Annotated in this window: 49 protein-coding genes, 1 tRNA gene and 1 pseudogene (1 of these 51 running past the window's edge); 30 read left to right on the forward strand and 21 right to left on the reverse strand. The window is 66.9% G+C overall.

Features of this window, described 5'->3' with window-relative positions; all coding sequences use genetic code 11:
• The 4 genes from ACWGRX_RS17960 to ACWGRX_RS17975 form a co-directional block, all read left to right on the forward strand.
• Nucleotides 1–258: the 3' portion of a chemotaxis protein CheW gene (locus ACWGRX_RS17960; RefSeq protein ID WP_452118646.1), read on the forward strand. The gene continues 243 nt to the left of window position 1, outside the view; 258 of the gene's 501 nt are visible here — the last part of the coding sequence; its start codon lies beyond the left edge, outside the window; it ends in the stop codon at nt 256–258.
• Nucleotides 259–284: 26 nt separating this feature from the next.
• On the forward strand, nt 285–650 hold the full coding sequence (locus ACWGRX_RS17965) for a response regulator (RefSeq protein ID WP_291633244.1): 366 nt from the start codon (nt 285–287) through the stop codon (nt 648–650).
• 86 nt (nt 651–736) lie between these two features.
• Complete coding sequence (gene cheB, locus ACWGRX_RS17970; protein WP_452118647.1) at nt 737–1,831, forward strand: chemotaxis-specific protein-glutamate methyltransferase CheB; 1,095 nt, start codon at nt 737–739, stop codon at nt 1,829–1,831.
• Nucleotides 1,828–2,730 (forward strand): CheR family methyltransferase, encoded by a 903-nt coding sequence (locus ACWGRX_RS17975; protein ID WP_452118648.1) that lies wholly within the window; start codon nt 1,828–1,830, stop codon nt 2,728–2,730. The genes cheB and ACWGRX_RS17975 overlap by 4 nt, the downstream gene beginning before the upstream one ends.
• A gap of 145 nt (nt 2,731–2,875) precedes the next feature.
• On the opposite strand, the gene ctrA is transcribed toward ACWGRX_RS17975, so the two are convergent.
• Nucleotides 2,876–3,577, reverse strand: coding sequence for a response regulator transcription factor CtrA (gene ctrA / locus ACWGRX_RS17980; protein WP_291633241.1), 702 nt, complete (start codon nt 3,575–3,577; stop codon nt 2,876–2,878).
• Nucleotides 3,578–3,923: 346 nt separating this feature from the next.
• On the opposite strand from ctrA, the gene fliI reads away from it, so the two are divergent.
• On the forward strand, nt 3,924–5,264 hold the full coding sequence (gene fliI, locus ACWGRX_RS17985) for a flagellar protein export ATPase FliI (protein WP_291633240.1): 1,341 nt from the start codon (nt 3,924–3,926) through the stop codon (nt 5,262–5,264).
• 8 nt (nt 5,265–5,272) lie between these two features.
• Here the strand turns inward: fliI and ACWGRX_RS17990 are convergent, their stop codons facing one another.
• Nucleotides 5,273–5,860 (reverse strand): TlpA disulfide reductase family protein, encoded by a 588-nt coding sequence (locus ACWGRX_RS17990; RefSeq protein ID WP_452118649.1) that lies wholly within the window; start codon nt 5,858–5,860, stop codon nt 5,273–5,275.
• Nucleotides 5,861–6,005: 145 nt separating this feature from the next.
• A complete protein-coding gene (locus tag ACWGRX_RS17995) occupies nt 6,006–7,208 on the reverse strand; it encodes an MFS transporter (protein ID WP_452118650.1) in 1,203 nt (400 codons plus the stop codon).
• 236 nt (nt 7,209–7,444) lie between these two features.
• On the opposite strand from ACWGRX_RS17995, the gene fliJ reads away from it, so the two are divergent.
• The gene (gene fliJ, locus ACWGRX_RS18000; RefSeq protein ID WP_291633237.1) at nt 7,445–7,858 is read left to right on the forward strand and encodes a flagellar export protein FliJ; all 414 of its coding nucleotides are present in this window, start codon (nt 7,445–7,447) and stop codon (nt 7,856–7,858) included.
• 11 nt (nt 7,859–7,869) lie between these two features.
• Here the strand turns inward: fliJ and ACWGRX_RS18005 are convergent, their stop codons facing one another.
• Nucleotides 7,870–8,487 (reverse strand): GNAT family N-acetyltransferase, encoded by a 618-nt coding sequence (locus tag ACWGRX_RS18005; protein ID WP_452118651.1) that lies wholly within the window; start codon nt 8,485–8,487, stop codon nt 7,870–7,872.
• A gap of 170 nt (nt 8,488–8,657) precedes the next feature.
• On the opposite strand from ACWGRX_RS18005, the gene copM reads away from it, so the two are divergent.
• Entirely contained in the window at nt 8,658–9,032 is a 375-nt protein-coding gene (gene copM / locus ACWGRX_RS18010) for a CopM family metallochaperone (protein ID WP_291647217.1), read from the forward strand.
• 278 nt (nt 9,033–9,310) lie between these two features.
• On the forward strand, nt 9,311–10,405 hold the full coding sequence (locus ACWGRX_RS18015) for a lysylphosphatidylglycerol synthase transmembrane domain-containing protein (protein WP_291647216.1): 1,095 nt from the start codon (nt 9,311–9,313) through the stop codon (nt 10,403–10,405).
• Between the two features lie 109 nt (nt 10,406–10,514).
• Here ACWGRX_RS18015 and ACWGRX_RS18020 read toward each other — a convergent pair whose 3' ends face one another.
• Complete coding sequence (locus ACWGRX_RS18020; protein ID WP_291633229.1) at nt 10,515–11,402, reverse strand: DMT family transporter; 888 nt, start codon at nt 11,400–11,402, stop codon at nt 10,515–10,517.
• 136 nt (nt 11,403–11,538) lie between these two features.
• Here ACWGRX_RS18020 and ACWGRX_RS18025 point away from each other — a divergent pair, with 136 nt between their 5' ends.
• The gene (locus tag ACWGRX_RS18025; RefSeq protein WP_452118652.1) at nt 11,539–12,096 is read left to right on the forward strand and encodes a helix-turn-helix domain-containing protein; all 558 of its coding nucleotides are present in this window, start codon (nt 11,539–11,541) and stop codon (nt 12,094–12,096) included.
• A gap of 95 nt (nt 12,097–12,191) precedes the next feature.
• Here ACWGRX_RS18025 and flhA read toward each other — a convergent pair whose 3' ends face one another.
• Nucleotides 12,192–14,315: a flagellar biosynthesis protein FlhA gene (flhA, locus tag ACWGRX_RS18030; protein WP_452118653.1), complete on the reverse strand. Its 2,124-nt coding sequence runs from the start codon at nt 14,313–14,315 to the stop codon at nt 12,192–12,194.
• 210 nt (nt 14,316–14,525) lie between these two features.
• Nucleotides 14,526–14,966, reverse strand: coding sequence for a hypothetical protein (locus tag ACWGRX_RS18035; protein WP_452118654.1), 441 nt, complete (start codon nt 14,964–14,966; stop codon nt 14,526–14,528).
• Here ACWGRX_RS18035 and ACWGRX_RS18040 point away from each other — a divergent pair.
• Both ACWGRX_RS18040 and ACWGRX_RS18045 read left to right on the forward strand, forming a co-directional pair.
• A complete protein-coding gene (locus ACWGRX_RS18040) occupies nt 14,929–16,362 on the forward strand; it encodes an MFS transporter (RefSeq protein ID WP_452118655.1) in 1,434 nt (477 codons plus the stop codon). The genes ACWGRX_RS18035 and ACWGRX_RS18040 overlap by 38 nt on opposite strands.
• A 203-nt stretch (nt 16,363–16,565) precedes the next feature.
• The gene (locus ACWGRX_RS18045) at nt 16,566–16,895 is read left to right on the forward strand and encodes a hypothetical protein (RefSeq protein ID WP_452118656.1); all 330 of its coding nucleotides are present in this window, start codon (nt 16,566–16,568) and stop codon (nt 16,893–16,895) included.
• A 54-nt stretch (nt 16,896–16,949) separates the two neighbouring features.
• On the opposite strand, the gene flbD is transcribed toward ACWGRX_RS18045, so the two are convergent.
• The 8 genes from flbD to ACWGRX_RS18085 all read right to left on the reverse strand — a co-directional run bounded on the left by flbD (nt 16,950) and on the right by ACWGRX_RS18085 (nt 24,969).
• On the reverse strand, nt 16,950–18,314 hold the full coding sequence (gene flbD, locus ACWGRX_RS18050; protein ID WP_452118657.1) for a sigma-54-dependent transcriptional regulator FlbD: 1,365 nt from the start codon (nt 18,312–18,314) through the stop codon (nt 16,950–16,952).
• A 44-nt stretch (nt 18,315–18,358) separates the two neighbouring features.
• Nucleotides 18,359–18,709: a flagellar motor switch protein FliN gene (gene fliN / locus ACWGRX_RS18055; protein WP_291633219.1), complete on the reverse strand. Its 351-nt coding sequence runs from the start codon at nt 18,707–18,709 to the stop codon at nt 18,359–18,361.
• Between the two features lie 5 nt (nt 18,710–18,714).
• Complete coding sequence (locus tag ACWGRX_RS18060) at nt 18,715–19,317, reverse strand: FliH/SctL family protein (RefSeq protein ID WP_452118686.1); 603 nt, start codon at nt 19,315–19,317, stop codon at nt 18,715–18,717.
• 2 nt (nt 19,318–19,319) lie between these two features.
• Nucleotides 19,320–20,402: a flagellar motor switch protein FliG gene (gene fliG, locus ACWGRX_RS18065; protein WP_452118658.1), complete on the reverse strand. Its 1,083-nt coding sequence runs from the start codon at nt 20,400–20,402 to the stop codon at nt 19,320–19,322.
• A gap of 11 nt (nt 20,403–20,413) precedes the next feature.
• A complete protein-coding gene (gene fliF, locus ACWGRX_RS18070) occupies nt 20,414–22,099 on the reverse strand; it encodes a flagellar basal-body MS-ring/collar protein FliF (RefSeq protein ID WP_452118659.1) in 1,686 nt (561 codons plus the stop codon).
• 206 nt (nt 22,100–22,305) lie between these two features.
• Complete coding sequence (sciP, locus tag ACWGRX_RS18075) at nt 22,306–22,581, reverse strand: CtrA inhibitor SciP (RefSeq protein WP_038359348.1); 276 nt, start codon at nt 22,579–22,581, stop codon at nt 22,306–22,308.
• A 121-nt stretch (nt 22,582–22,702) separates the two neighbouring features.
• Nucleotides 22,703–23,383 (reverse strand): flagellar hook assembly protein FlgD, encoded by a 681-nt coding sequence (locus ACWGRX_RS18080; RefSeq protein ID WP_452118660.1) that lies wholly within the window; start codon nt 23,381–23,383, stop codon nt 22,703–22,705.
• 14 nt (nt 23,384–23,397) lie between these two features.
• Entirely contained in the window at nt 23,398–24,969 is a 1,572-nt protein-coding gene (locus ACWGRX_RS18085) for a flagellar hook-length control protein FliK (protein WP_452118661.1), read from the reverse strand.
• A 253-nt stretch (nt 24,970–25,222) separates the two neighbouring features.
• Between ACWGRX_RS18085 and mnmA the strand changes: the two genes are divergently transcribed.
• From mnmA to ACWGRX_RS18115, 6 genes and pseudogenes are all read left to right on the forward strand, one after another.
• Nucleotides 25,223–26,407 (forward strand): tRNA 2-thiouridine(34) synthase MnmA, encoded by a 1,185-nt coding sequence (gene mnmA, locus ACWGRX_RS18090; RefSeq protein WP_291633184.1) that lies wholly within the window; start codon nt 25,223–25,225, stop codon nt 26,405–26,407.
• Entirely contained in the window at nt 26,404–27,033 is a 630-nt protein-coding gene (locus ACWGRX_RS18095; protein WP_452118662.1) for a class I SAM-dependent methyltransferase, read from the forward strand. Before mnmA ends, ACWGRX_RS18095 begins: the two co-directional genes overlap by 4 nt.
• Before the next feature lie 92 nt (nt 27,034–27,125).
• Nucleotides 27,126–27,202 (forward strand) — tRNA-Met (locus ACWGRX_RS18100).
• A 130-nt stretch (nt 27,203–27,332) separates the two neighbouring features.
• Entirely contained in the window at nt 27,333–27,596 is a 264-nt protein-coding gene (locus ACWGRX_RS18105; RefSeq protein WP_452118663.1) for a hypothetical protein, read from the forward strand.
• 178 nt (nt 27,597–27,774) lie between these two features.
• A pseudogene (locus ACWGRX_RS18110) lies at nt 27,775–28,964 on the forward strand (NAD-dependent formate dehydrogenase).
• A gap of 67 nt (nt 28,965–29,031) precedes the next feature.
• Nucleotides 29,032–29,514, forward strand: a complete 483-nt coding sequence (locus ACWGRX_RS18115) for an HPP family protein (RefSeq protein WP_452118664.1) — start codon at nt 29,032–29,034, stop codon at nt 29,512–29,514.
• Nucleotides 29,515–29,591: 77 nt separating this feature from the next.
• On the opposite strand, the gene ACWGRX_RS18120 is transcribed toward ACWGRX_RS18115, so the two are convergent.
• The 3 genes from ACWGRX_RS18120 to ACWGRX_RS18130 all read right to left on the reverse strand — a co-directional run bounded on the left by ACWGRX_RS18120 (nt 29,592) and on the right by ACWGRX_RS18130 (nt 34,936).
• Nucleotides 29,592–31,253 carry an OFA family MFS transporter gene (locus ACWGRX_RS18120; protein ID WP_452118665.1) on the reverse strand — a complete coding sequence of 554 codons (1,662 nt, stop codon included), beginning with the start codon at nt 31,251–31,253 and terminating at the stop codon, nt 29,592–29,594.
• A 277-nt stretch (nt 31,254–31,530) separates the two neighbouring features.
• A complete protein-coding gene (locus ACWGRX_RS18125) occupies nt 31,531–33,552 on the reverse strand; it encodes a sensor histidine kinase (protein ID WP_452118666.1) in 2,022 nt (673 codons plus the stop codon).
• Nucleotides 33,545–34,936 (reverse strand): sigma-54-dependent transcriptional regulator, encoded by a 1,392-nt coding sequence (locus ACWGRX_RS18130; protein ID WP_452118667.1) that lies wholly within the window; start codon nt 34,934–34,936, stop codon nt 33,545–33,547. Before ACWGRX_RS18130 ends, ACWGRX_RS18125 begins: the two co-directional genes overlap by 8 nt.
• A 234-nt stretch (nt 34,937–35,170) precedes the next feature.
• On the opposite strand from ACWGRX_RS18130, the gene ACWGRX_RS18135 reads away from it, so the two are divergent.
• From ACWGRX_RS18135 to ACWGRX_RS18170, 8 genes are all read left to right on the forward strand, one after another.
• Nucleotides 35,171–35,383, forward strand: a complete 213-nt coding sequence (locus ACWGRX_RS18135; RefSeq protein ID WP_452118668.1) for a hypothetical protein — start codon at nt 35,171–35,173, stop codon at nt 35,381–35,383.
• A gap of 280 nt (nt 35,384–35,663) precedes the next feature.
• Nucleotides 35,664–36,920, forward strand: a complete 1,257-nt coding sequence (locus ACWGRX_RS18140) for a M20/M25/M40 family metallo-hydrolase (RefSeq protein WP_452118669.1) — start codon at nt 35,664–35,666, stop codon at nt 36,918–36,920.
• A 38-nt stretch (nt 36,921–36,958) separates the two neighbouring features.
• Nucleotides 36,959–38,464 (forward strand): ABC transporter substrate-binding protein, encoded by a 1,506-nt coding sequence (locus ACWGRX_RS18145; RefSeq protein ID WP_452118670.1) that lies wholly within the window; start codon nt 36,959–36,961, stop codon nt 38,462–38,464.
• A complete protein-coding gene (locus tag ACWGRX_RS18150; protein ID WP_452118671.1) occupies nt 38,464–39,423 on the forward strand; it encodes an ABC transporter permease in 960 nt (319 codons plus the stop codon). Before ACWGRX_RS18145 ends, ACWGRX_RS18150 begins: the two co-directional genes overlap by 1 nt.
• A complete protein-coding gene (locus ACWGRX_RS18155) occupies nt 39,407–40,252 on the forward strand; it encodes an ABC transporter permease (RefSeq protein WP_291633136.1) in 846 nt (281 codons plus the stop codon). Before ACWGRX_RS18150 ends, ACWGRX_RS18155 begins: the two co-directional genes overlap by 17 nt.
• A 2-nt stretch (nt 40,253–40,254) precedes the next feature.
• Nucleotides 40,255–41,904 carry a dipeptide ABC transporter ATP-binding protein gene (locus ACWGRX_RS18160; protein WP_452118672.1) on the forward strand — a complete coding sequence of 550 codons (1,650 nt, stop codon included), beginning with the start codon at nt 40,255–40,257 and terminating at the stop codon, nt 41,902–41,904.
• Nucleotides 41,905–42,255: 351 nt separating this feature from the next.
• Nucleotides 42,256–43,281, forward strand: a complete 1,026-nt coding sequence (locus ACWGRX_RS18165) for a LacI family DNA-binding transcriptional regulator (RefSeq protein ID WP_291633132.1) — start codon at nt 42,256–42,258, stop codon at nt 43,279–43,281.
• Between the two features lie 154 nt (nt 43,282–43,435).
• Nucleotides 43,436–43,630 carry a hypothetical protein gene (locus tag ACWGRX_RS18170; protein ID WP_291633130.1) on the forward strand — a complete coding sequence of 65 codons (195 nt, stop codon included), beginning with the start codon at nt 43,436–43,438 and terminating at the stop codon, nt 43,628–43,630.
• 28 nt (nt 43,631–43,658) lie between these two features.
• Here the strand turns inward: ACWGRX_RS18170 and ACWGRX_RS18175 are convergent, their stop codons facing one another.
• A complete protein-coding gene (locus tag ACWGRX_RS18175) occupies nt 43,659–45,212 on the reverse strand; it encodes a VOC family protein (RefSeq protein WP_452118673.1) in 1,554 nt (517 codons plus the stop codon).
• Here ACWGRX_RS18175 and ACWGRX_RS18180 point away from each other — a divergent pair.
• A complete protein-coding gene (locus ACWGRX_RS18180) occupies nt 45,211–45,345 on the forward strand; it encodes a hypothetical protein (protein WP_291642788.1) in 135 nt (44 codons plus the stop codon). The genes ACWGRX_RS18175 and ACWGRX_RS18180 overlap by 2 nt on opposite strands.
• 61 nt (nt 45,346–45,406) lie before the next feature.
• A complete protein-coding gene (locus ACWGRX_RS18185; RefSeq protein ID WP_452118674.1) occupies nt 45,407–46,438 on the forward strand; it encodes an LLM class flavin-dependent oxidoreductase in 1,032 nt (343 codons plus the stop codon).
• 87 nt (nt 46,439–46,525) lie between these two features.
• Here ACWGRX_RS18185 and ACWGRX_RS18190 read toward each other — a convergent pair whose 3' ends face one another.
• Both ACWGRX_RS18190 and ACWGRX_RS18195 read right to left on the reverse strand, forming a co-directional pair.
• Nucleotides 46,526–47,242 (reverse strand): ribonuclease activity regulator RraA, encoded by a 717-nt coding sequence (locus ACWGRX_RS18190; RefSeq protein ID WP_452118675.1) that lies wholly within the window; start codon nt 47,240–47,242, stop codon nt 46,526–46,528.
• Nucleotides 47,243–47,417: 175 nt separating this feature from the next.
• A complete protein-coding gene (locus tag ACWGRX_RS18195; protein ID WP_291642794.1) occupies nt 47,418–48,392 on the reverse strand; it encodes a Bug family tripartite tricarboxylate transporter substrate binding protein in 975 nt (324 codons plus the stop codon).
• A gap of 213 nt (nt 48,393–48,605) precedes the next feature.
• On the opposite strand from ACWGRX_RS18195, the gene ACWGRX_RS18200 reads away from it, so the two are divergent.
• The 3 genes from ACWGRX_RS18200 (at nt 48,606) to araD (ending at nt 52,134) form a co-directional block, all read left to right on the forward strand.
• Nucleotides 48,606–49,310 (forward strand): GntR family transcriptional regulator, encoded by a 705-nt coding sequence (locus ACWGRX_RS18200; protein WP_452118676.1) that lies wholly within the window; start codon nt 48,606–48,608, stop codon nt 49,308–49,310.
• Nucleotides 49,300–50,232, forward strand: a complete 933-nt coding sequence (locus tag ACWGRX_RS18205; RefSeq protein WP_452118677.1) for a dihydrodipicolinate synthase family protein — start codon at nt 49,300–49,302, stop codon at nt 50,230–50,232. Before ACWGRX_RS18200 ends, ACWGRX_RS18205 begins: the two co-directional genes overlap by 11 nt.
• A gap of 171 nt (nt 50,233–50,403) precedes the next feature.
• Nucleotides 50,404–52,134: an L-arabinonate dehydratase gene (araD, locus tag ACWGRX_RS18210; RefSeq protein WP_452118678.1), complete on the forward strand. Its 1,731-nt coding sequence runs from the start codon at nt 50,404–50,406 to the stop codon at nt 52,132–52,134.
• Nucleotides 52,135–52,353 lie beyond the last annotated feature (219 nt).

The raw sequence follows: 52,353 nt of genomic DNA on the forward strand, positions 1-52,353 counted from the left end.
GCACCGGAACCGCAGGAGGCCGGCGCTTGCGAGCTCGTGGCCGTCGGCATCGACCAGGGCGGCGAGGCCTTCGCGCTGATTGTCGACAAAGTGGGCGAAGTCATGCGCCTCGAACGCGCGACCTACGAACCCGTGCCCGTGCATCTCGACCGCGGCTGGGCCGGCCTCGCCAAAGGCGTGCACCGGCTCGATGATCGCCTGCTGGTCGTTCTCGACGTCGACGCTATCCTCAACATCGAACTGCCGATCGCCGCCTGAAGGCCGGTCCCGTCTGGAGAGACATGATGAAATACTGCCTCGTGGTCGATGACTCAGCCGTCATCCGGAAGGTCGCCCGCCGGATCCTCGAAGGCCTGCAGTTCCGTATCGCCGAGGCGGAAGACGGAGCGCGCGCGATCGATTCCTGCCGCGGCGAGATGCCCGACGCGGTCCTGCTCGACTGGAACATGCCGATCATGGACGGCTATGACTTTCTGAGGAATCTGCGTCAGATGCCGGGCGGCAAGCGCCCCAAGGTCGTGTTCTGTACCACCGAGAACGACATCGCCCACATTGCCCGCGCCATGCATGCCGGCGCCGACGAGTACATCATGAAGCCCTTCGACAAGGACATAGTCGCCTCGAAATTCCACCAGGTCGGCCTGCTCTGAGCTGACTCAGCCGCACCTTTCCTGACTGCCTTTTCAACCCTTCCGGGACCCCTTCGCCGCCGATGCCTCCCCCGAATGCGACGCTGATGACCGCCCCGCGGCCCAGCACCGTGGTGATCGCCGACGACTCGGTCGTCGTGCGCGGGCTGTTCGCGCGCTGGCTCGGTGAGAGCGGCAGGTTTCATGTCGTCGCCGTCGCCGGCGATGGCGAGACGGCGATCGAGCATACCGCCCGCCATCATCCGGACATCGTGGTGCTCGACATCGACATGCCGGGCCTGGATGGCATCGCCGCCCTGACCCGTCTGGTCCGACAGAGCCCCGGGACCGCCGTACTGGTGACGACGGCGCTGACCGAACGCAATGCGCAGCTCGCGCTGCAATGCATGACGCTGGGCGCCGTGGACGTCCTGCCCAAGCCCGATAGCCGCAGCGGCCTCACTCTCTCCCTCGATTTCCGGGCCGAGTTCCTCAGCAAGCTCGCCAGCATCGACCCGGCGCGAAGCAAGAGCGCTCCCGCCGATGTCGAGCCCGCCCTGGCGCCCGCGCTCGTTCCGGGCAGCGTGGTCGATCTCAGGCCGCTCATCACGATACCACCGCGCTATCTCGTCATCGGCGCCTCCACCGGTGGCCCGCGCGCCGTCGCCCGCGTGCTGTCCGATCTCGGCGATGCCGTCCACAATCTGACAACGCTGATCGTGCAGCACATGCCTCCGCTGTTCACCGCCTCCTTCGCCGACCAGATCGCCGCGCAGATCGGCGTGCCGGCGCGCGAACCCTATGACGGCGAGCGCCTCGCGCGCGGCACCGTCTATGTCGCACCGGGCGGACGCCATCTCGGCATCGATCGCAGGCTCGGTCATATCGTCGCCAGCATCAGCGACGGCCCGCCCGTACGCTTCTGCCGCCCGGCCGTCGACGTGCTCTTCAATGAGGCAGCCCGCCATCTCGGTTCGGCAGCGCTCGGCCTGGTGATGACCGGCATGGGCAGCGACGGCACCGAGGGAGCCGCTTCGCTGCGGCGCGCCGGGGCAGCCGTCATCGCCCAGGACGAGGCTTCGAGCACCATCTGGGGCATGCCGGGCTCCGTGGTCCGCGCTCGCCACGCCAGTGCCGTCATTCCCCTTGCCGGAATCGGGCCGGCCATTCGCGCCCTGGTCGGCGGAGGCCACGGCGCATGACGGAACAGGATTTCGATTTCCTGCGCATCCTGTTGCAGATTCGCTCCGGCCTGCATCTCAGCCATGAGAAGCGCTATCTGGTCGAAAGCCGCCTCGGCATGCTCTGCCGGCGGCGCGGCATCGAGGGCATCGGCGCGCTGGTCGCGATGCTGCGGCGCGAGCCAGGCCGGGAGCTCGAAACCGCGGTCGTCGAGGCGATGACCACCAACGAGACCCTGTTCTTCCGCGACCGCACGCCATTCGACCTGTTCCGCGACGTGATCCTGCCCGAGAAGCTCGCCAGCAATGCCAGAACCCGGCATCTGCGCATCTGGTGCGCTGCGGTCTCGAGCGGCCAAGAGGCCTATTCACTGGCGATGCTGCTCGACGACGCGGCGCCCCGGCTCGCGGGCTGGAAGATCGACATCCTCGGCACCGACATCTCGACGGAAGTGCTCGAGAAGGCGAGGCAGGGTCTCTACAGCCAGTTCGAGGTGCAGCGCGGCCTGCCGATCCAGCTCCTGATCAAGCATTTCCGCCAGGAGGGCGACAAATGGCGCGTCAATGAGCGCATCCGCGCCATGGTCGAGCTGAAACCGCACAACCTGTTGGAATCGAGCAGCCATCTCGGCCAGTTCGACGTGATCTTCTGCCGCAACGTCCTGATCTATTTCGACGTTCCGACCAAGGCGCGGGTGATGGCGGCGCTGTCGCAGCGCCTCGCCCCGCACGGCGCCTTCGTTCTCGGCGCAGCCGAGACCGTGATCGGGATCACCACCACGCTTGTGCCCGATCCCGTCCATCGCGGTCTCTATCGCGACGCGGCGAGCCGCCAGGCGGCGACATCGACGCCGCCGGCGCAGCCTGCCTCGGAGACCGGACCGCGCCAGCTGCCGCCGGCCCTCGCCCCGCTCGGCTGAGCCCCTTCCCCCGATCGCCTGCTCGACATGAGGCCCAAACAAAAACCCCGCCTCGCGGCGGGGTCCCCGTTCACCTGTCGTGTACATCCGACGATCAGGTGACTTTCCTGTAGCGCGCCGGTGATGACACGCTGATGACGAAATCTCAGGCCGGGATGCGTTCCTCGGCGTCGGACGGTTCGCGCAGCACATAGCCGCGGCCCCAGACCGTCTCGATGTAGTTCTTGCCGTCGGAGGCGTTCGCCAGCTTCTTGCGCAGCTTGCAGATGAACACGTCGATGATCTTGAGCTCGGGCTCGTCCATGCCGCCATAGAGATGGTTGAGGAACATCTCCTTGGTCAGCGTGGTGCCCTTGCGGAGCGAGAGCAGCTCCAGCATCTGGTATTCCTTGCCGGTCAGGTGGACGCGCTGGGCATCGACCTCCACGGTCTTGGTGTCGAGATTGACGACGAGATCGCCGGTCGTGATCACCGACTGGGCATGGCCCTTCGAGCGACGCACGATGGCGTGGATGCGCGCGACCAGCTCGTCCTTGTGGAACGGCTTGGTCAGATAGTCGTCGGCGCCGAAGCCCAGGCCCTTCACCTTGTCCTCGATGCCGGCGAGGCCGGAGAGGATCAGGATCGGGGTCTTGACCTTGGCGACGCGCAAGGACCGCAGGACCTCGTAGCCAGACATGTCGGGCAGGTTGAGGTCGAGCAGAATGATATCGTAATCGTAGAGCTTGCCGAGATCGACGCCCTCTTCGCCCAGGTCCGTCGTATAGACGTTGAAGCTCTCTGACTTCAGCATCAGCTCGATGCTTTGGGCGGTTGCGCTATCGTCTTCGATCAGCAGAACCCGCATGTCACGTCCCCAATTTCGCCCCGAGGCCAGCGATCCGAATTGACTCCGTCCCGAACCCCCACGGCCCTGGACGGCGAAAGCTTGCCTGATGAAACGCCACGCGACACGCTACCGGGGAAATGGTTAACAAACCCTGATTCCCGGGCGCAAGCGCTTCTTCGGAGAAAGCTAACGATCCTTGCCCAGGTGAGTCGAATTTGACACGGATCGATCTTGCTTCAGCCGCGAAAGCGCCCTTCGCGGAAGCTCGCCCCGAGGAATTGCCCCAAATCGGCATTTCCCAGCGGCATAGCTTCGAAACGCAGTGTTAATCACAGAGGTAAATGAAAGGTTGACGGAAGCCATCATGAGCAGTGGACAGCGTGACCCGGAACGGCTTTCCCATCTTGCCGCGCTCGTCGGCGGCATCGAGGGAATGACCGTCTATGGCCGGGTCAGCGCCGTTAGAGGGCTGATGGTCGAGGTTTCCGGGCCGATCTCGGCGATGAGCCTGGGCGGGCGCGTCGGCATCGAGATCGCGGCCGGAACCCGGATTCCCTGCGAGGTCATCGGCTTCTCCGGCGACAAGGCCCTGGTCATGCCCTATGGCGGGCTCGACGGCGTCCGGCGCGGCTGCCCGGCCTATGTCGAGCGCACGGTTCCCGGCCTGCGGCCGACCACGGCCTGGCTCGGCCGCGTCGTCGACGCGCTCGGCCGCCCCGTCGATGGCGGGCCGCCCTTGCCGCTCGGCGAAACCACCATCCCCTTCCGCAACGATCCGCCGCCGGCCCATGCCAGGCGCCGTGTTGGCCCGCCGCTCGATCTCGGCGTGCGGGCGCTCAACACCTTCCTGACCTGCTGCCTCGGCCAGCGCATGGGCATCTTCGCCGGCTCCGGCGTCGGCAAATCCGTGCTGCTTTCGATGCTCGCCCGCTATGCCAGGGCCGATGTCAACATCATCGGCCTGGTCGGCGAGCGCGGCCGCGAGGTCCAGGAGTTCCTGCAGGACGATCTCGGACCGGACGGGCTCGCTCGCTCGGTCGTCGTCGTTGCGACCTCGGACGAGCCGGCATTGATGCGCAAGCAGGCGGCGCTGACGACGCTGGCGCTGGCCGAGTTCTTCCGCGACCAGGGCCTGCAGGTGATGTGCCTGATGGATTCGGTGACGCGCTTCGCCATGGCGATGCGCGAGATCGGCCTCGCCGCCGGCGAGCCGCCGACCACCAAGGGCTATACGCCAACCGTCTTCGCCGAATTGCCGCGGCTGCTGGAGCGCGCCGGGCCGGGGACGGGCGACGGCGCCATCACCGGCCTGTTCACCGTGCTGGTCGACGGCGGCGACCATGACGAGCCGGTCGCCGATGCCGTGCGTGGTATTCTCGACGGCCATATCGTGATGGAACGCGGCATCGCCGAACGCGGCCGCTACCCGGCGGTGAACGTGCTGAAATCGGTCTCGCGCACCATGCCCCGCTCCTGCGATCCGGCCTATTATCCGGTGGTGCAGAAGGCGCGCGCCACGCTCGCGACCTATGCCGACATGGAGGAGCTGATCCGCCTCGGCGCCTATCGCCAGGGCGCCTCCGCCGAGGTCGACGAGGCGATCCGCCTCAATCCAGAGCTCGAGGCCTTCCTGAAACAGGCCAAGGACGAGGCGACCGGACTGGGCGACGGCTATGCGAGGCTCGCCCGCATCATGGGGATGTGAGTCCCGGCTCAGTTGTCGGCGAAATGCGCGAGAAGCGCCCGCGCTGCCGGCTCGGTCCAGTCCGCCTCCCCGAGAAGATAGCCGCGCACCCCGCCGCGCGGATCGAGGACATAGGTGATCGGCAACCCCTCGGAGAGAGAGAACGGCGCCTCGCTGCCATCCTCGCGCGGCGCTGAAAGCCGCGTGCCGCCATGATCGAGGAAGACCGGGAGCTGCTTCACGCCGAGGCGGGCGAGATAGGCCCTGACATGCGCCGGCTCGCGTTCATCGGTGGCGATCGTCAGCAGCTCGACGCCGTCCCGCCGGAGCTGCGCCAGCTGACGCTCGAAGCGCGGCAGCTCGATCCGGCAGACCGGACACCAGGTCGCCCAGAGATAGACCAAAGTGACCTTCCCGCTCGTCGGCTTCGCCAGGGCCGGCTTGCCGTCGAGCCGCGCCAGCTTCAGCGGCGTCATGGCGACGACAGGGTCGAGCTCCCGGAACTGATAGCGCGAAGTGCGGAAGACCGGCGGGCGGCCGCCGGCCTGGGCCGACACAGCGAGCCCCCCCAGCAAGGTCTGCAGGGCCAGGCGGCGGGATAGTGACGGAAACGGCATAGGACGGGAGATTCTCGCATTGGGCGCGCATCGCCATGCGCAGTACGGCGCTCCGGGACGAACGGAAGCGGTGACGACCCGGCACTGTTCCTGCCCTAACATGGCGCCCCCAAGGCAGGGACCGCGACATTTGCGCCGGCTCGGCTCAGCCCCTGAGCCGACGGACCAGCAGCGCCATGGCCAGCAGCGCCGTGAACTGGATCGCCGCCGAGATGTAGAGCGCTCCGGCCGGGCCGATCCGCTCGATCATCAACGCAAACAGCAGCGGGGCCGCCGCGAATGTCAGGTTCTGCGGCACGGCCAGGCGCCCGAGCATGCTGCCGAAGCCGAGCCGGCCGAACAGCGCCAGCGGCAAGGTCGCGCGCGCGACCGCGATCACCCCCATCGCGGCGTTGAACAGCAGGATGAAGGCGATCGCGACCGGGGGCGAGCCCGGTGCGAGCGCCATGAGCAGGCATGACAGCGGCCCGAGCGCGAGGCCGGCGAGCGCGACACGCTCGACCGGCAGCCTGTGCCCCGCCACAGCATCGATCGCCCGGGCGGCCAAGGTCGCAGGGCCGCTGAGCGTGGCGATCGCCACCGCCGCCGCATTGCTGAGGCCGGCACTCTGCATCAGGCCGATGACGTGCAGCGGCAGCCCCCAGGAGACCAGGCCGCTGGCGGAGAAGCTCAGCGCCATCAACCAGAAGATCGCCCGCCGTTCCGACAGCGGCACCCGGCCTTCATCGCCCTCCGCCTGCGCGGCTTCGGGCGCCTCGCCCGCCGGCTTCATACGGTAGCGCGGAATGGCGAGATGGATCGGCAGGACGACGAGCAACTGGGTGGCGGCGAAGATCAGAAGACAGCTCCGCCAGCCATAGGCCGCCGAAAGCGCTGCCGTCAGCGGCCAGAACACGCTGGAGGCGAGCCCGGACACCAGCATCATCAGCCCGATCACCCGGCGCGTACGCTCGCCCATCAATTGCGCGACCGTGACATTGCCGGTGTTGGCGAGCTGCATCGCATGGCCGATGCCGATGACGAACCAGGTTGCCAGATAGCTCACCGGCCCCTGCACCTGCGAGAGCAGTGCGAGCCCGATCGCGGCTATCACCGCGCCGACGCACATCGCCTGTCGCGTGCCGCGCTGGTCGAGATGGCGCCCCAGCGCCGGCGAAAACGCGGCACCGGTGACCAGCAGGATGGTCACGCCGCTGAAGACCACGGCCGGGCCAAGGTCGAGATCCCGGTCGAGATAGGCGGCCAGGACCGAGGGCGAATAATAGATCGACCCCCAGCCGATGATCCGGGTGAGGGCGAGGCCGGCGAGAAGCGGCCCGTGCTGGGGGAGACGGAAAGAGCCAGGCAAGGCGAAAAGTCCGACAGCACGCTCGGTGCTTGTTCTTGATTCCGGCGACGGTAATCGAGTCGTCAGGGAAGCGGCAGGCTTTGCGGTGCAGATGCAACATGCGTCAAATGCGGTCTCTGCCGGTAAGGAACGGTCAACCTCCTTGCGCCATTGTCCTTTTCGTCTCGCGGAAGTCTTTCGGGCGCCGCGCCGAGGGGTCGGTGCGCCGCCATGCGTAATCAGGAGTTAGAGCCGACATGAAGTCGCGAGAGACCCTTTTGCGTCTCAAACGGTTCCAGGTGGACGAGAAGCGCCGCCGTGTGAGCCAGATCGAGATGATGATCGCCGAGTTTCACCGCATGGCGGGCGATCTGGACCGCGAGATCCAGAACGAGGAAACCCGCGCCGGCATCTCCGATCCCGCCCATTTCGCCTACCCGACCTATGCCAAGGCAGCGCTCGGCCGCCGGGACAATCTGCGCCAGTCCGCCGACAACCTGCAGGGCCAGCTCGAAGAAGCCAAGGGCGAGCTCCAGGAGGCCTTCGAGGAAATGAAGAAGGTCGAGATCCTCGAGGATCGCGAACGCGCCTCCGAGCGCGCCGCCGACGCCGCCCGCGATCAGGCGATGATGGATTCGATCGGCCTGCGCACGCCGCGCGCCGGCATCTGAGCGCTTCCGCCCTATCCGTCGATCACCGGATGATGCGGTGCCGCGGCTCGCGGTAGATGCCCTGCGAGCCTGGGATCGTCGACCACCTCGATGCTGCGCTTGAACGCCTCGAAGCCAGAGCGCTGGTAGAACTCCGGCGCGCTCTGGTGGTCGAGCGTGCAGGTATGCACCCAGAAACGCGAGATCGGCCGGGCCCAGGCCAGTTCCAGGGCCCGGTTCATCAGCCAGCGCCCCGCGCCCTTGCCGAGCACGCTCTCCTCGAGGCCGAAAAAGGCGAGCTCGCCCTCCCCCGCTACCCGAAAATCCAATTCGAGCAGCCCGACGTCGCGCCCATCGAGACGGACGACGAAGCACAGCACCGCCGCGTCGGCGAGGATCGCCTCGCTGTAGGCTGCCGGCTTGACCAGGCGGCTGAACCACATCCAGCGCTCACCGAGCACCCGGTAGATCGAAAGATAGCGCGCCGTGTCGGCGGCGCCGATCTGTTCGAGAGAAAGCCCTCCCGTGCCCGGCGGATCAGGCCTCAACGGCGGCGCCGCACGCATTTCCAGCGAGGTCACGATGGCGGCGAGCTTGCCCGGCGGCAGATCGGTGATGCCGTTCAGGCTGATGGAGAAGGTCTCGAACATGGGGCTCCGCCGGGCCGGCCGCCCGGGCTCGATTCGTTTCGCCGCGATCATGACATGATCCCGGCCCAACTGGACCAGGCCGGCTGTTCGTCCGGCAGCCCGCCCACAGGCGATACCCGGCTCTGCCCGGTGCGGCCTGATGGCGGCTCAGTGCTTCGAAAGGATACCCGATGACCATCGACCGCAGGCTTTTCGCCGGTCTCGCCCTGTCCGGCGCCCTCGCCTCCTCCGGCTCCGGCTTCGCCCAGAGCCATCAGGGACATGCCGGCCACGGCGCCAGCGCCTCGGACAGCCCGGCGACCGCAGCCTACAAGGCCGTGAACGACAAGATGCACAAGGACATGATGATCGCCTTCACCGGCGATGCCGACGCCGATTTCGTGCGCGGCATGATCCCGCATCATCAGGGCGCGATCGACATGGCCAAGGTCGTGCTCGCCCATGGCAAGGATCCGGAACTGCGCAAGCTCGCCAACGCCATCATCACCGAACAGGAGAAGGAGATCGCCTTCATGCAGGCCTGGCTGAAGAAGAACGGCCACTGAGCATTTTCAATGCGAAACCGGTACCGGCTCACATGAGGAAAATGCGATGAAGCGATGAATGAGTGTCTTTCCGCGTTTCAGGAAAAACGCGGAAAGGCCCTGGCCGCCGCTGCGGGCAACCCGGCGCCGGAATGCCAGCCGGGCCGCTTGCCCTCGCCGCGGCGCGCTGGCAGAGAGACGAAACGCGACCCGCGCGGTTCTCGCATGCGCAGGCTGCTGACTGCGCATAGCCTTGTTTCTCCGCCATCCTTCACGCCGTCCGGCCGCCTGCGGGTTTCATGAAGAAATATCTCGACTATCTCTGGCCGCTGATCGGCCTCGTCGCCGTTATCTGGTCGGTCGAACTGCTCTGGGACAAGCTCAAGGCCGAGGCGCTGACCAACGAGGCGATGAGCGCGCGCCTCGAGCATGCCGGACTTTGGGAGAGCATCGGCATCGTCGCCGGTGGCATCGGCGAGAAGATCGCGCTGATCTCGCCCGCCGCCTTCTTCCATGCGGGCCTCGCCACGCTCGTCGCCTATGCCGCGCTGGCCTGGTATGACCGCATCGCCCTGCTCCATCTGCGCAAGGAGAAGGGCATTTCCTGGCCCTATATCTCGCTCTGCTCCTTCGTCACCTATGCGCTGTCGCATAATATCGGTGCCTCGGTGTTTTCGGGCGGCATGGTGCGCTACCGCGCCTATCACGCAAAAGGGCTTTCCGCGGCCGAGATCGCGGTCCTGGTCGCTCTCTGCTCCTTCACCTTCGCCTTCGGCACCATCCTGCTGCTCGGCCTCGTCCTCGTCGGCGAGCCGCAGATCCTGCGCCCGCTCCACCGCCTCTCGCAATGGTTCGGCATCGGCGACACCCAGGCGAGGCTTATAGGCTTCGGCCTGCTAGGCTTCTGCCTGCTCTACACCATCGGCTCGTGGCTGCGCTTCAAGCCGCTCAGGATCGGCAAGTTCGAACTGGTCTATCCCCGCCTGCCCATCGTCTTCCGGCAATATCTCGCCGCGCCGCTGGAACTGATGGGGGCGGCCGGCATCATCTATTTCGCCCTGCCAGACCAGGGCAATCCCGGCTTCTTCATCGTGCTCGGCGCCTTCCTGATCTCGTTCTCGGCCGGGCTGCTCAGCCAGGTTCCCGGCGGCGTCGGGGTGATGGAGGCGGTCTTCCTCGCCGTCATGCCCGGCGTGCCCGCGCCCGCCGTCTTCGCGGCGCTGCTGATCTGGCGCCTGTTCTACCTGATCCTGCCGCTGGTGCTGTCGCTGCCGGTCGTGCTCGCCTTCGAGCGTGCCCAACTGCGCAAGACGATGGCGCATGAGACACAAGTGAAGGCGCAGGAGCAGGCGGCCGCCAAGGCCGCGGCCCTGCACATCGACAAGCCGGATTGAGGCTTCAGCTCGCTCGCTTGCGATGGAACCATGCCGTCTTTGCCGGGCAGACTGAACGTCTGAACCCGGCCCCCGAATTCTGATGGCATTGCAAAAGGAGGCGACGCGCTCAGCGCTTGAGCGCGATCGCGGCAGCGCCGAACATCAGGAGGCTGCCGAGGGCTTCGCTCCAGCCGAACGGCTCGGACAGCACGAGCACGCCCGCGGCGACCGCGACCGCCGGGCTGATGAAGGCATAGAGGCCGGCCCGGAAGGCGCCCCAGTCGCGCACCAGTCGGATATAGACGGTGAAGCCGATCAGCGAGCCGCCGACGACGAGGAAGGCGAGCGAAGGCAGGGTCGGCCACGCGACGAGCGCCTGGAAATGCGCGGCCGTCACGGTCTCGAAGCTGACCGAGACGAGGCAAAGACCGACCCCGCCGATCAGCGTCTGCCAGCCGGCGAGCGCCAGCGTCGGCATGCGGCTGGCGATCGGGCGTGCCAGGACGGCACCGAAGCAATAGAGCAGCGTTCCCAGGGCGATCGCGGCGAGGCCCCAGATTTCCAGCGGGTTGCCGCTTGCCGCCTCGAGCCCGCCAAGCGCCCGCGTCGCGAACAGGAAGCCGAGTCCGAGCGTGCCGAGGCCGATGGCCGCGAGCTTGCGAGCACCGATCTCATGGCCTTCGATCATCCGGCTGGCGATGATGGTGAAGATCGGGATCGTCGCGAAATTGACGATTGCGGCGAGTCCGCTCGGCGCCTGCGCCGCCCCCCAGAACAGCAGCGAGTAATTGCCGGTGTTGAGCAGCACCGCCGTCGCGATCAGCCGCGGCCAGGCATCCGCCGGAACCAGCTTGAGGTCGCGCCCCGCCCAGGCGAGCATCAGCGTGCCCGCTATGGTGAAGCGTGCTGCGGCGAGGAAGACCGGCGGCACATGCTGCGCTCCGACCTTGATCGGCAGCCAGGTCAGCCCCCAGACCAGGCACATCAGCGCGAAGAGAGCGGCGTTGCGGGACATGGGCTGCGCTTAGCGGGGGTGACGGGGAAGAGCCAATGCGAGCCGGACATGCAGCCATGGCGGCAATGCAGAGCGCTTGCCTCGCCATCTGGCCAATACCCCTGACGCAGTCTACTATATAAGAAAGAAGGGTATGATGATGGACGATCTCGGGTCAAGACTGGCAGAGCGGCTACGCGGTGAGCGCGAGGCCCGCGGCTGGAGTCTGAACGATCTCGCCGAGCGCTCCGGCGTCTCGCGCGCCATGATCAGCCGGATCGAACGCGGCGAGGCCAGCCCGACGGCGGTGCTGCTCGGACGCCTCTCCGGGGCTTTCGGCCTGACCCTGTCGAATCTCCTGGCTCGCATCGAGAGCGCCGGCGAACGCCTGCGGCGCGCGGGCGACCAGCCCTCCTGGCGCGACCCCGAGACCGGCTTCGTCCGGCGCGCCATCTCGCCGGCCGGCAATGGCGACCTCGAACTGGTCGCCGGCGAGCTGCCGCCCGGCGCCGCCATCGGCTACCCCGCCAGCTCCTACGCCTTCATCCGCCAGCAGATCTGGATGCAGTCCGGAATGCTGGATTTCGACGAGGGCGGCGTCGTCACGCGGCTCGAACCCGGCGACTGCATGGAACTCGGCCCGCCTTCCGATTGCCGCTTCAGCAATCCCGGCCCCGAGCCGGCGCGCTATCTCGTGGTGGTGTCGCGACGATAGCTGTCGGCGCAGTCGAACGAGACGCCGTCATTCCGGGACAGGCCGCAGGTCTGAGCCCGGAATGACGATGCGCTTCGCGGTGAAGCCGGCGGCTGCTACACACTCCCGACCGTCCTGAGCTTGGCGCGCGGGTGGATTTCGCCCTGCGAGAGCACCGGCGTCTCGCGCCGGAAGCGCTCGACGATCTGGCGCACGAAGGGCCGGGCCATGCCGGAGGTCACCAGCGCCGGCATCTCGCCCATCCGCGCCGCATCCTCGAACTTGTCGCGCACCGCATGGACGAAGTCCTGCAGGCGCGAGGGCTGCATGGCGAGATGGCGGTCCTCGCCCTGGCCGACGATCGACTCGGCGAAGACGCTTTCCCAGGCCGGCGACAGGGTGATGATCGGCAATTGCCCGTTCTGGTTGGAGAACTGGGCGCAGATCTGGCGGGCGAGCCTGACGCGGACATGCTCGGCGATGTCGCGCGGGTTCTTGATGCTGCCGGCGACCTCGGCGATGCCCTCGACGATGGTCGCGAGGTCGCGGATCGAGATCCGCTCGGCGAGCAGCAGCTGCAGCACGCGCTGGATGCCGGTGGTCGAGATCTGGTGCGGCACGATCTCCTTGACGAGATCGGCATGGTCCTTGGGCAGTTCGCGCAGCAGCTTCTGCACTTCGCCATGCGAGAGCAGCTCCGGCATGTGCGATTTCAGCACCTCGGTGAGATGGGTCGAGATCACGGTGGCGGCGTCGACGACGGTGTAGCCGCGCAGCTGCGCCTCGTCCTGCAGCGCCGCGTCGATCCAGGTCGCAGGCAGGCCGAAGGTCGGCTCCAGCACGCTGTGGCCAGGCAGGTTGACGCTGCCGCCCATCGGATCCATCGCCATGTACTGGCCGGCATAGACGACGCCGTGGCCGGCATCGATCTCCTTGATCTTGATGTAGTAGTGGTTCGCTTCGAGCTGGACGTTGTCGACGATCCGCACCGCCGGCATGACGAAGCCGAGCTCGGCGGCGAGCTGCCGGCGCAGCGCCCGCACCTGGTCGGTCAGGCGGTCGGCCCCTCCGGGCGCATTGACCAGCGGCAGCAGCCCGTAGCCGATCTCGATCTTGAGTTCGTCGAGCTTGAGCAGATCGTTCAGCGTCTCTTCCTTCGGCATGCCGTCGGCGGCCAGCGGCGAAGCGTCCTGGGCCGCCTGCGCGGTCTCCACCGCACGCTCCTTGGCGAGCTGGCCGAAATGCCGGGCGAGCCAGGCCGAGCCGGCGGCCAGCAGCAGGAAGGGGACCATCGGGATGCCGGGCAGGATCGCGATCAGCGCCATCACCGCCGCCGACATGCCGAGCGCCTTGGGATAGCCCGAGAGCTGCTTGCCGAGCGCCTTGTCGGCGGCGCCGCGCACACCCGATTTCGACACGAGCAGGCCAGCGGCGGTCGAGACGATCAGCGCCGGGATCTGGCTGACGAGACCGTCGCCGACCGTCAGCTGGGTGTAGTTCGTGGCGGCGGCGCTGAAGCTCATGCCCTGCTGCGCGACGCCGATGATGATGCCGCCGATCACGTTGATGAAGGTGATCAGAAGACCTGCGATCGCGTCGCCGCGCACGAATTTCGAGGCGCCGTCCATCGAGCCGAAGAAGGAAGCCTCGTCCTCGAGCGCCTTGCGGCGGGTCTTGGCGACGTCCTGGTCGATGAGCCCGGCCGAGAGATCGGCATCGATCGCCATCTGCTTGCCCGGCAATGCATCGAGCGCAAAGCGCGCGGCGACCTCGGCGATGCGGCCCGAACCCTTGGTGATGACCACGAAATTGACGATGATCAGGATGGTGAAGACGATCACCCCGATCACGAAATTGCCGCTCATCACGAAATTGGCGAAGGCCTCGATGACATGGCCCGCCGCCGCCCCCCCCTCATGGCCATGCGCGAGGATGAGGCGCGTCGAAGCGAGGTTCAGCGCCAGCCGGAACATGGTGACGATCAGCAGGACCGTCGGAAAGGCCGAGAATTCCAGCGGCTCCTCGATGAACAGCGCCGTCATCAGGACCAACACCGACAGGATGATCGAGAGCGCCAGCATCAGGTCGAGCAGCACCGCCGGCAGCGGGAAGATCAGCACCACGAGGATGCCCATCACGCCGATCGCGAGGAAGAGGTCCGGGCGGTTGAGCAGGCTGCCCACCTGGCCGCGGGTCGGCATGGTCATGCCGCCGCCGGTGCCTGCCGTCACATCGCTCATCGCGTAACCCACTCCCGGCACGGGCATCGCAAGGCGCGCCCCGTACCCGGCAATTCTTGCCGGGCTCATGGTAAACGAGTGGTTAATCCGGGTCGAAAATTCCCGCCTGGAACCTTTCCCTGAACAGACCGTTATCGAATGGCCGTGTTCTGGCCGCATTCGGCCAGCCAACTCGCGTCCGGGTCGACAACATTGCTCCGCGAGCCGGAATTACTGGAGGATGCTTTGGATAGACGTTCCTTTGTTTTGAGCCTTTTCGGTGGCCTCGCAGCGGTCGGCGCCCTGACGAGCGCCCAGGCCGCACCCGCCGCTCCTGCCCCGGCCGCGCCCCAGTCGGATGCGACCGCGCTCGACGCGACGACCAAGGCAGCCCTCGACGCGGCGCCGGCCGAGTTCACGCAGCATCGCCGGCACCACCATCGGCACCGCCATCACCCTCGTCACCGCCATGTCTATCGCCGCCACCGCCATCATCATCGCCACCGCCGGCCCGTTGCCGTGCGGCGTCCGAGCCATACGGTGATCATTCGCTAGCAGTTTCCGGGGAAGGCGGCGCATTGCGCCGCCTTCTTCGCTTGTGCCGCCATCGGCGCGGAGAACCGGGTTGAAGCCGTTGAGCCAGAAAAGCCCTGTCGCCGACGAGATCGTCACCGATGTTCCCGCCAGGCTCGACCGCTTGCCCTGGTCGCGCTTCCACACCCTCGTCGTCGTCGCGCTCGGCGTCACCTGGATCCTGGACGGGCTCGAGGTCACCCTGGCGGGCGCCGTCTCCGGCGCGCTGAAGGAAAGCCCGGTCCTGCGCTTCAGCAACACCGAGATCGGCCTCGCCGGAGCGGCCTATCTCGCCGGCGCGGTGATCGGCGCCGTGTTCTTCGGCTGGCTGACCGACCGGCTCGGCCGCAAGCGCCTCTTCACCATCACCCTCTTCGTCTATCTCGCCGCGACGGCCGCAACGGCCTTTTCCTGGAATCTCTGGAGCTTCCTGCTCTTCCGCTTCCTGACCGGCATGGGCATCGGCGGCGAGTACACGGCGATCAACTCGACGATCCAGGAACTCATCCCCGCCCGGGTCCGCGGCTGGACCGACCTCGTCATCAACGGCTCCTTCTGGGTGGGCGCCGCCATGGGCGGGATCGGCGCGATCGTGCTGCTCGATCCCCGGGTGATCGATCCCGAGATCGGCTGGCGGCTCGCCTTCTTTATCGGCGCCACGCTCGGCCTGATCATCCTCTTCCTGCGCCGCTGGATTCCCGAAAGCCCGCGCTGGCTGATGAGCCATGGCCGCCTTGCCGAGGCCGAGGCCATCGTGGCGCGGATCGAGGCTTTCGCCCCCGCCCCACCGCCGCAGACCCCGCTCCCGACCCTGACCCTGCGGCCGCGGCGCTTCACCCCGATGCAGGAGGTCATGCGCACGCTCTTCGTCAGCCACCGGCCGCGCACGCTGGTGGCGCTGGCGCTGATGTCGTCGCAAGCCTTCTTCTACAACGCCATCTTCTTCAGCTACGCGCTCATCCTCACCGATTTCTACGATGTGCCCTCCAATGCGATCGGCTGGTTCATCCTGCCCTTCGCCGCCGGCAATTTCCTCGGGCCCCTGCTGCTCGGACGGCTCTTCGACAGCCTCGGCCGCCGTCCGATGATCGCCTCGACCTATGTTCTCTCCGGCGTGCTGCTGGCCGCCACCGGTTTCCTGTTCGCGCGCGACCTGCTCACCGCCAGCCAGCTCACCGCCTGCTGGAGCGTCGTCTTCTTCTTCGCATCGGCGGCCGCAAGCTCGGCCTATCTGACCGTGAGCGAGACCTATCCACTCGAGATCAGGGCGCTGGCCATCGCTGTCTTCTATGCGCTCGGCACGGCGCTCGGCGGCGTCGCTGGCCCCTGGGTGTTCGGCGCCCTGATCGACACCGGCTCGCGCATCAGCGTCTTCGGCGGCTACCTGTTCGGCGCCCTGCTGATGATCGGCGCCGGGCTGGTCGCCAGCAAGTTCGCCGTTCGAGCCGAAAGGCGTTCGCTGGAGGAGGTCAGCCGCCCGCTCGGCGCACGATGAAGCAGCTTCAGGGAAGGATCATTCACGATGCTGGCGAGGCGCGGCGATTCCGGTTCAGACCTCCCCAAACCGCTAACGGCCGGCCCCCCGCGCCGTCAGCCCCCGCACCCATCGGCGCGTCGCGGACGTGACGGGTCGGTAGCAGGGGAATAGAGTAGCTTCGCGGGAACGCGGCGCTCGGATCGAACCTGATGGAGGAATGCATGGATAGACGTTCATTCGTGATGGCGCTGTTCGGCGGTCTCGCCGCCGCCAGCGTCGGCGGCATTGCCGCGGCCGAAGCGGCCCAGGCCAAGCCCGTTCCGACGCCGACCCCCGAGCCCAAGGTCGCCGAAGGCGGCGAGGCGCTCGATGCCGAGACCAGCGCCGCGCTCGACAAGGCCGACGCCGACTTCAGCCAGTACTATTACTATCGCCGCCCGCGCTACTACCGGCGGCCGTACTACCGTCCGCGCTATTATCGGCGCCCCTATTATCGCCCGCGCTACTATTACCGCCCGCGGCCCTATTATCGCCGCCGCTACTACTACTGAGCTGCCTTCCACGGGCCGGAGCCTCCGCTCCGGCCCGCTTCATTTCGGAGGCCCTCAGAGCGACTGTGTCCGCGCCTGCCCGGGCTCGGCCACCGGAATGCCCGCGGAAACATATTCGCCGAGCTTGTTGCGCAGGGTCCGGATCGAGATGCCGAGGATCTTGGCCGCATGGGTACGGTTGCCGAGGCAATGGTCGAGCGTGTCGAGGATCAGGTCGCGCTCGACATCGGCGACGGTGCGCCCGACGAGACCGCGCGTCACCGCTTCCGCCGTCTGGGCGGCGCGCGAGGCCACGTCGCGTCCCGTAGCCGGGCCGAGCGTCTCGCCCTCAGGGGTCAGCATCGCATCGGCGCCGATTTCGACGCCCTGCGCCAGCAGCACGGCGCGGTGGACGGTGTTCTCGAGCTCGCGGACATTGCCGCGCCAGCCATTGCCGAGCAGCAGCTTGCGCGCCTCGGCCGCGATCGGACGCTGCGGCAGGCCGTTCAGCTCGGCATATTTGCGGGCGAAGTGATCGGCCAGGGCGAGGATGTCGCCCGGACGTTCGCGCAGCGCCGGCAGGCGCAGATGCACGACGTTGAGCCGGTAGAACAGGTCCTCGCGAAAGGAGCCGTCGCGCACGGCGTCGCCGAGATTGCGGTTCGAGGTCGCGATGATGCGCAGATCGACCTTGACCGGCTGCGTGCCGCCGACCCGGTCGATCATCCGCTCCTGGAGCGCGCGCAGCAGCTTGGCCTGCAGGCGCACATCCATCTCGGAAATCTCGTCGAGCAGCAGCGTGCCGCCATTGGCTTCCTCGAACTTGCCGATGCGGCGGGCGATCGCTCCGGTGAAGGCGCCCTTCTCATGGCCGAACAATTCGGATTCGAGCAGGTTGTCGGGGATTGCCGCGCAGTTCACCGCGACGAAGGGCCTGTCCTTGCGCAGCGACTGCCGGTGCAGGTGCTGGGCGATCATCTCCTTGCCGGTGCCGCTCTCGCCGGTGACCAGCACCGGCGCATCGGAGCGGGCGATCTGGTTGGCGAGCTGGACGACGCGCTCCATCGCCGGGTCGCGCCAGATCAGGCTCGCCTTGTCGGAGGCGACGGCGGCAAGCACCGCCGCGATCAGCTCGGGATCCGGCGGCAGCGGCACATATTCGCGCGCGCCCGCCTGGATCGCCGCGACCGCGGCCCGCGCATCGGTCGAGGTGCCGCAGGCGACCAACGGGGTACGGATGCGCTCGACCTCGAGCGCCGCGATCAATCTCGCGATCGGCTGCTCGACATCGACCATCAGGAGGTCGCCGCCCTTGGCGCGCAGCACGGCCAGCGCCTGCTCGGCGCTCTCGGCATGGGTGACCGCGGCGCCCTGCGAGACGGCGATCTTCGCCGCGGTGATGAGCTGGCCCTTGAGGCTGCCGACGATGATGAGGCGCATGGGTCAGAGCTTCCTTGCGTGATCTGCTTGCGCCGTCCGGTTCGTCACCGGTCGGCCTTGATGATTTCCGTCATGGTGACGCCGAGCCGCTCCTCGACCACCACCACCTCGCCGCGCGCCACCAGGCGCTCATTCACGAAGATGTCGATGGCCTCGCCGACGCGCCGGTCGAGCTCGAGCACGGCGCCGGGCGTGATCCGCAGGAGGTCGCCGACGGCGATGCGCGAGGAACCGAGCACGGCCGAGACCGTGACCGGCACGTCGAAGACCTGCTCCAGGTCCTCCGCCGTCTTGACCGGTACCGGCCCGGAACGGGCGACGGAGCCGTCGCTGTTATGGTCGAAGGAGAGATCGGCCGGGTTCAGCGGTGGCAGGTTGAGGTCGTTCTCGGCCATGTCTTTTACCTCACGGTCCCGCCGGACGAAGCCACCGGGCCAAATACGCTTCTGATCGCCGCCTCGATGGCGGCGTCCTGCTGGGAGCGGTCGATGGCGAGCCCGCCATCGGCCCATTCGATCCGCCCGTCCCCCGGCGCGATATCCGGCTCGCCGAGCACGACGATCCGGCCGGCGAAACCCGTCTCGCGCGCCAGCCCGCCGAGCCTAGCCTCGACGGTTTCGACCAGGCTCTCATGCACATGGATCACCAGATGCGGCGCCAGCCTTGCATGGCCAAGGCATTCACGAACGGCCGCCAGCAGCTGCACCAGCGGCTTGTCGGCCAGAGCTGCGCCAGCAAGGCCGCGCGCCACGGCCACGGCGAGATGCGCCGCCTGTTCCTCGATCGCGGCGAGGCGCGCATCCTGCTGCGCCAGCAACTGCTCGCAGGAGCGGACCAACTGTGACAGCAGCGTCCCCGTCTGGTGGTCGCCCTCGCGGCGCGCCTGGTCGAGGCCGCTGTGGAAGCCCTCGGCCCGGGCCGCATCGAGCGCCCCCTCGTCGACCGCCTTGCGGCTGTTGCCGCGGAAGTCGGTGTCGAACAGGAATTTCTTGGCGGAGGCCATCGTCAATAAACCAGCTCGTCTTCGGAATTGCCCTTGGCGATGACGATCTCTCCCTTCTCGGAGAGATCCTTGGTCAGCGTCACCATCTTCATCTGCGCTTCATCGACTTCCTTCAGGCGGAGCGGGCCGAGCCCCTGCATGTCGTCGAGCAGGTTCTTGGCCGCGCGCTGCGACATCGCGCCGAGGAAGAATTTGCGCATCTCCTCGCCGGCGCCCTTGAGCGCGCGCGCCAGCGTATCCTTGTCGACCTGGCGCATCAGCGTCTGGAGCCCAGCGGAATCGAGCTTGGCGAGATCCTCGAAGGTGAACATCAGAGCCCGGATGCGCTCGGCCGATTCCTGATTGGTGGCGTCGAGCGCCGCCAGGAAACGCGTCTCGGTCTGCCGGTCGAAACCGTTGAAGATCTCCGCCATCATCTCGTGCGGGTCGCGCCGGCGCGTCTGCGTCAGGGTCGAGACGAATTCGGTGCGCAGCGTATTCTCGATATGGTCGAGCGCTTCCTTCTGCACCGATTCCATCCGCAGCATGCGGCTGACGACCTCGATCGAGAGCTCGCCCGGCAGATTGCGCAGCACATTGGCGGAGTGTTCCGGACGGATGCGCGACAGGATCACCGCGATGGTCTGCGGATATTCGTTCTTCAGGAAATTGGCGAGCACGACCGCGTCGATATTGCCGAGCTTCTGCCACATATTGCGGCCGGCCGGCCCCCGGATCTCCTCCATGATCAGGGCGACCTGATCGGTCGGCAGGATCTTCTCGAGCAGCGAGATCGTCCGGTCGAAAGAGCCGGTGATGGCGCCTGCGCTGGAGAGCTTGCCAACGAAATCCAGCATCAGCCGCTCGACCTGGTCCGAATCCACCGTGCCGAGCTCGGCCATCGCCCGGGTGATGATCCGGATCTCCTCGTCGTCGAATTCCTGCCAGATCACCCGGCCGTGCTCCTCGCCGAGCACCAGTAGGATCACGGCCGCGCGCTGCGGACCGGTCATCGCCTCCACAGAAACCGCCGGCAGCTGCTCGGCCAGGCTTGCGGCGAGGTCGCTTTCTCCGGCGCTTCTCGTGGCGATCGAGCGTGTGGCCATGGCTCAGCCCCTCACGCCGGCGCTTTTTCGTGGATCCAGCCACGCAGCACCGCGACCGAGTCGGCGGGGTTCTTGGCAACCATCGCACCGATCTTCTCGACGGACTGCGCCTTCAGCTGGCCCTTCACCTGCGCGATCGCGAGCATGCGCTCGGAGGGGGCGGCGACATCCACATCCCCGAACTCTCCGGATTCGGAGTCGCCATTGGCGGGCAGGCTTGCCGGATCGCCGGTGCCCTGGGCCGCGCTGGTGACGATGACGCCATTGCGCATGAAGCTCGGGATCGCGCGGAACTCATGCTCGGGCGCCAGCACCTGCTTGAGCAGCGGACGCACCACCACCATCAGCACGATCAGGATCAGCAGCGAGATCACGCCGATCTCGGCGAAACGGACCATGTCCTCCTTCGAGAAAGAGAGAAGCTGCTGCACCAGGCTCTGCTCGACGAGATCGACCTGCGCCTGCGGCCCTTCGGCGAAGCGCAGATTGACGACCTCGACCTGGTCGCCGCGCTGCCGGTCGAAGCCGATCGCGGTCCGCACAAGCTGGCTGATCCGCTCCAACTCCTCCTGCGTGCGCGGCTGGTAGCTCGCCTCGGCACCCTGGCCACGGGCATAGGTGCCGTCGACCAGCACCGCGACCGAAAGCTTGCGCACCCGCCCGCCCTCGAGCACTTCGGTGCGCGTGGTCCGCGAAATCTCGTAGTTGACCACCTCCTCGTTCTTGTTGGTGGCGTCCCTCTGCACGCCCTGCTGGGCCTGGTTCGGCTGCTGGGCACCCGGCAGCTCGTTGCCGACGGTGACGCCCTCGCGCGCCTCGTTGGTGGTCGAGGTCTCGTTGCGGTTCTGGCTCGAGCGGATGACCTTGCTCTCGGGGTCGAAGGTCTCGGAGCGGCTCTCGATGCGGTTGCTGTCGAGCGAGGCCGAGACCTGGACGCGTGCCCGGCCGGGGCCGACGATGCTGGCGACGATATCCTCGACCTGCGACTTGATCCGCCGCTCGATCGCGCCCTGGCGCTCGTCGAGGCCGACGCCGGCCAGGCCCTGCTCACCCTGGGCGCCGTCCGCCAGCAGTCGGCCGCGCTCGTCGACGATCGAGACGCGCTCGGGCTTCAGCCCGTCCACCGCCGAGGCAACGAGATGGCGCACCGCCCGGACCTGGGCGGCGTCGAGATCGCCGGCGAGCTTGAGCGCGATCGAGGCGCGCGGCGGCTCCCGGTCACGCTCGAACAGCCGGCGCTCGGGGATGACGAGGTGGACGCGAGCCGCCTGGACGCGGCTGATCGAGCGGATGGTGCGCGAGAGCTCGCCCTCGAGCGCCCGCAGATGGTTGATGTTCTGGACGAAGCTGGTCGAGGAAAAGGCGTCGCCCTTGTCGAAGATCTCATAGCCGACACCGCCGCCGGACGGGATGCCCTTGCCGGCTAGGTCGAGGCGCAGGCGCGGCACATCGGCGCGCGGCGCGAGAATGGTCTGTCCGTCGCCGCGCAGTTCGTATTTGACGCCGCGCGCGTCGAGATCCTTCAGGATCGCGCTGACATCCTGGCTCGACAGGTCGGCGAAGAGCACCCCCATCGCCGGCTGCGACATGCGCAGCATGACGAAGGCGAAGAAGCCGACCAGCGCCAGCGTCACCGCCAACATCGCCGCCAGCCGCGCCGCACCGAATCTCCGGAACTGATCGACCAAGCCGTTCACGCCGTTCCTTCCGTCGCCCTCGCCCCGCAGAACCGGCCGCGGGATCATCCACTAGGCAAGTTTTTCCCGGTGCATGGTTAGCACCGGGTTAACGACGGTTAATTTTTCGACAGGAAGGCGCCGGTTTCGTCCCGGCGCGAACGCGGAAAGGCGCCGGTCCTGCCTGGACCGGCGCCTTTCTGGAAACCTTGGAATGACGGGCGCGGCTACTGGCGGTAGTGCTGGATCCGCGTCGTGCGCAGACCGGCCAGCCCGTGCTGGTCGATCGACATCTGCCAGCTCAGGAACTCGTCCACCGTCAGCGTATAGCGCTGGCAGGCCTCCTCCAGGCTGAGCAGGCCGCCGCGCACGGCGGCGACAACTTCGGCCTTGCGCCGGATAACCCAGCGGCGGGTGTTCATTGGCGGCAGGTCGGCGATGGTCAACGGGCTCCCATCGGGGCCGATGACATACTTCACGCGCGGTCGCAGCGGCTCGGTCATGGTACTCTCACACAACTCAACAAGACCTACTTGTCGCTGACCGTACCCCCCCGGACTTAAATTTTGCCTAAGGCAACCGTGCAGGCTTTCACTATGCCGCGCCGACGACTGAGCCCACACGTCAAGAGCCGCTCTTCACCGACTTGACCCGATCGAGCGGCACCTTGATCGCGCCGATCAGCAGGGTCGGAACCGCTGTCGAGAAGTCGACGCCGTCGACGACGCCGCTGATCTCGGTCTTCACCGTGATCGCCGTACCGGCGAGGTCCTTGGCGTCGACGGTGATCGTATATTCGCCCTCCGGAGCGGTGCTTCCGGTCGACGTCTTGCCGTCCCAGCTATAGGTCTGGTCGCCGGCCGTCAGCGTCGTCGTTCCGGTCTGCACGACCTTGCCGCTCGCATCCTTGATCGTGATCGTCGCAGTACCGCCCTTGGAAGCGTTGAGCTTCCATTCGGCCTTGCCTTCCTTCAGCTGCGTCGCCGCCCCGTCCGCCGTCACCGTCTGGCCGACGAAACCAATGGCGCTCGCCCCCGTCGTCGCCTTGCTGACCCCGAGCAGCGCCGTCAGCGTCTCGTTCTGCTTCAGTTGCTGCTCGACGCCGGCGAACTGCACCAGCTGCTGGGTGAACTGGTTGGTGTCGAGCGGATCGAGCGGGTTCTGGTTCCGGAGCTGCGTCGTCAGCAGCGTCAGGAACTGGTCGAAATTATTGGCGATCGAGGTGCCGTTGCCGGAGGCGTTAGTGTTGTTCTGCGCGGCGTTGACGGCCGCATTGCTCAACTTGCTGGTATTGGAGACGCTCACTTTGTCGCCTTTCTTCAGATGCTGAGGTCGACGCCGCCGAGCCTTGCGGCCCGGCTCAGCGGCGCCGTTTCGGTGACGAGCGCGCTCTCTTCGGCGGTTTCGACCCAGCTTCGACGCAGGCGTGCGCCTTCCTCGTCCTGGCGGTGCTGGCGCGAGCTCTGGTCGGGAGAATCGCGCAGGCTCATCTCGACCCCGCCCTCGGAGGCTTTCAGACCCGCCTGCTCGAAAGCCCGTTCCAGCGTCCGCGCATCGCGCTGCAGCAATTGCAGCGTCTCGACCCGGTCGACCGTCAGCTTGGCGCTGACGCTGCCGTCATCGGAGATTTCAAGACGGACATCGACGCGACCGAGTTCGGCCGGATCGAGCCTGATGTCGAAGCGCTTGCTGCCGGCGAGCGCCCGCGCGCCGATCTCGACCGGCACGACATGCAGCGGGGTCGGGCGCGTAGTCTCGACCTGTGCCCGCGTGCTCGCCTCGGCCTGCGTCCGGGCATTGGCCTGGGCAGCGGTCTCGAGAATCTCGGCCTGCGGCTCCGGCCGCCCCGGCACCTGGGGGCCGGATGCGGGAACGGCCTGCACGGCCGGCGTCGTAGTCTGTTGCGGCGCCTCGACCTGGGCATCGGCTGCAGCTGCGCTCTGCGCCTGCCCCGTTGTCGCCGGCCGCTCGGCAGCCTTGGTTTCGGCCCCGGCGCTCGTCGCGGCCTTGGGCTGGCCGGCTTCGCTCGCTTCACCGGTCTCGGAATCTGTTTTGGCCGTCTCCGCCGGCATTATGGCGGCGGGGGTGGCGGTCTTGCGCCCGGTTGCAGCCGGCGCCGTGCCCGTCTCGACCGCGGCATTCGCCTCGCCATCGCTCTGGACCGCCTGCTCCGGCGCGATTGGCGAGATCAGAGCGTTCTGCCCGGGGATCGCCATTGTCGCCTGCTCGCCGCTCTGGCGCGCCGGGCTCGTCTCGGCCGCAGCCTTGGCCTGCGCCTCATCGGTTGTCACGGGCTGGGCACCGGGCTGGACCGGATTCGCGGCCAGCGCCAGGAACTGCGCCTCGGTCGCGCTCGCCCCTGTCGCCGGCTCGGCGCCTTCCGACTGCGCCTTCTCCTCGTTGACAGGGGTAGGGTTGGCGGTGGATGGCGCCGTAGACGCCGCGGTCCCGGCATCGGGCGCCTTCTGTTCGTCGCTCTTGACCACGGCCGGTGCCAGCTGCGGCAGAACCGGGCTGGTTTCCGTGCCGGCCCCGGGCTTCTCGCCGGTCGCATTCTCCGAACCGCTCTGCTTGCCTGTCTCGGCCTTCGTCTCACCGGACACCGGTTCGCCGGAGAACGCGACGACCTCGCCATCGGCCTTCGCCGCGCCTTCAGCCGGGGCGACAGCCTCTGCCTTTTCCGCACCGACGGCGCGCTCGCCTGCCGGAGGCGCGGTCTCATTGGCGGCGCGCGTCTCGTCGGGCCGTGCGCGGCTCACCGGGGCTTGCGCGACCGGCTTTTCGACGGGCGGCAGCGTGAAGGCCTCGCTCGTCGCGCGCGCCTTGCCCGGGTCGCGGCGGACGGGCGGTGCAGTCTCGAACGGAGAACGCGAGATCGACGCGGTGGACATGGAATGCTCCGGAACTGGGCGGATGGCGAAAACGCACCGCCCCCGCCCGAGCAAGAGCCGAGCCAGAGCGATAGTTGTTTGAAATCAATATCTTGCGAAACAAAGACGCCATCCGGACCGGCAGGAAGCGCCGGCTGTACGCCGGCACCCGGCAGTATTTGCCGGGCCGATGCTGGTCCAGACCCGGCAAAGCCGGTATAGAACGCGCCAGGAGGGCACCCCGCCCTCGCTTCACCCTGCGCCAGACATCGCCATGACCGTCCCGCTCAACTCGCTCGACATCGCCAAGCCGCCCGCGGCGACGCGCGTCGTCGCCGCGATGTCAGGTGGCGTCGATTCCTCGGTGGTGGCGGCGCTGCTGAAGCGCCAGGGCTATGACGTCGTCGGGGTCACGCTCCAGCTCTATGATCATGGCGCCGCCGTCCACCGCGCCGGAGCCTGCTGCGCCGGCCAGGACATTCACGACGCTCGCCGCGTCGCCGAGGCGATCGGCATTCCCCATTACGTGCTCGACTATGAAAGCCGCTTCCGCGACGCCGTGATCGAGCGCTTCGCCGAAAGCTATCTCGCCGGCGAGACGCCGATCCCCTGCGTCGAGTGCAATCGCACCGTGAAGTTCCGCGACCTGCTCGGCCTCGCCCGCGAGCTCGGGGCGGATGCGCTCGCCACCGGCCACTACGTCGCCAGCCGCGATCTCGGCAACGGCCATCGCGGCCTGTTCCGCGCCGCCGACGAGAACCGCGACCAGAGCTATTTCCTCTACGCCACCACGCAGGAGCAGCTCGACCTGCTGCGCTTCCCGCTCGGTGAGATGGAAAAGGCCGAGACCCGGGCGCTCGCCGCCGAATTCGGCCTCGCCATCGCCGACAAGCCCGACAGCCAGGACATCTGCTTCGTGCCGAACGGCCGCTATGCCGACGTCATCGAGCGCCTCAAGCCCGGGGCCGCCCGCCCCGGCCAGATCGTCCATCTCGACGGGCGCGTGCTCGGCCAGCACGAAGGCGTGCTGCGCTACACCGTCGGCCAGCGCAAGGGCCTCGGCCTCAGCGCCGCCGAGCCGCTCTATGTCGTCGCGCTCGACGCGCAGAACGCCCGCGTCATCGTCGGCCCGCGCGAGGCGCTGAGCGTCAGCCGCGTCGATCTGCGCGATCTCAACTGGATCGGCGACACGCCGCTTTCCGCGCTGCCGCCCGAAGGCCTCGAAGTCGCGGTGCGCGTGCGCTCAACCCGGGCGCCGCGCGAGGCGCGCCTCCACGCCGACGACAAGGGGGTGCATGTCCTGCTCGCCCAGGGCGAGGAAGGCGTCTCGCCCGGCCAGGCCTGCGTGATCTACGATCATGCCGGCGCAGGCGCGCGCGTCCTCGGCGGCGGCGTCATCCTGGCGGAGAAAGCTCGCCAGCTTCCCGACACTCCGGAACTTTCGCTCGCGACATCATGACGGCTGGCAAGGGTCTCGACGCGCAGAAGCGCGTCTATGCGGTCTGGGCGAAATTCTACGACCGGATCTATCAGGGGCTGCTGTCGCGTGCCCAGCGCGAAGCGGTGACGGCAGCCTGCGCCTGCGGCCGCGACATCCTCGAGATCGGCGTCGGCACGGGACTGACCCTGCCCTATTTCGAGCGTGACCGGCGGGTCGTCGGCGCCGACCTCTCGCTCGACATGCTGCGCGTTGCCCATGCCAAGGTTCAGAGCCAGGGGCTCGATCACGTCATCGGCCTGCTCGTGATGGACGCCTGCCGCCTCGGCTTCGCCGATCGCTCCTTCGACGCGGTCACCGCGCAGTTCGTGATCACGCTGGTGCCGGATCCCGAGCAGGCGCTCGCCGAGATGGACCGCGTGCTACGGCCGGGCGGCGAGATCGTCATCTCCAGCCGCCTCGTCGGCGAAGGCGGGCTTACCGCACCGCTCTGGTCGCTGGTCGCGCCGCTGGCCAAGGCTGTCGGCTGGAGCAGCGATTTCAAGGTCAGCCGTTTGACCGACTGGGCCGCCGCGACGGGCCGCTATGAGACCGTCCATGTCGGCCAAGGCTACTTCAAGGTCGTGCGCCTGAAAAAATTGCGGTGAAAGCCTGCGCCGGGAAGGCTTGACGCGCCCCCCCGCAAAACCCTATATCCGCGCCGTCGCGATTGAGCGTCTTTCGAGACGCGGCGCATCGGGGCGGGGTAGCTCAGCTGGTTAGAGCAGCGGAATCATAATCCGCGTGTCGGGGGTTCAAGTCCCTCTCCCGCTACCATTTTTCCTCGGAAGCCAGCCCGAGCGATTTCAAGCATTTATAACTGGTCAATCGCCGAAACCTGCGCGGTGTGTGCCGTTTCCGTGATTCTGGCCCTCCACAATGTTGGTCCGTCAGCTCTTCCTACTTCGTGACGCTTCTCTGCGTCTTCGGTGGGACGCCCGATCTTTTCGCGGTCGATCTGATCGAGCCCCGCCAGGAGCAGTCGATCGGCCTCGTCCTGTCCCAGCGCGATCCCGCCTCGCCCATGGCCGAGGCATTGCTGGCCTGCCTGAAGGATGTCGACTTCGAGACCAGGCTTCGCCAGGGCATCCGGCAGATGTCATCGACGGCAGCTATCGATCATTCCAAAATTTTCATTGGATTTCCGGGAACTGCCACGCAAGTCTCATGACGTTCGAGGCGGAGCAATAAAAATGACCCGTGGCAGATCTCGAATGGGGAACGCCAGGACAGAGCACAGCGAGAACTAGAAAAACGTCGTCATTCGACGAGCTTGATTCTTGTCGTATGCTTACGACCATCCCGTGATGGCCGAGCTACTCCTCTTGTCTTTTTTCCAGGAGACAGAAATGGCCAAGGTCGTATGCGTTCTTTACGATAACCCGGTAGACGGTTACCCGAAATCCTATGCACGCGACGATCTGCCGAAGATCGAGCGCGATCCCGGCGTCCAGACCCTGCCGAGCCCGAAGGCCATCGACTTCAAGCCGGGCACGCTGCTCGGCTCGGTTTCGGGGGAGCTCGGCTTGCGAAAATACCTGGAATCGCAGGGACACGAGTTCATCGTCACCTCCTCGAAGGATGCCCGAATTCGGAACTCGAGAAGCATCTCGCCGGCGCCGAGATCGTGATTTCCCAGCCCTTCTCGCCGACCTATCTCACCGCGGACCGGATCGCCAAGGCGAAGAATCTCAAGCTCGCCCTGACCGCCGGCATCGGCTCGGACCATGTCGATCTGCAGGCTGCGATCGACCGCGGCGTGACGGTCGCCGAAGTGACCTACTGCAACTCGATCAGCCTCGCCGGGCATGTGGTGATGATGATCCTCGGCCTCGTCCGCAACTAAATCCCCTCCTATCAGTGGGTGGTGAAGGGCGGTTGGACATCGCCGACTGGGTCTCCCGCTCCTACGACGTCGAGGGCATGCATGTCGGCACCGTCGCGGCCGGCCGCATCGGCCTGGCCGTCCTGCGCCGCCTCAAGCCGTTCGACATGCACCTGCACTACGCCGATCGCCACCGGCTGCCGGAAGCGGTCGAAAAGGAGCTCGGCCTGACCTGGCACGCCGCGCGCGAGGAACTGTACAAGGTCTGCGACGTCGTCACGCTCAATTGCCCGCTCTATCCGGAGACGGAGCACATGGTCAACGATAAGACGCTCAAGCAGTTCAAGCACGGCGCCTACCTCGTCAACACTGCGCGCGGCAAGCTGTGCGACCGCGACGCCATCGCCCGCACGCTAGAATCCGGACAGCCGGCGGGCTATGCCGGCGACGTCTGGTTCCCGCAGCCGGCTCCGCAGGACCATGCCGCATCACGGCGTGACCCCGCATATCTCGGGCACCTCGCTCTCGGCGCAAACCCGCTATGCCGCGGGCGTCCGCGAAATCCTCGAATGCTATTTCGAAGGGCGGCCGATCCGTGACGAGTATCTGATCATCCAGGGTGGCTCTCTCGCCGGAACCGGCGCCCATTGCTATTCGAAGGGCAATGCCACCGGCGGCTCCGAAGAGGCGACGAAGTACAGAAAGCTCGCCTGACACGTCCTCCAGGCGCCATTGCTCCGCGGCGGCGCCTTTTCCTCATCTCGATGACGGAGACCGTGCGATGTCCTCGCATGAGAATGCCGGCACGTCTGCGCTCGCTATCACTGCCGGGCGCCTGCGTGCCGCTCTCGCCCCGAAGACCCTGGCCGAGGCCCTGATTGCCGGTGGCGGCGGCTTCATCGCGATCTTTCTGCTGTCCTGGCTGAACGACCGGCTCGAGGTTCTGCTCCTGATCGCGCCTTTCGGCGCCAGTTACGTGCTGGTCTTCGTCCTGCCGCAAGGCCCCCTGGCCCGGCCTCCTCGTCCAGATGTCGCTCGGCGCGACACCGCTGGGCTTTGCCCTGGGAGCGCCCTCGCCATTGCCGGAATGATCCTGACGAGGACCGTGCACCCGCCCGCCGGAGCAGACCCCATCGTCGTGCTCCTGGCTTCCGCGTCCTGGAGTTTCCTGGCGACGCCCGTCCTCATCGGCGCGTCGACGATCGTGCTCGCGGGCATCGCCTATCACCGCATCGCCTCCGGCAAAGCTTACCCAACGACATAGCAATGACTTCGGCATGCCTCGGGCTCGCGCCGGAGGCATGCAACGCTCGAGCTTCGCGGTGCGAAGCCGATTTCGCCTCAGCGGAACAGCGCGAGCGATTTCGACAGGGTGATCCAGACACCCCAGATGATCGGGATGCCGACCACGGCCCAGGCCAACATGGCGGTCGTGTCGAAACCGCCCTTGCCGATGCCGAAGGAGCCGTATTGCGCCGTGGCACCGGCCTTGGCGGTCTTGGCCTGGAGCGCCGCGACCTCGGCATCCTTCATGAACCAGCGCGTCGCGACGGGGCGGACGAGCAGGTTGCAGATGAAGCCGAGCACCAGGAAGCCGGCGAGGATGTACATCGTCCGGTCATAGACCTGGGCGCGTGGCACGCCGGCGGCGATCTGCGCCTCGCGGATATAGTTCACCACCACCGGGCCGACGATGCCGGCCGTCGACCAGGCGGTCAGCAGCCGGCCATGGATGGCGCCGACGAACTGCGTGCCGAACATGTCCGCGAGATAGGCCGGCACGGTGGCGAAGCCGCCGCCATACATCGACAGGATGACGCAGAAGAAGGCGACGAACAGCGCCAGCGACCCGGCATGGGCCGCCCAGGGCGACAGGGCGTAGAGCGCGATGCCGAGGACGAAGAAGGTGGCGTAGGTCAGCTTGCGGCCGAGCTTGTCCGACAGCGAGGCCCAGAAGAAGCGGCCGCCGATGTTGAAAAGCGAGAGCAGGCCGACGAAGGCCGCCGCGATGGTGGCGACCTGCACCTTCTGCTGGGCGTCGAGCGCAGCGAAGCCGATCTCCGGCCTGCCGATCAACGCCCCCGCGAAGATCTCCTGCAGCATCGGTGAGGCCATGCCGAGCACACCGATGCCGGCCGAGACGTTGAGGCAGAGCACCGACCAGATCAGCCAGAACTGCGGGGTCTTGTGCGCATCCTTGAGATGGACGTGGCCGGAGGTGATCATCGCATTCTGCGTCGTCGGCGGGGTCCAGCCGTCGGGGCGCCAGTTGGCCGGCGGTATGCGGTAGCCGAAGGTGCCCGCCATCATGAAGACGAAATAGATCCCCGCCATCACCACGAAGGTCTGCCAGACGCCGACCGATTCCGGTGTCCTGAAATAGTTCATCAGCATGTCGGCGAGCGGCGAGCCGATCATCGCACCGCCACCGAAGCCCATGATCGCCATGCCGGTCGCCATGCCGCGCCGGTCCGGGAACCACTTCACCAGGGTCGAGACCGGCGAGATGTAGCCGAGGCCGAGGCCGATGCCACCGATGACGCCGGAGCCGAGCCACATCAGCCAGAGCTGGTGGGTGTAGATGCCGAAGGCCGAGATCAGCAGGCCGCCGCACCAGCACATCATCGAGACGAAGGCAGCCCGGCGCGGGCCGACCCGCTCGAGCCAGCCGCCCCAGATCGCGGCGGAGGAGCCGAGCAGCACGAAGAACAGCGTATAGATCCAGCCGAGATCCGCGATCTTCCAGTCGCAGCTCGTGGTGAACAACGAGCCGATCAGGCCGACATCGGCCCCGCAGGCGACAGGCTTGCTGACGCCGATAGCCTGGCTCAACGGCAGCCAGAACACGCTGAAGCCATAGGCCATGCCGATACACAAATGGATGCAGAGCGCAGCCGGCGGCACCAGCCAGCGGTTGAAGCCTGCTTTCGCGATGGTGCGCTCGCGATCGAGAATCCCGGCGCCCGCGCGGCCCTCGTCAAAGGTTCCTGTCGCAGTGGACATGAATCGTTCCTCCTCGCCGCCGATACCGGCGGTCCCTCAGTTTCTGGTTATGGTTGCTTTGATTGGCCGTCGCGCTCAGGCGCCGGCCTTGTCATCGCCGGCCCGATGGCCGTCTCGGCGAAACGCCCGTGCGGTCCCCCCTATCGCCTGATCGATCTTGTCGATCACAGCGCAAAGCTCATGCCGAGAGCGGGAACCGAATATTTTCAAACAGTTAGAATTCTAAAGCAGGCGAACTTCGGACAAATTGTCCAAGCTGCCGGACAAAATGTTCGGGCTAAAGAGCCTGCGGCAGCCAGATCAGGAAACGCGTACCGCTGCCCTGCTCGCTTTCGGCGCTGATCGCCCCGCCCTGGCGCAGGATCAGCTTCTGGCTGATCGAGAGGCCGAGCCCCGTGCCTTCCCGGCTCTTGGTGGTGAAGAACGGATCGAAGATGCGCGCCAGCGTCTCGGCATCCATGCCGGTGCCGGTATCGGCGATCTCGATCACGATGCCCGGCGTGCCCTGCCGTTCTTCGTCGAAGTCGCGGAGTGTCACAGTGCCGCCGGACGGCATCGCATGGATCGCGTTGACGATGAGGTTGACCAGCACCTGCAGGAGCTCGGTACGGTTCATCAGGACGAGGCCCGTGGCGCGATGATCCTCGACGATGTCGATCCCGGCCCGGTTGAGCAGATGCTGCACCAGCGGCAGGCAATGCTCGATCACGTCGCGCGGCGCATGGCGCTCGACATAGCCGGCGAATTCCTCCGGCCGGGCGAATTGCAGCAGCCGGGTGACGATATCCTCGATGCGGCGGATCTGCTCGTCGATCAGGCGGAACTCGGTGCTGGCGAGCTGGACCTGGTTGCCGAGCACCTGACGGACCACGTCGAGATTGCCCTGGATCACCGCCACCGGATTATTGATCTCATGGGCGACGCCGGCGGTGATCTCGCCGATCGCGGCGAGCTTTTCCGACATGACGAGCTGCTTGGTGGTGAGCTCCAGCTCCTTGTTGGCGGCTTCCAGCTCGCGCGTCCGCTCGGCGACGCGCTTGTTCAGCTCCTCGTTCCAGCTGCGCAATTGCCGGTCGCGCGCCTGCAGACGGTCGAGCAACTCGTCGAGATGCGTCGCGACGCGACCGATTTCGTCGCGCGCGGCGGGCAGGCTGGTACGGGCGTCGAGATCGCCGCCCTCGACCTTCGAGATCGTGTCGGTCATCTGCTCGAGCGGCTTGAAGATCGCCCGCGCCCAGCGCAGGAAGATCGGCACGCCGAGCGCCGTGACGAGCAGAAAGGCGCCGATGATCGTCGCCAGCGTGATCAGCTTCTCGTGGCGGAACGGCGTCTCGAGAAAGCCGACATAGAGCATGCCGACGCGCTTGCCATGGCTGTCGCTGATCGGCTCATAGGCCGAAATGTACCAGTCGTTGACGACGAAGGCGGAGTCGAGCCAGGTCCGGCCCTCGCCGAGAACGGCCTGGCGCACGGCCGCCGAGACGCGCGTTCCCAGCGCCCGCCGCCCTTCGAACAGGCGGACATTGGTGCTGATGCGGACATCGTCGAGGAAGAGCGTCGCCGTGCCCTGGCTGCCCTCCGGCAAGCTGGCCTGGCGATAGACCAGATCGTTGATCGTATCGATGAAGACGAGATTCTGGTTGAGCAGGAGACCGCCGACCAGCACGGCCCTGCGCCCATCGGCGAGCTGAACCGGGCTGGCAGAGTGCACGACCATGCCGCGCGTCTCCGCCGCCCTGTCGGTCGGCGCAGCATTCTCGGTGGGAACCAGCTCGACCTTGGCACGCTCCGCCATCGCCGGCGAGATCGCGGCCAGCTCTTCCGCGCTGAAGATGTCGACGGCCGTCGACGGCGTCCCAGCCATAGCTGAAACGATCACCGGCCAATCCCTGCGGGTACGGGTTTCGCCCGTCTGCGGCGCCGTGGCGAGCAGCCTGCCATCGCCTTCGAGGAGGTTCAGGAAGTCGAGGCCGAGTTCCTTGCGGCTCGCCTCCAGCCAGTCGGCCAACTTCGGCCCGCTATCCGCGTCGGCAATGATCCGGAACGCTGCGGAGTCGCCGAGCGCGCGGATATGGTCGCTGGTATTGTCGAGGATGCGGGCGAAATACTGATGCGCGATGGTGAGATCGCCATTGACCTTGGTGATCAGCAGCGCGTCGAATTTGGTGTTGAGGCGGCCGATGACCAGCGCCAGCAGCAGCGGAACCACGACCAGGAACGGCAGCAGCGCGATCGCCAGCAATCTGTAGCGGACCGAGCGCCCGCGCCGCGCCGGCGCCTGGACCGTGGCGTCAGACATTCCAGGCCGCGCACTTCCTGTCGATGGTCTTGCGCGAAACGCCGAGCCGTCGCGCCGCTTCATTGCGGTCGCCTGCCGTCTCCTGCAGCATGGCCAGGATGTGCCGGCGCTCGATCTCTTCCAGGCTTTCGTCTGCGGCGCCGGATTGCGGCGCCAAGCGGTCGCCGAAATCCTCGGGGAACCTCCCGAGGATCAATGTGCGCTCGATCAGATTGCGCAGCTCGCGCACATTGCCCGGCCAGCGATAGCGCGCCAGCGCGGCGCGTATGCCGGCTTCGATCGGCACCTGCGGCATCGCCAGCTGCTGGGACAGCCTACGCATGAACAGCGTCGCAAGCTCCTGCACGTCGTCGCCACGATCGCGCAGAGGTGGGAGCTGAAGCTGCATCACGTTGATGCGGTAGAACAGGTCCGCCCGGAAACGCCCGCGCCTGACAGCGGCTTCGAGGTCGGCATTGGTCGCGAAGACGAAGCGCAGGTCGATCGGCACCTCGCGCTCGGAGCCGAGCGGCCGGACACGCCTGTCTTCGAGCACGCGCAGCAGCTTGCTCTGCGTCGCAGCCGGCATTTCGCCGATCTCGTCGAGGAAGAGCGTGCCGCCGCGCGCATGCAGGAAAAGCCCTTCGCGCGAGGCGTTGGCGCCGGTGAAGGAGCCTTTCAGATGGCCGAACAGCTCGCTCTCGAGCATGTCGGCCGGGATCGCGGCACAGTTCACCGGCACGAAGGGCTTGTCGGCGCGGTCGGACAAGGCGTGCAGCGAGCGCGCCGCGACCTCCTTTCCGGTGCCGGACTCGCCGGCGATCAGCACCGAGGATGGCAGCGGCGCAACGCGCGCGATCGTCTCCCGGACGCGCGCGATGACCTCCGAATTTCCGATCAGCCTGTCGCGCAGCAGGATATGATCGGAACTTGAGCGCAGCTCGTGCCTGAGCACGATGTTCTCGCGCTGGAGCCGGACCCGGTCGAGGCAGCGCGCGACGGCGTTGAGGATTTGGTTCGAGCGAAACGGCTTCAGGACGAAATCGACGACGCCGGCCCGCAACGCCTGGATCGCCGTATCGAGATCGGCATAGGCGGTGATCAGGATGACATCGGAGAAGAAGCCGGTGGCACGCTGCTCGGCCAGCCAGTCGACGCCGTTCTTGCGCGGCATGATGTTGTCGAGGATGACGACGTCGAAATGCTGGGCATCGAGCTTGCGCGCGGCCTCCTCGACATCGGCCGCCTCCTCGATGCGCTTGCAGCGCGGCCCGAGGATACGCAGCAGGAAGTTGCGCATCCCCGGCTCGTCGTCGACGACGAGAATCGTGGCCTGCGCCAGCCATGGGCCGAATTCCGGATCCTGCAAGGCCGGAGCCGGCGCCCTCTCAACGTCGATCGTCACGTTTCCTGACCTGAAGTCCGTTTTTATCTTGCGTTGCGGCACCGCCGGAGCAGGCCGAAGCGGCGATCATCAAACCGGATGCGTGCCGATGCAACCAGCTGCCCATTCAGCCTGGGGAAGACACGTCCAGATCGTGCGAACTGACGTGCCTTCGCGCAGCTCCGAGCGACCTTCGCGACCCATGGACTGGCTCTCAACTCAAAGGACGGATCGCGACGCAAGCGACTCAGGGGAGTGACGAGTTCCAAGAGCCGCTTGTCTTGGTTGAATGACGAGCGGCGGCAGAAGAGCGAGCCGCCGCTGCCGCGCCATGGTAGCCCCCTGCGGGGCGACGATCGGCGCATTCTCGGTGGGATCGTTCCTGTGCTGGGGTGCGGCTGGCGCTGCTGCGACCGCCCGGCCGAATATCTGCCCTATCCGACGGTCAAGGATCGCTTCGATCACTGAGCGCGAGCGGCATCCTCGCCCTGCCGGCGCCGGGCAGGACGACGGACCGCGCCGCAACCGCCGGCATGGCCCATCCTCGCCTCGATCTCCTCGAACAGGCGCATCGGCATAAGCCATACGCGGCGCGGTTCTCCGCCTTCGCGGCAAGCAGTTCCCCCAGCCCCCTACGCGTCGTTCCGACGCGCTGTTCCCCTGCGATCCGAATTTCTCGCGCAGAGCCGATTGACATCGGACACGATCCCAGCCTTTTTAGTAAAACCTTTTACTATGGCGTTTTGACATGTCTCACAAAGAACTTCTCGACGCGATCGACCGCGACCAGGATCAGCTCGTCGATTTTCTCCGCCGCCTCGTCCGAGCTCCCTCGCCCAATCCGCCGGGCGACACCCGCGAAGCTGCGGGCCTCGTTTCGGCCTTTCTGGAGCAAAGAGGCATCGGGTCGGCGATCATCGCGCCCCAGGAGACGATGCCGAACGTCGTCAGCGAGTTCGACGGAGGCAGCACCGGCGAGCGGCTCGTGATGAACGGCCATCTCGACGTCTTCCCTGTCGGAGACGGTGCAGGCTGGGACCGCGATCCCTGGTCGGGCGATCTCGAGAACGGCTACATCCATGGCCGCGGCACGACGGACATGAAGACGGGGACCGCCGCCTCCATCATCGCCTTCAGCTACCTGCATCGCTATCGCAGAAAGCTGCGCGGAAGCCTCGGCCTGACCGCCGTGTCGGATGAGGAAACGGGCGGCAAATACGGCAGCCGCTGGCTCCTGGAAAACGATACCCGCTGGCAGGGCGACTGCATGATCAACGCGGAGCCGGGCAGCCTCCACGCGATCCGTTTCGCGGAAAAGGGAACCTTGCGGATCACCTTCATCGTGCGGACGGCCGGCGCCCATGGCGCCTATGTGCACAGGACCGAGAGTGCGAGCCGCGTCGCGGCAGCCCTGATCGCCCGCCTCGCAATCGTTGAGACGATGACACCGGATCTGCCGCCGGATCTGGCGGCCCACATGGCGAAAGCCGACGTGCGCGACGCCATGGATGCCGCGATGGGGCCCGGCGCCGCGGACGTCGCGACCCGGACGACACTGAACATCGGCGTGGTACAGGCCGGCCTCAAGGTCAACATGATCCCTGACCACTGCCGCGTCGAGGCGGATATCCGGCTGCCCATGGGCCTGAAGGCCGAGCAGGTCCTGGCGGTCATTGCCGGGATTCTCGAGGACTTTCCCCAGACCGAGATGTCGGTGCAGGAAGCCGCCAGCAATCCGGCCGCCTATTGCGCCCACGATCACCGCATGGTCGGCCTGCTTGCCAGAAACGCCGAAACCGTCACGGGGATCAGGCCGGTCGCTGTGCCTTCGCTCGGCGCGACCGACTGCAAGTTCTGGCGCTACCGCAACGTGCCCGCCTATGTCTACGGCCCGGCGCCGGGCCGTATGGCGATGACCAATGAGAGCGTGCCGGTCTCCGAGTTCCTCGCAGTCGTCAAGACACACACCCTCGCCGCCTGGGACTTTCTCGGCGGCGAAGGCTGAAGTTCACATCAAAATCGAAAACATTGGGGGAAACATAGATGCCCGGCTTCTTCACCGTCTCGCGTGCCTGTCTCATCGTCGCCGCGCTCGGAGGCCTGATCGGCTCCGCGGCGGCGGCCGATCTGAAGGTCGCATTGAGCACCAACCTCAACACCCTCGATCCCGCCACCGCGGCCTTCGGGGAGGAATATGTCTATAGCGGCCTGGTCTTCAGCGCGCTGATGGGGACGGACGCTGACGGCAAGGTCTATCCGGACCTTGCCGTCAGCTCGCAGGCCTCCGCGGACCTGAAGTCCTGGGATTTCAAGCTGCGTCCCGGCGTGCGTTTCCAGCATGGCAAGCCCCTGACGTCCGAAGACGTCGTCTTCACCTTCCGCCGCATCCTGGAGCCGGGGACCGGCTCTGGCGCGAGGTCCGATCTCGGCCTTGTCGAAAGCGTCGAGGCGGTCGACGACATGACGGTTCGCTTCAAGCTCAGCGTGCCCTATGCGAGCTTTCCGGAACTGCTGACCGGCCGCCATATGCGCATCCTCGCATCCGACCGCGCCGACAGCATCAAGACCAACCCGAGCGGCACCGGTCCGTTCCGCTTCGTCAAATACACGCCCGGCGATTCCGTCGAGCTGGAGCGCAACCCCGACTATTACGGCGCCGACAGGATCAAGCTCGACAAGGTCGTGCTGCGCATCATCCCGGAAGCGGCCTCACGCGTCGCCGCCTTGCGGGCCGGTGACATCGACATGATCTGGAACGCGCCGCTGGAGACGATTCCCGATCTCAAGCGCAATCCCGACGTCGCGGTCGATGCCAGGCCGAGCGGCACCTGGGACGGTTTCGTCCTGAACAACACCAAGCCGCCCTTCAGCGACGTCCGCGTACGCAGAGCCGTCTATCTGACGCTCGACAAGCGCGCGCTCGTGCAGTTCGCGCTCGACGGCCAGGGCGAGCCGACCCATTCCCCGATCGCGCCGACCGACCCGGCCTTCAACAAGGCGATCGGCTTCCAACCCAACATAGCCGAAGCCAAGCGCCTGATGGCCGAAGCCGGGCACCCTAACGGCTTCAAGCTGGACATCACCGTCCCCGTCGGCCGCCCGGCTCGCGAGCGCCTGGGCGTGGTGGCCCAGCAGCTTCTGCGGCAGATCGGCATTCAGGTTGCCGTCCAGCGGGTGCCCTACAACCGGTACAGCACCGAGATCGCAGGCATCGCCCCGATGTATGTCGACGGCTTCTTCGCGAGAACCGTCATCGATGCCGCGGTGTATCCCTGGTTCCACAGCAAGGGCGCCTGGAACGGCCGGATGTGGCGCTACAGCAGCCCGCGCATGGACGCGGTCCTGGACGAGGCGCGTCGCACGCCGGCCGTGGACAAGCAGCGCGATCTCTACCGGCAGTATCAGCAGATCATGGTCGACGAGGTTCCCGGCATCATCGCCTACGTCTCGAATGTCGCCACCGCCTACCGGACCTCGGTCAAGAACTATCGGACGAACCCCTTCCTGTGGCTCGACCTCGCTGATGTCGAGAACGTCAAGGCACCGTGATGGCAGGATACCTCACCCGCCGGCTCGGCCAGATCGTCTTCACGATCCTGGCCATGTCGGTCGTCATCTTCGGGATCACGCAGGTCCTGCCCGGCAACGTCGCCTATGTCATCGCCGGGCAGTTCGCCACGCCCGATCAGATCGCGGCCATCGAGACCAGGCTCGGCCTGAACGACCCGATGTGGCAGCAATTCCTCCGCTGGGCCGGCGCGGCGCTGCAAGGCGATCTGGGGACCTCCATGGTGATGAGCCGGCCCGTCGGCCCGCTCGTCGCCGAGGCCCTGGGCCGGTCGGCTCAACTGGCCGGCGTCTCCTTCCTGCTGGTCGCGATGATCGGCGTGATCGTGGGCGTGGTGTCCGGCGTAAGGGCCGGCGGCTGGTTCGATCGCGTCGCGCTCGTCGTGACCTGGCTGTCGGTGGCCATGCCGCAGTTCTTCATCGCGATCGTCCTCGTGCTGCTGTTCTCCGGGCATCTCGGCTGGCTCCCGGCGACCGGCTACACGCCGATCAGCGGGGGCGTGCTGAACTGGCTCTCCCACCTGATCCTGCCGGTCGCGACGCTGGTCGTCGGCCTGTTCGCACATGTCGCGAGCCTCCAGCGCGCGAGCATGATCGAGACCCTGGGCGCCTCCTATGTCAGGGCTGCCAGAGCAAAGGGTCTGAGCGAGCGCAAGGTCATCACGCGCCACGCCCTGCGCAACGCCCTGATCCCGACGGTCACCGTGCTGACCCTCGATCTCGGCATCCTCATGGGCGGCATCGTCGTCGTCGAGACCGTGTTCTCCTATCCGGGCCTGGGTCGGCTGATGATCACGGCCGTCGAACAGAAGGACCTGCCCGTGCTGCAGGCGAGCGTCCTCACTGTGACCGTGATCTACGCCTTCGCGAACCTGATCGCCGACCTCTGCTATCTCGCTCTCGATCCACGTCTGAGGACCGGTCATGCTGGCGTCCGCTGAACTCCGCGCGCGGCCGCGGCTGCCCCTTCCACTCGTGATCGGCAGCAGCCTGCTGCTCGCGATCCTGATGGCGTCCCTCGCAGCACCTTTCATCACGGCCTTCGACTTCGACGCGATGGATGTGACCGCGCGCATGAAGGCGCCCGACGCAGTCCATCTGCTCGGCACCGACGAATTCGGCCGCGACGTGCTCAGCAGGACCTTGCACGGCGCTTCGACCTCGATCGGCCTCGGTGTCGCCGCGACGGCGTTCGCTTTCGCGATCGGGGTGCCGCTGGGCCTGCTCGGAGGCTATATGCGGGGCCGCCTGGACGATGCCATCATGCGCACCGTCGACATCCTCGTCTCGATACCTCCGGTCATGCTGGGGCTGCTGATCCTGGCTTCGACCAGCCCGGGCGTCTGGAAGGCCGCGCTCGCCGTGGGGATCATCTACATCCCGATCCTCATCCGGCTTTCACGCAGCGTCGCGCTGTCCCTTGCCCAGGAGGAGTTCATCCTGGCGGCGCGCACCCGCGGCGAGGGGCTGGGCTGGATCCTGTTCCGCGAGATCCTGCCGAATGCCCTGCCGCCGCTGGTGGTGGAGACATCGCTGCGGATCAGCTTCGCGATCCTGCTGGGGGCGGTGTTCAGCTTCCTCGGCCTGGGCACGCAGCCGCCTTCCTCCGACTGGGGGCTGATGATCGCGGAAGCACGCCCCTATCTCGAACAGGCCCCCTGGATCGCATTGGCGCCTGGCGTCGCGCTCTGCGTGACCGTGATCTCGATCAACCTCGTCGGGGAAGGCCTGCGCCAGTTCCTGGACGTCCGCAGCCAGCCGGGGGCGTAACCATGTCGGCGATCCTAGAAATCAAAGACCTGCAACTCGTCTACGGCGCCGGGTCGCAGCCCACGCTTCATGGCGTCGACCTCGAGATCGCGACCGGCCAGGCCGTCGGCGTGGTCGGAGAGAGCGGCTCGGGCAAGAGCACCGTCGCATGGACCGTGATGGGGCTGTTGCCACCCGGTGCCCGCGTCACCCGAGGCTCGGTATCCTTCGAAGGAAACGAGCTTCTCGCCATGTCTGCCGAAGAGCGCAGGCGACTGCGCGGCAAGTCCATCGCCATGGTGTTCCAGGACCCCTTCACGACCTTGAACCCCTGCCTGACGGTCGGGCAGCAGCTCACCGAGGTCCTCGTGGAGCGCGGTCTCGTCGACGCCGGCGCCGCACGGCGCGAAGGCTTGCGGCTGATGGACGAGGTCAAGCTGCCCCGCGCCTCGGAGCTTTACGATGCCTATCCCCACCAGCTCTCAGGCGGCATGAAACAGCGGATCGTGATCGCCTCGGCCCTCGCCTGCTCGCCGAAATTGCTGGTGCTTGATGAACCGACGACCGCGCTCGACGTGACGGTCGAGGCGCATATCCTGCGGCTCCTGGCCGAGTTGCAGAAGACACGCGGCCTAAGCATGCTGTTCATCAGCCACAATCTCGGCATCGTCGAGCAGCTCTGCTCTTCCGTCACCGTGATGCAGTCCGGCCGCGTCGTCGAAGCCGGCGCTGCGGAACAGGTGCTCCGGCGCCCGAACCATGCCTATACGCAAAAGCTCCTCGGCTCCCTCCCGCGCCTCCTGAAGCCCGCGACCCCGGCCCCAGGCCCGGCGAACGAGGAAGCGCCGCAAGCCGAGGTGATCGAGGCTCGCGACGTCTCGCTGAGCTTCGGCGGGCGCCCGGGCCTGATCTCCCGACTCCTCGGCACCGAGGGCAACGCCGTCCAGGCGTTGGCGAACGTCTCCTTGTCCCTGCGAAAGGCCGAGATCGTCGGCCTCGTGGGGGAGAGCGGCTCGGGGAAATCGACTCTCGGGCGCTGCCTGGTCGGGATCTATGCGCCGCAATCCGGCGAGATCCGCCTCGACGGCCGAGCGACCAACCCGCGGGCCGACCGGTCTGACCGACGCATCCAGATGGTCTTCCAGAACCCCGACTCCTCGCTCAATCCCCGGCACCGGATCGGCGAGATTCTCGGCCGGCCGCTCCGGCTGGTCGGAAAATCGAAGCGCGAGGCCGACCAGCGGGTCAAGGAGCTTCTGGCCCTGGTGCGTCTGCCCGAGACCTATGTCAGCCGCTATCCCCACCAGCTCAGCGGCGGCGAGAAGCAGCGGATCGGCATCGCCCGGGCGCTGGCGCTCGAACCCGAGATCCTGATCTGCGACGAAGTCACCTCGGCGCTCGACGTGTCGGTGCAGGCCTCGATCCTGGATCTGATCAAGGACCTGCGCGATCGCCTCGATGTCGCGATCCTGTTCGTCTCGCACGACCTCGCCGTGATCTCGCAGATTTCCGACCGTGTCGTCGTCATGCGGGGTGGGCGCATCGTCGAGGAAGGCAGTGTCGGGCAGGTGATCGCCGCCCCCCGGGAGGCCTATACGCGGGAACTTCTGGCATCCGTGCCGCCCTTCATTTCCGAAGGCCTTTCGACTGCACGCGCCATCGCCGGGGCCTGACGCGACATTCCCGGCGATAATTCCTGGAGAACGCGATGCCGCACGCACAGCCCGCGCCGGAGGACGGGCTGCCCGCCCGGGAGCGTGTTCGGTGCGGGGCGGGTATCGATCCGCGGGAGGAAGATGCGATAGAATAAGGGCCTGGCGCATTTGCACGGTTCGAAGGAACGCGGAGATGCGCCAGGATCTGCACGACCATTCCGCTTCGCCCGAGCGCGAAGCCGGTTGTATTGTGGCTGCGACCGTCGAGACCATCTGCCGGTCGCTTTGCGGCGGCCGACCGCCTGAACTGGACGAAGGCCCGGCATTTCGTCAAAGAAGGCGGCGGCGAACAGGCAAATTCGTAGGATCATGTCATCCAGGCGCGCAACCATCTCTGACGTCGCCAATGCGGTCGGCATATCGATCGGCGCCGTTTCCCGGATCCTCAACAAGGATCCCTCGCTCAACGTCCGCGAGGAGACCCGGGAGGCGGTGCTGCGCAAGATTGCCGAGCTCGGATATTCTCCCAATCCGCATGCGCGCAGCCTGAGAACCGCGCGCACCGGCAGTCTGGCGATGATCCTTCCCGAGATCCACAGTCCGGCTTTCGCCGCGATGATCCAGGGCGCACAAAAAGCCGCGCATGAGCGCGGCTATTCCATGCTGCTCGGCGGCGTCGGCCCGGACGGCGACGACCCCGAGCTCCCTGCACGATTGCTCGAGAAGAACCGGGTCGACGGCTTCCTCATAACCGCCGGGCGCCGGGAAACCGAGGCTTTTGCCGCCCTGCGCGACCTCGACGCTCCTTACGTCCTGCTGAACCGCTACCGCGACGAGGAGCAGCCTCATGTCGTTCTCGACGATACGGGCGGCGTCCTGGCGGTCGTCCGGCATCTGACGGATCTCGGGCACCGGCGCATCGGCTTCCTGGGTCCTTCGGAGCGTTTTCTCGGCATTCGGCGTCTGGCCGGTTACAAGGCGGCACTCGAGGAAGTCGGCGTGGCCCTCGACCCCGCCCTGATCGTCGATACAGGCTATTTTCGCGAAGGCGGTGAGACCGGCCTGGAACAGTTGCTTCGCCTGCCCTCCCCGCCAACGGCCGTCTTCGCCACCAACCACCTGGTGGCGGCCGGCGCCATCGTCGCGGCAGGCCGTCATGGTCTGTCCGTGCCAGCAGATCTTTCGATCGCCAGCTTCTATGACGGACCGGTCGCGGAATTGCTGCAGCCGCCCCTCACCGCGGTCCGCTATCCCCTCGAAGACCTCGGGTACCGCGCCACCAGCATCCTGATCGATCTGGTCGAGGGGCGCAGCGTCACGGAAACCAATGTCGTCCTGCCCTATGAAGCGGTCGTGATCCGCGGCTCTACCGGTCCTGTACGAGCTTCCCGCTAGCTGGCAACGCTGATGTCGGCCATTGCCTCGCCCTGGCCATCCCGGCTCGCCCGTGCGTCATCTGTACAAAAGCGAAGCCCGGTGGTCTGCTGCTTGGGCTGCAGCGACGCGGACGCCTTTGCCTGCGGTCGCGAAACGGAAGGAGTGGTGGGCCGTGTCTGACGCCATGACAACTCTAGACGAACGGATCGCGCTTCTCCGGCGAACCATTTCAGACCTGATGGAGCAGGCAACGGCTGCTTCGGGCTCCGCCACCGAAGAGAGCATCGCGGCAAGGCTGGACGATCTTCAGCAGCGTCTCAACACGCTGCTGAAGGAACGCGAAGCGCTGGGCGGCAAGACGGGTTGAGGCATGGTGCCGGCTTGCCGGAGCGCCGCTATTTCGCCGGCGCCCCGGCAAGCCAGGCCTTGATCGTCCCGGCGTCGGCATCGGCAAGCGCGTGGCCGGCATCGATCCGGGCCAGTTCGACATGCCCGCCGGCCTTGCGAAGCCGCTCCGCCAGTGCCGCCGCGCCGGGCGCATAGGGATCGGATGCGCCGGCGACGATCAGCGTCGCGCTGTCCGAGAGATCGGCCTGAGGCTGCTCCTCCAGCACATCGATCGCCCGCAGCAGCACGGCTTTGCGGATGAGGCCGGGATGGAGCCGCATCGCCGCGGCGAGGAAATTCGCGCCGTTGGAATAGCCGAGCCAGGTCGTCCGATCCGGATCGAGCCCGTATGCCTTGACGGCCTCCTCGACGAAGGCGGCGAACGCCTCCGCTTCGGTGCGGATATCGGCCTGGTCGAACCTGCCTTCGCCGAGGCGGCGAAACCAGCGTGCCGTCCCCTCCTCGGTGCTGCGCCCGCGCAGGCCGAGCAGGCTGGCGCGCGGCGCGGCGCGGCGGGCGAGCGGCATCAGGTCCGCCTCATTGCCGCCGGTGCCGTGCAGGAGCACGATCGTACTGCCGTCATCCTGCTCCGGCACATGGAAACGGTGGACGAAGGGCAGGTCGCGATAAGTCGGGCGCGGCTCCCCCGGCAGCGCGAATTGCGGCAGCATCACCCGGATCGCCTCGGCGCGCTCGGCATCGGAAGGCGGAACCATCAGCGTCTTGCCGAGCTCCGGCTCCGCCTCGTCGACGGTGAAGCCCGGCCCATCCGTCGCCAGTTCGATCAGCGTGCCGCCGGGCTCGCGCACATAGAGCGAGGTGAAATATTTCCGGTCGTGCCGGTTGGTGATCGAGGAGTTGAGACGCGCCAGCGAGGCTTCCGCCGCGGTGACGGCCGCCACGTCCTCCGCCCGGAAGGCGACGTGGTCGGCGACGCCGGTGCCCGGCGCGCCCGGCCAGAACCCCGCGGCCTCCTGAACATCGATGACATCGCCGCTTCCGGAGACCAGACGCTGGACGCCATCAGCCTTCGCTGCCGCCTCATAGCCGAAGCGCCCGACGAAATGCGCGGTTTCCTCCGGCGTCTCCGAAAGGATCGTTGCGCCGCGCAGCCGCAGGATCGCATCGCCCGGCTCGATACCGGGCGACAGCCAGGGCGAAACCGCCGGCATCTCGACGCCGACCAGCTTCACCACCACCCCGTCGGGATCGCGCAGCCGCAGTACCGGTTCGCCGAATTCCTGCCGAGGTCCTGCGGCCGGCACCTGCCGCGTCAGCGCCCGCGTCAGCCAGAAGCCGATGCTGGCCGGCGGCACGGCCAGCGCGATCTCGCTCACCTGGCCATGGCCGACGCGCCCGGCCGAGCCATCCTGCCAGACCAGGAAGGTGATCAGCGAGCCCGGCGTCCCCAGCCGGTCGCCATAGAACAAATGAAGCTGCTCGGCGTCCTCATAGCCGCCCGTCTGCTTCACCAGCCGCAGGCCGAGGAAACCGGCATAGAAGTCGATATTGGCCTGCACGTCGCGCGTGATCAGCGTGAGATGGTGGATCCCGGAGGTCATGACCGCGCTTTCCGCTCTGCCGTGGCAACAAGAGTTCGATCTCTTGCCCGCATCGGCGCCGCGCGTCGAGCCTGCCGATGGCGTCGGGCGCGAGCGCACCGCCTATCCTCCATCGCAGCGCTGCGCGTATTGACGGCGGCGCGCGCGGCACACAACTCAGCGGGACGTCCGGACGCGCCTCGAAGGGAAACGAGATGACGACGCAGCTCCAGCTTGGCCTCGACACCTTCGGCGACGTCACCGCCGGCCCGGACGGCGCGCTCAAGCCGCATGCGCAGGTGATCCGCGACCTCGTCGACCAAGGCGTTCTCGCCGACGAACTCGGCATCGATTTCTTCGGCATCGGCGAACATCACCGCGCCGATTTCGCGGTATCCTCGCCCGAGACCGTACTGGCCGGCATCGCGACGCGCACCAGCCGCATCCGCCTCGGCTCCGCCGTGACGGTGCTCAGTTCGGACGACCCGATCCGCGTCTTCCAGCGCTTCTCGACCGTCGATGCGCTTTCCAATGGCCGCGCCGAGGTCATTCTCGGCCGCGGCTCCTTCACCGAATCCTTCCCGCTATTCGGCTTCGACCTGCGCCAGTACGAGGCGCTGTTCGAGGAGAAGCTCGACCTCTTCGCCGAGCTGATCCGCAAGACGAGCGTGACCTGGCGAGGAAACTTGCGCCCGCCGCTACGCGACCAGCAGGTCTTCCCGCCGATCGAGAAGGGTGGGCTCACGACCTGGATCGGCGTCGGCGGTAGCCCTGAATCGGTCATCCGGGCCGCCCGCTACGATTTGCCGATGATGCTCGCCATCATCGGCGGGCCGCCGCAGCGCTTCCGGCCCTTCGTCGATCTCTATCACGATGCCTTCGAGCGCCTCGGCCGACCCGTGCGCCCGGTCGGCGTGCACTCGCCCGGCTATATCGCCGACAGCGATGCTGAGGCCGTCGAGGAGTTCTTCCCCGCCTACAAGCAGATGCGCGACCGGATCGGCGGCGAGCGCGGCTGGGCGCCGATGACGCGCGAGGAGTTCGAGCGCGAGGTCGCCGGCGGCTCGCTCTATCTCGGCTCGCCCGAGACGGTCGCCCGCAAGATCACGGCGACCGCCAAGGACCTCGGCCTGTCGCGCTTCCAGCTCAAGATCAGCGCCGGCCCGCTTGCGCATGAGAAGATGATGCGCTGCATCGCGCTCTATGGCCGCAAGGTCATGCCGCTGGTGCGTGAGATGCTCGGCTGAACCATCGACCGCGCGGGAAATCGGTCCTGCACGGCTTCGGCCACTTCTCCGGAGCGGTGGCACGCGTTCATCGGCGGCGCGCTGCCCTCACTTCCAACCGGGTCGCCATTTCGCGAATTCGGCCTTGGTCTCGTCATCGGCCGGGTAGAGCCCGAAAATGCCGCGCCCCTCGCGCACCTTCTCCTCGACGAAATCCTCATAGGCTGTCTGCTCATAGGCCTCGGCCGCGACCTCGTTGGCGAGATGGGCCGGGATGACACAGACGCCCTCGCCGTCGCCGACGATGATGTCGCCGGGATAGACCGGGACGTCGCCGCAGCCGATCGGCGCGTTGAGGTCGAGCGCGTGGTGCTGGATCAGGTTGGTCGGGGCGCTCGGCCGGTTGTGATAGGCCGGGAAGCCGAGCGCCGCGATGTCCGGGCTGTCGCGGAAGCCGCCATCGCTGACGATGCCGGCGACGCCGCGCTGCATCAACCGCGTCACCAGGATGCAGCCAGCCGAGGCGGCGCGCGGATCCTTGCGGCTGTCGATCACCATGACATGGCCGGGCGGGCAGGCCTCGACCGCGACGCGCTGCGGGTGCTCGGTGCCGGCGAAGACGCCGAGATGGTCGAGATCCTCCCGCGCCGGGATATAGCGCAGCGTATAGGCCTCGCCGACCATGCGCGCCTTCGGATCGAGCGGGCGCACGTCCTGGATGAAGACATTGCGGAAGCCGCGCTTGAACAGGGCGGTGGTCAAGGTCGCGGTCGAGACGCGCTTCAGCTTCTCGCGGTTCTCGGGCGTCAGGGCAGTCGATGTCATGGGTAGGCGTCCTCGTTCGGGCCACGACTCAATCAGCGTCAGGATCGTCATTCCGGACAAGTGGCGTAAGCCGCGCAGCTCCGGAATCCATCAAGAGGCGAGCCCTGTGATGGATTCCGGCACTCCGCTTCGCTGCGGCCGGAATGACGGGCGAGGCTAGCAGCGAATCTGCCGCTCACTCGATCCTGACATTCGCCTTCTGCGCCACCTCGGCCCAGCGCTTGGTCTCGTTGGCGATGTGGGCGGTGAACTCGGCCTGGGTCGAGCCGACGGCATCGACGCCGAGCTTCTTCAGCTGCTCGATCACGGCCGGCTCGCGCATGATCGCCTGGGTCTCGGTGGAAAGCTTGGCGACGATCTCCGGCGGCACCTTCGAAGGCGCGAAGAAGCCGTGCCAGGAGCTTGCGTCATAGCCCGGGATGAACTCGGAGAGCGCCGGCAGGTCGGGCGCGACCGCGAGGCGCTTCGGCGTCGCCGTGGCGAGCGCCCGGATCTTACCGGCTTCGACATGCGGCCAGGCTATGGTGATGTTGTCGAAGGTCAGCTGGATCTGGCCGGAGAGCAGGTCCTGCGTCACCTGCCCACTCGAGCGATAAGGCACATGGGCCATATCGGTGCCGGTCGCGACCTTGAACAGCTCGGCCGCCATATGGGTCGAGGTACCGGCCCCAGACGAGCCAAACGAGTATTTGCCGGGGTTCTTCTTCAGGAGCTCAATCAGCTCCGGCACGGTCTTGGCCGGCAAATCGAGATTGACCATCAAGATGTTCGGCACGCTCGCCACCTGCGAGATCGGCGCGAAATCCTTGATGTGATCATAGGGCATCCTGGCATAGACGCCGGGGTTGATCGCATGGCTCGACACCGTACCCATGGTCAGCGTGTAGCCGTCGGGCTCGGACCGGGCGACCGCCGCGGCCCCGGTATTGCCGCCGGCTCCCGGCCGGTTCTCGACAATGAACTTGCCGCCGAGGCGGGCGCTGAGCCGGTCGGCCAGGATGCGCCCGAGCAGGTCGGTGGTGCCGCCCGCGGCGAAGGGCACCACGATGGTGACGACCTTGCTGCCGGGATAGCCGGACTGCGCCAGGGCCGGCGCCGCGATCAGGCTGGCCGCACCGGCCAGCAAGGCCCGGCGTGTGAACCTCGTCATCTGTTTCCTCCCCTTCTGCATTTGCCGCCCTGTCGCGCGCCTTCGGGCCGCGCCTCTTTCGGGCGTCTTGCTGTTCCCATAGCATGGGATTTGAGATTTGAAATCTGAAATTTCAGACTTGATACAGCTTGCGCTTTATGGTGACTGATGCGGAATGGCGCTGTCCGCCCGGCCCTGCATGAGGAACCCGATCAGCGGATGGCTGGAGTTCAGATGTCGGAACCGCTCACGATCGAACCCGTCTCGCCACATCTGCTGCGCTCGCTGCGCGAGCATGTGCATGAGCGCCTGCGCCGAGCGATCGTCGCGGGCAATTTCCGCAATGGTGAGCGTCTGAACGAGCGCCACCTTGCCGACCTGCTCGGCGTCTCGACCACCCCGGTCAAGGATGCCATCCGCAGGCTCGAAAGCGAGGGCCTCGTCCGCACCGAGGCGCGCCGCGGCGTCTTCGTCGAATTCTCGGCCAGGCAGGCGCTGGAAATGGCACTCGGCCGCGCCGCGCTCGAAAGCGTCATGGCCCATATCGCCGCAAACCGGATCGCCGATGCCGAGATCGCCGAGATGGCGGGCCTGATCGACGAGATGGCGCATGCGACCGAGCACCGCGCGCTCGAGGACCTCGTCACCCTGAACGAGGCCTATCACGGCATGATCCACCGGATTTCTGGCTGCGCCTATCTCGAGCACCGGCTCGATGGCCAGCGCATGTACGACCACGCCCAGCGCATCGCTCTGCTCGGCGAGCCGGCCGAACGGCGCCAGGGCTATGTCGAGCACAAGGGCATTTTCGAAGCGCTCGCCGCCCATGATCCGGCACTCGCCGAGCAGAGGATGCGGAGCCACATCGTGCGCTCCGCCAAGAGCCATGTGCGCCAGGTCTTCGGCGCCGACGCGGAAGGATTGGCCTATGACGAATGAGAGCGGACGGCAGCAGAAGGTGCGCACGGCCCTGCGCGGCATTTCCGGCGTGCACGTCACCGCCTGGAAGAGCGATGGCGAAGCCGACTGGGCGCTGACCGGCAAGATCGTCGCCCGTATCGCCGAGGCCGGCATCCACAACATCGTCTCGGCCGGCAATACGGGCGAGTTCTACCCGATGACCACCGAGGAGGTGGTGCGCAGCCATGCCGTCGCGGCCGAGGCGGCCGCCGGCAAGGCGCTCGTTACCGCCGGCATCGGCCGCTCGCTGCGCGAAGCGGTCTCGACCGGCAGGCTCGCCGCCAGGGCCGGCTGTGATGCGGTGATGGTGCATCATCCGCTCGATCCCTTCGCCGCGCCGCAATCCCAGGCCGATTATTTCCTCGCCATCGCCGAGGCACTGGAGATCCCGCTCGTCGCCTATGTCCGCTCCGACGCGATCGGCGTGAAGGACCTCGCCCGCGTCGCGAACCACCCGAACGTCGCCGGCGTGAAGTTCGCCTCGCCCAACATGATGCTGCTGGCCGATTGCGTCCGCGAGACACAAGGCTCCAGCGCCAACTGGATCTGCGGCCTCGCCGAGGGCTGGGCCGCGCCCTTCTACGCGCTCGGCGCGCGCGGCTTCACCTCCGGCCTGATCAATGTCACACCCGAGCGCTCGCTGGCAATCTGGCGGGCGCTGGAAGCCGGCGATTACGACGCCGCGCGCCGCGAGGTCGACGCCATTGCCGGCTTCGAGAAGCTCAGGACGAAATACGGCAATGGCGCCAATGTCACCGTGGTCAAGGAAGCGCTCGGCCTGCTCGGTACCAATGTCGGTCCCGTGCGCCTGCCCGGCCTGCCGGAGCTCAACGCGAGCGAGCGCGCCGAATTGCGGGCGATCGTTTCGAGCTGGGGCAGCCGCCGGGCGGCGGCGGAGTAGACGAGCACTTTCCACCCCCTCCCCGTCATCCCGGACAAGCCGCGAAGCGGCGCAGCTCCGGGATCCATCGGAGGCCACGTCGCTCTACGATGGATCCCGGGTCTGCGCTTCGCTTGCCCAGGATGACGCGGAGGTTCGAGAGCGAAAATACGAAGCACCGAGGAAACGCCGATGTCCCATCCCCGCAAGACGCCCGACACGCTGCGCTCGAAGCGCTGGTTCGGGGCGAGCGATCTGCGCTCCTTCGGGCATCGCTCGCGGGCACTGCAGATGGGGCTCAACCATGACGAGTTCATGGGCAAGCCGGTGATCGGCATCCTCAACACCTGGTCCGAGATCAACCCCTGCCACACTCATCTGCGCGACCGCGCCGAGGCGGTGAAGCGCGCGGTCTGGGCCGCCGGCGGCTTCCCGGTCGAGATCCCGGTGATGTCGGCCTCGGAGCAGTACCAGAAGCCGACAACCATGCTCTATCGCAATTTCCTGGCGATGGAGGCGGAGGAGTCGATCAGGTCCCATCCCCTCGACGGCGCCGTCCTGCTCGGCGGCTGCGACAAGTCCACGCCGGCCCTGATCATGGGCGCCTGCAGCGCAGGGCTCCCCTTCATCTTCGTGCCGGCCGGGCCGATGCTGCGCGGCAACTGGGCCGGCAAGACGCTCGGCTCCGGCGCCGATGTCTGGAAATACTGGGCCGAGAAGGAAGCCGGCAACATCTCCGACGAGCAATGGCGCGAGATGGAGAGCGGCATCGCGCGCTCGCACGGCACCTGCATGGTGATGGGCACCGCCGCGACGATGATGAGTCATGCCGAGGTGCTCGGCCTCACCTTGCCCGGCGCCTCCGCCATCCCCGCCGCCGACGCCGCCCATCCGCGCATGGCGGCGGCGGCCGGCAAGCGCATCGTCGAGATGGTCTGGGAAGACCTTACACCGGACCGCATCCTGACCCGCAAGAGCTTCGAGAACGCGCTCACCGTCCATATGGCGGTTGCCGGCTCGACCAATGCGATCATCCATCTCGTCGCCATGGCCGGGCGCGCCGGCGTGCCGCTCACCCCCGACGATTTCGACGAATTCTCGCGCAAGGTGCCCGTGATCGCCAATCTGCGGCCTTCCGGCGAATTCCTGATGGAGGACTTCTTCTATGCCGGCGGCCTCCCTGCCCTGCTGAAGCAGCTGGAGAGCAAGCTCCACACCGACGCGATGACCGTCACCGGCAAGCCGATTTCGGAGACGATCGCCCTCGCCCAGGTCTATGACGACAACGTCATCCGTCCGCTCGACAAGGCGGTCTCGACCGCCAACGGGCTCGCCGTGCTCAAGGGCAACCTCGCCCCCGATGGCTGCGTCATCAAGCCCTCCGCCGCCGAGCCGCGCCTCTTGAAGCATTCCGGTCCGGCGCTGGTCTTCGAAGACTATGACGCGATGATGCGGGCGGTGAACGACGAGAATCTCGACGTCACCGCCGAGCACATCATGGTGCTGAAGAATTGCGGCCCGGTCGGCGGCCCCGGCATGCCGGAATGGGGCATGCTGCCGATCCCGAAGAAGCTGCTTAAGCAGGGCGTGCGCGACATGCTGCGCCTCTCCGATGCCCGCATGTCCGGCACCAGCTACGGCGCCTGCGTCCTGCACATCGCTCCGGAAGCCTATATCAAGGGCCCGCTCGCCGCCGTGCAGACCGGCGACATCATCAGCGTCGATGTCGAGGCCCGCAGCATCTCGGTCGATCTGACAGACGCCGAGATCGCCGCGCGGCTGAAGGGCTGGACGCCGCCCGACCGCGACTATGCCCGCGGCTATGGCAAGATGTCGGCGGCCCATATCCAGCAGGCCGACAAGGGCTGCGACTTCGACTACCTCACTGGCACGGCGAAGGTGGCGGAACCGGAGATCCACTGATTGCGACGGCGCGGCCGACTTTTGCTCTGCCGCGCCCTCCTCTTCTCGCACCTCCTGCGTTGGGATGGTCACTTGGCATGTTGTTGCTGCTCTGCTAACAGCCTGCGCCTTGCGAGGTCGCTCGGGCGGGGCCGTTGAGGCCGACGGCGCGGGCGGGCTGTGATCGTCCGGGTCGAGAGCGGCCCCACCATGTTCCGAAGGCGCAGTGCATGCTTGAGA

The sequence above is a fragment of the Allobosea sp. NPDC055594 genome, assembly GCF_053618995.1.

Excerpts from the sequence above, each read along its gene's own strand:
- flhA (WP_452118653.1), bottom strand. The coding sequence starts at position 14,315 with ATGAGCGATGTGACGGCAGGCACCGGCGGCGGCATGACCATGCCGACC.
- ACWGRX_RS17990 (WP_452118649.1), bottom strand. The coding sequence starts at position 5,860 with ATGCCGTTTCCGTCACTATCCCGCCGCCTGGCCCTGCAGACCTTGCTG.
- ACWGRX_RS18095 (WP_452118662.1), top strand. The coding sequence starts at position 26,404 with ATGACGGCTGGCAAGGGTCTCGACGCGCAGAAGCGCGTCTATGCGGTC.
- ACWGRX_RS18185 (WP_452118674.1), top strand. The coding sequence starts at position 45,407 with ATGACGACGCAGCTCCAGCTTGGCCTCGACACCTTCGGCGACGTCACC.
- fliG (WP_452118658.1), bottom strand. The coding sequence starts at position 20,402 with ATGGCCACACGCTCGATCGCCACGAGAAGCGCCGGAGAAAGCGACCTC.
- fliI (WP_291633240.1), top strand. The coding sequence starts at position 3,924 with ATGAGCAGTGGACAGCGTGACCCGGAACGGCTTTCCCATCTTGCCGCG.
- ACWGRX_RS18175 (WP_452118673.1), bottom strand. The coding sequence starts at position 45,212 with ATGACCTCCGGGATCCACCATCTCACGCTGATCACGCGCGACGTGCAG.
- ACWGRX_RS18155 (WP_291633136.1), top strand. The coding sequence starts at position 39,407 with ATGCTGGCGTCCGCTGAACTCCGCGCGCGGCCGCGGCTGCCCCTTCCA.
- ACWGRX_RS18150 (WP_452118671.1), top strand. The coding sequence starts at position 38,464 with ATGGCAGGATACCTCACCCGCCGGCTCGGCCAGATCGTCTTCACGATC.
- mnmA (WP_291633184.1), top strand. The coding sequence starts at position 25,223 with ATGACCGTCCCGCTCAACTCGCTCGACATCGCCAAGCCGCCCGCGGCG.
- ACWGRX_RS18195 (WP_291642794.1), bottom strand. The coding sequence starts at position 48,392 with ATGACGAGGTTCACACGCCGGGCCTTGCTGGCCGGTGCGGCCAGCCTG.
- ACWGRX_RS18020 (WP_291633229.1), bottom strand. The coding sequence starts at position 11,402 with ATGTCCCGCAACGCCGCTCTCTTCGCGCTGATGTGCCTGGTCTGGGGG.
- ACWGRX_RS18015 (WP_291647216.1), top strand. The coding sequence starts at position 9,311 with ATGAAGAAATATCTCGACTATCTCTGGCCGCTGATCGGCCTCGTCGCC.
- fliN (WP_291633219.1), bottom strand. The coding sequence starts at position 18,709 with ATGGCCGAGAACGACCTCAACCTGCCACCGCTGAACCCGGCCGATCTC.
- sciP (WP_038359348.1), bottom strand. The coding sequence starts at position 22,581 with ATGACCGAGCCGCTGCGACCGCGCGTGAAGTATGTCATCGGCCCCGAT.
- cheB (WP_452118647.1), top strand. The coding sequence starts at position 737 with ATGACCGCCCCGCGGCCCAGCACCGTGGTGATCGCCGACGACTCGGTC.
- ACWGRX_RS18160 (WP_452118672.1), top strand. The coding sequence starts at position 40,255 with ATGTCGGCGATCCTAGAAATCAAAGACCTGCAACTCGTCTACGGCGCC.
- ACWGRX_RS18205 (WP_452118677.1), top strand. The coding sequence starts at position 49,300 with ATGACGAATGAGAGCGGACGGCAGCAGAAGGTGCGCACGGCCCTGCGC.
- ACWGRX_RS18140 (WP_452118669.1), top strand. The coding sequence starts at position 35,664 with ATGTCTCACAAAGAACTTCTCGACGCGATCGACCGCGACCAGGATCAG.
- ACWGRX_RS17975 (WP_452118648.1), top strand. The coding sequence starts at position 1,828 with ATGACGGAACAGGATTTCGATTTCCTGCGCATCCTGTTGCAGATTCGC.
- ACWGRX_RS18085 (WP_452118661.1), bottom strand. The coding sequence starts at position 24,969 with ATGTCCACCGCGTCGATCTCGCGTTCTCCGTTCGAGACTGCACCGCCC.
- ACWGRX_RS18200 (WP_452118676.1), top strand. The coding sequence starts at position 48,606 with ATGTCGGAACCGCTCACGATCGAACCCGTCTCGCCACATCTGCTGCGC.
- ACWGRX_RS18115 (WP_452118664.1), top strand. The coding sequence starts at position 29,032 with ATGTCCTCGCATGAGAATGCCGGCACGTCTGCGCTCGCTATCACTGCC.
- ACWGRX_RS18060 (WP_452118686.1), bottom strand. The coding sequence starts at position 19,317 with ATGGCCTCCGCCAAGAAATTCCTGTTCGACACCGACTTCCGCGGCAAC.
- ACWGRX_RS18190 (WP_452118675.1), bottom strand. The coding sequence starts at position 47,242 with ATGACATCGACTGCCCTGACGCCCGAGAACCGCGAGAAGCTGAAGCGC.
- ACWGRX_RS17965 (WP_291633244.1), top strand. The coding sequence starts at position 285 with ATGAAATACTGCCTCGTGGTCGATGACTCAGCCGTCATCCGGAAGGTC.
- araD (WP_452118678.1), top strand. The coding sequence starts at position 50,404 with ATGTCCCATCCCCGCAAGACGCCCGACACGCTGCGCTCGAAGCGCTGG.
- flbD (WP_452118657.1), bottom strand. The coding sequence starts at position 18,314 with ATGCGCCTCATCATCGTCGGCAGCCTCAAGGGCCAGCTCATCACCGCG.
- ACWGRX_RS18045 (WP_452118656.1), top strand. The coding sequence starts at position 16,566 with ATGGATAGACGTTCATTCGTGATGGCGCTGTTCGGCGGTCTCGCCGCC.
- ACWGRX_RS18005 (WP_452118651.1), bottom strand. The coding sequence starts at position 8,487 with ATGTTCGAGACCTTCTCCATCAGCCTGAACGGCATCACCGATCTGCCG.
- ctrA (WP_291633241.1), bottom strand. The coding sequence starts at position 3,577 with ATGCGGGTTCTGCTGATCGAAGACGATAGCGCAACCGCCCAAAGCATC.
- copM (WP_291647217.1), top strand. The coding sequence starts at position 8,658 with ATGACCATCGACCGCAGGCTTTTCGCCGGTCTCGCCCTGTCCGGCGCC.
- ACWGRX_RS18125 (WP_452118666.1), bottom strand. The coding sequence starts at position 33,552 with ATGTCTGACGCCACGGTCCAGGCGCCGGCGCGGCGCGGGCGCTCGGTC.
- ACWGRX_RS18025 (WP_452118652.1), top strand. The coding sequence starts at position 11,539 with ATGATGGACGATCTCGGGTCAAGACTGGCAGAGCGGCTACGCGGTGAG.
- ACWGRX_RS18145 (WP_452118670.1), top strand. The coding sequence starts at position 36,959 with ATGCCCGGCTTCTTCACCGTCTCGCGTGCCTGTCTCATCGTCGCCGCG.
- ACWGRX_RS18120 (WP_452118665.1), bottom strand. The coding sequence starts at position 31,253 with ATGTCCACTGCGACAGGAACCTTTGACGAGGGCCGCGCGGGCGCCGGG.
- ACWGRX_RS18180 (WP_291642788.1), top strand. The coding sequence starts at position 45,211 with ATGACCGCGCTTTCCGCTCTGCCGTGGCAACAAGAGTTCGATCTCTTG.
- ACWGRX_RS18165 (WP_291633132.1), top strand. The coding sequence starts at position 42,256 with ATGTCATCCAGGCGCGCAACCATCTCTGACGTCGCCAATGCGGTCGGC.
- fliJ (WP_291633237.1), top strand. The coding sequence starts at position 7,445 with ATGAAGTCGCGAGAGACCCTTTTGCGTCTCAAACGGTTCCAGGTGGAC.